51 protein-coding genes, 1 tRNA gene, 2 rRNA genes and 1 pseudogene (2 of these 55 running past the window's edge) are annotated in these 57671 nt (G+C 58.6%); 19 read left to right on the top strand and 36 right to left on the bottom strand.

The window, feature by feature from the left end; all coding sequences use genetic code 11:
• Positions 1 to 852: the 3' portion of an IS110 family transposase gene (locus CFBP5499_RS20715; protein WP_080825684.1), read on the top strand. The gene continues 78 nt to the left of window position 1, outside the view; 852 of the gene's 930 nt are visible here — the last part of the coding sequence; its start codon lies off the left edge, out of view; the stop codon is at positions 850 to 852.
• Between the two features lie 169 nt (positions 853 to 1021).
• Here the strand turns inward: CFBP5499_RS20715 and CFBP5499_RS20710 are convergent, their stop codons facing one another.
• From CFBP5499_RS20710 to CFBP5499_RS20685, 6 genes are read right to left on the bottom strand one after another with little or no spacing between them, the layout of a single operon-like run.
• Positions 1022 to 2230: an aspartate transaminase gene (locus CFBP5499_RS20710; protein WP_080828765.1), complete on the bottom strand. Its 1209-nt coding sequence runs from the start codon at positions 2228 to 2230 to the stop codon at positions 1022 to 1024.
• Positions 2231 to 2267: 37 nt separating this feature from the next.
• Positions 2268 to 3011, bottom strand: coding sequence for an ABC transporter ATP-binding protein (locus CFBP5499_RS20705; RefSeq protein WP_080828768.1), 744 nt, complete (start codon positions 3009 to 3011; stop codon positions 2268 to 2270).
• A complete protein-coding gene (locus CFBP5499_RS20700) occupies positions 3001 to 3774 on the bottom strand; it encodes an ABC transporter ATP-binding protein (protein WP_035217348.1) in 774 nt (257 codons plus the stop codon). The genes CFBP5499_RS20705 and CFBP5499_RS20700 overlap by 11 nt, the downstream gene beginning before the upstream one ends.
• Positions 3771 to 4757 carry a branched-chain amino acid ABC transporter permease gene (locus CFBP5499_RS20695; RefSeq protein WP_080828777.1) on the bottom strand — a complete coding sequence of 329 codons (987 nt, stop codon included), beginning with the start codon at positions 4755 to 4757 and terminating at the stop codon, positions 3771 to 3773. The genes CFBP5499_RS20700 and CFBP5499_RS20695 overlap by 4 nt, the downstream gene beginning before the upstream one ends.
• Before the next feature lie 42 nt (positions 4758 to 4799).
• Positions 4800 to 5672: a branched-chain amino acid ABC transporter permease gene (locus CFBP5499_RS20690; RefSeq protein WP_080828778.1), complete on the bottom strand. Its 873-nt coding sequence runs from the start codon at positions 5670 to 5672 to the stop codon at positions 4800 to 4802.
• Between the two features lie 21 nt (positions 5673 to 5693).
• On the bottom strand, positions 5694 to 6884 hold the full coding sequence (locus CFBP5499_RS20685; protein WP_080828781.1) for an ABC transporter substrate-binding protein: 1191 nt from the start codon (positions 6882 to 6884) through the stop codon (positions 5694 to 5696).
• A gap of 299 nt (positions 6885 to 7183) precedes the next feature.
• On the opposite strand from CFBP5499_RS20685, the gene CFBP5499_RS20680 reads away from it, so the two are divergent.
• Positions 7184 to 7375 (top strand): hypothetical protein, encoded by a 192-nt coding sequence (locus CFBP5499_RS20680; RefSeq protein WP_080828784.1) that lies wholly within the window; start codon positions 7184 to 7186, stop codon positions 7373 to 7375.
• A 219-nt stretch (positions 7376 to 7594) separates the two neighbouring features.
• Here CFBP5499_RS20680 and CFBP5499_RS20670 read toward each other — a convergent pair whose 3' ends face one another.
• The 5 genes from CFBP5499_RS20670 to CFBP5499_RS20650 all read right to left on the bottom strand — a co-directional run bounded on the left by CFBP5499_RS20670 (position 7595) and on the right by CFBP5499_RS20650 (position 13027).
• Complete coding sequence (locus CFBP5499_RS20670; protein WP_080828787.1) at positions 7595 to 8353, bottom strand: amino acid ABC transporter ATP-binding protein; 759 nt, start codon at positions 8351 to 8353, stop codon at positions 7595 to 7597.
• 25 nt (positions 8354 to 8378) lie between these two features.
• The gene (locus CFBP5499_RS20665) at positions 8379 to 9509 is read right to left on the bottom strand and encodes an amino acid ABC transporter permease (RefSeq protein ID WP_080828792.1); all 1131 of its coding nucleotides are present in this window, start codon (positions 9507 to 9509) and stop codon (positions 8379 to 8381) included.
• The gene (locus CFBP5499_RS20660) at positions 9506 to 10711 is read right to left on the bottom strand and encodes an ABC transporter permease subunit (protein WP_080830163.1); all 1206 of its coding nucleotides are present in this window, start codon (positions 10709 to 10711) and stop codon (positions 9506 to 9508) included. The genes CFBP5499_RS20665 and CFBP5499_RS20660 overlap by 4 nt, the downstream gene beginning before the upstream one ends.
• Positions 10712 to 10778: 67 nt before the next feature.
• On the bottom strand, positions 10779 to 11810 hold the full coding sequence (locus CFBP5499_RS20655) for a transporter substrate-binding domain-containing protein (RefSeq protein WP_080828795.1): 1032 nt from the start codon (positions 11808 to 11810) through the stop codon (positions 10779 to 10781).
• Between the two features lie 284 nt (positions 11811 to 12094).
• A complete protein-coding gene (locus CFBP5499_RS20650) occupies positions 12095 to 13027 on the bottom strand; it encodes a LysR family transcriptional regulator (protein WP_080828799.1) in 933 nt (310 codons plus the stop codon).
• A 126-nt stretch (positions 13028 to 13153) separates the two neighbouring features.
• On the opposite strand from CFBP5499_RS20650, the gene glyA reads away from it, so the two are divergent.
• The 4 genes from glyA to CFBP5499_RS20630 all read left to right on the top strand — a co-directional run bounded on the left by glyA (position 13154) and on the right by CFBP5499_RS20630 (position 17726).
• On the top strand, positions 13154 to 14431 hold the full coding sequence (glyA, locus tag CFBP5499_RS20645) for a serine hydroxymethyltransferase (RefSeq protein WP_080828804.1): 1278 nt from the start codon (positions 13154 to 13156) through the stop codon (positions 14429 to 14431).
• Positions 14432 to 14521: 90 nt separating this feature from the next.
• Positions 14522 to 15415, top strand: coding sequence for a bifunctional methylenetetrahydrofolate dehydrogenase/methenyltetrahydrofolate cyclohydrolase FolD (folD, locus tag CFBP5499_RS20640; RefSeq protein ID WP_080828807.1), 894 nt, complete (start codon positions 14522 to 14524; stop codon positions 15413 to 15415).
• A 20-nt stretch (positions 15416 to 15435) separates the two neighbouring features.
• Positions 15436 to 16332 (top strand): formyltetrahydrofolate deformylase, encoded by an 897-nt coding sequence (gene purU, locus CFBP5499_RS20635; RefSeq protein ID WP_080828810.1) that lies wholly within the window; start codon positions 15436 to 15438, stop codon positions 16330 to 16332.
• A 71-nt stretch (positions 16333 to 16403) separates the two neighbouring features.
• Positions 16404 to 17726, top strand: a complete 1323-nt coding sequence (locus CFBP5499_RS20630; RefSeq protein ID WP_080828812.1) for a D-serine ammonia-lyase — start codon at positions 16404 to 16406, stop codon at positions 17724 to 17726.
• A gap of 26 nt (positions 17727 to 17752) precedes the next feature.
• Here CFBP5499_RS20630 and CFBP5499_RS20625 read toward each other — a convergent pair whose 3' ends face one another.
• The 6 genes from CFBP5499_RS20625 to CFBP5499_RS20600 all read right to left on the bottom strand — a co-directional run bounded on the left by CFBP5499_RS20625 (position 17753) and on the right by CFBP5499_RS20600 (position 23172).
• A complete protein-coding gene (locus tag CFBP5499_RS20625; protein ID WP_080828816.1) occupies positions 17753 to 19114 on the bottom strand; it encodes an FAD-containing oxidoreductase in 1362 nt (453 codons plus the stop codon).
• Entirely contained in the window at positions 19111 to 19572 is a 462-nt protein-coding gene (locus CFBP5499_RS20620) for a DUF4126 family protein (RefSeq protein WP_080828822.1), read from the bottom strand. Before CFBP5499_RS20620 ends, CFBP5499_RS20625 begins: the two co-directional genes overlap by 4 nt.
• 407 nt (positions 19573 to 19979) lie before the next feature.
• Entirely contained in the window at positions 19980 to 20717 is a 738-nt protein-coding gene (locus tag CFBP5499_RS20615) for an ABC transporter ATP-binding protein (protein ID WP_080828827.1), read from the bottom strand.
• Complete coding sequence (locus tag CFBP5499_RS20610) at positions 20717 to 21520, bottom strand: ABC transporter permease (protein WP_233284255.1); 804 nt, start codon at positions 21518 to 21520, stop codon at positions 20717 to 20719. The genes CFBP5499_RS20615 and CFBP5499_RS20610 overlap by 1 nt, the downstream gene beginning before the upstream one ends.
• 48 nt (positions 21521 to 21568) lie before the next feature.
• A complete protein-coding gene (locus tag CFBP5499_RS20605) occupies positions 21569 to 22537 on the bottom strand; it encodes an aliphatic sulfonate ABC transporter substrate-binding protein (RefSeq protein ID WP_080828830.1) in 969 nt (322 codons plus the stop codon).
• Positions 22538 to 22878: 341 nt separating this feature from the next.
• Positions 22879 to 23172 carry a hypothetical protein gene (locus tag CFBP5499_RS20600; protein ID WP_130932543.1) on the bottom strand — a complete coding sequence of 98 codons (294 nt, stop codon included), beginning with the start codon at positions 23170 to 23172 and terminating at the stop codon, positions 22879 to 22881.
• Positions 23173 to 23462: 290 nt separating this feature from the next.
• Between CFBP5499_RS20600 and CFBP5499_RS20595 the strand changes: the two are divergent.
• Positions 23463 to 23642: pseudogene (locus tag CFBP5499_RS20595) on the top strand (taurine transporter subunit); the annotation flags it as partial.
• 18 nt (positions 23643 to 23660) lie between these two features.
• On the opposite strand, the gene CFBP5499_RS20590 reads toward CFBP5499_RS20595, so the two are convergent.
• Positions 23661 to 25199 carry an MFS transporter gene (locus CFBP5499_RS20590; RefSeq protein ID WP_080828834.1) on the bottom strand — a complete coding sequence of 513 codons (1539 nt, stop codon included), beginning with the start codon at positions 25197 to 25199 and terminating at the stop codon, positions 23661 to 23663.
• A gap of 147 nt (positions 25200 to 25346) precedes the next feature.
• On the opposite strand from CFBP5499_RS20590, the gene CFBP5499_RS20585 reads away from it, so the two are divergent.
• Positions 25347 to 26261 carry a LysR family transcriptional regulator gene (locus CFBP5499_RS20585; RefSeq protein ID WP_080828836.1) on the top strand — a complete coding sequence of 305 codons (915 nt, stop codon included), beginning with the start codon at positions 25347 to 25349 and terminating at the stop codon, positions 26259 to 26261.
• A gap of 87 nt (positions 26262 to 26348) precedes the next feature.
• Here CFBP5499_RS20585 and CFBP5499_RS20580 read toward each other — a convergent pair whose 3' ends face one another.
• A complete protein-coding gene (locus CFBP5499_RS20580) occupies positions 26349 to 27245 on the bottom strand; it encodes a LysR family transcriptional regulator (RefSeq protein ID WP_080828838.1) in 897 nt (298 codons plus the stop codon).
• Between the two features lie 135 nt (positions 27246 to 27380).
• On the opposite strand from CFBP5499_RS20580, the gene CFBP5499_RS20575 reads away from it, so the two are divergent.
• Positions 27381 to 28352, top strand: a complete 972-nt coding sequence (locus CFBP5499_RS20575; protein ID WP_080828840.1) for an MBL fold metallo-hydrolase — start codon at positions 27381 to 27383, stop codon at positions 28350 to 28352.
• 35 nt (positions 28353 to 28387) lie between these two features.
• On the top strand, positions 28388 to 28957 hold the full coding sequence (locus CFBP5499_RS20570) for a pyridoxamine 5'-phosphate oxidase family protein (RefSeq protein ID WP_080828841.1): 570 nt from the start codon (positions 28388 to 28390) through the stop codon (positions 28955 to 28957).
• A 181-nt stretch (positions 28958 to 29138) separates the two neighbouring features.
• On the opposite strand, the gene CFBP5499_RS20565 is transcribed toward CFBP5499_RS20570, so the two are convergent.
• The 10 genes from CFBP5499_RS20565 to CFBP5499_RS20520 form a co-directional block, all read right to left on the bottom strand.
• A complete protein-coding gene (locus CFBP5499_RS20565) occupies positions 29139 to 29978 on the bottom strand; it encodes a MurR/RpiR family transcriptional regulator (protein WP_080828843.1) in 840 nt (279 codons plus the stop codon).
• Positions 29979 to 30074: 96 nt separating this feature from the next.
• Entirely contained in the window at positions 30075 to 30749 is a 675-nt protein-coding gene (locus CFBP5499_RS20560; RefSeq protein WP_130932544.1) for an aspartate/glutamate racemase family protein, read from the bottom strand.
• 72 nt (positions 30750 to 30821) lie between these two features.
• Positions 30822 to 31787 (bottom strand): ABC transporter ATP-binding protein, encoded by a 966-nt coding sequence (locus CFBP5499_RS20555; RefSeq protein ID WP_371506927.1) that lies wholly within the window; start codon positions 31785 to 31787, stop codon positions 30822 to 30824.
• A gap of 2 nt (positions 31788 to 31789) precedes the next feature.
• Positions 31790 to 32851 (bottom strand): ABC transporter ATP-binding protein, encoded by a 1062-nt coding sequence (locus CFBP5499_RS20550; RefSeq protein ID WP_130932545.1) that lies wholly within the window; start codon positions 32849 to 32851, stop codon positions 31790 to 31792.
• Positions 32848 to 33738 (bottom strand): ABC transporter permease, encoded by an 891-nt coding sequence (locus tag CFBP5499_RS20545; RefSeq protein ID WP_080828849.1) that lies wholly within the window; start codon positions 33736 to 33738, stop codon positions 32848 to 32850. Before CFBP5499_RS20545 ends, CFBP5499_RS20550 begins: the two co-directional genes overlap by 4 nt.
• Positions 33739 to 33740: 2 nt before the next feature.
• Positions 33741 to 34694 (bottom strand): ABC transporter permease, encoded by a 954-nt coding sequence (locus CFBP5499_RS20540; protein ID WP_080828851.1) that lies wholly within the window; start codon positions 34692 to 34694, stop codon positions 33741 to 33743.
• Positions 34695 to 34770: 76 nt separating this feature from the next.
• A complete protein-coding gene (locus tag CFBP5499_RS20535) occupies positions 34771 to 36369 on the bottom strand; it encodes an ABC transporter substrate-binding protein (protein ID WP_233284223.1) in 1599 nt (532 codons plus the stop codon).
• A 340-nt stretch (positions 36370 to 36709) separates the two neighbouring features.
• Complete coding sequence (locus tag CFBP5499_RS20530) at positions 36710 to 38209, bottom strand: tripartite tricarboxylate transporter permease (protein ID WP_080828857.1); 1500 nt, start codon at positions 38207 to 38209, stop codon at positions 36710 to 36712.
• 38 nt (positions 38210 to 38247) lie between these two features.
• Positions 38248 to 38727, bottom strand: a complete 480-nt coding sequence (locus CFBP5499_RS20525) for a tripartite tricarboxylate transporter TctB family protein (protein ID WP_080828859.1) — start codon at positions 38725 to 38727, stop codon at positions 38248 to 38250.
• Positions 38728 to 38801: 74 nt separating this feature from the next.
• Positions 38802 to 39782 (bottom strand): Bug family tripartite tricarboxylate transporter substrate binding protein, encoded by a 981-nt coding sequence (locus tag CFBP5499_RS20520; protein ID WP_080828860.1) that lies wholly within the window; start codon positions 39780 to 39782, stop codon positions 38802 to 38804.
• Between the two features lie 237 nt (positions 39783 to 40019).
• Between CFBP5499_RS20520 and CFBP5499_RS20515 the strand changes: the two genes are divergently transcribed.
• Positions 40020 to 41045, top strand: a complete 1026-nt coding sequence (locus tag CFBP5499_RS20515) for a LacI family DNA-binding transcriptional regulator (RefSeq protein WP_080828862.1) — start codon at positions 40020 to 40022, stop codon at positions 41043 to 41045.
• 10 nt (positions 41046 to 41055) lie between these two features.
• Here the strand turns inward: CFBP5499_RS20515 and CFBP5499_RS20510 are convergent, their stop codons facing one another.
• Positions 41056 to 42228 (bottom strand): L-talarate/galactarate dehydratase, encoded by a 1173-nt coding sequence (locus tag CFBP5499_RS20510; protein WP_080828863.1) that lies wholly within the window; start codon positions 42226 to 42228, stop codon positions 41056 to 41058.
• Between the two features lie 112 nt (positions 42229 to 42340).
• Between CFBP5499_RS20510 and CFBP5499_RS20505 the strand changes: the two genes are divergently transcribed.
• Positions 42341 to 43228 carry a LysR family transcriptional regulator gene (locus CFBP5499_RS20505; protein WP_080828865.1) on the top strand — a complete coding sequence of 296 codons (888 nt, stop codon included), beginning with the start codon at positions 42341 to 42343 and terminating at the stop codon, positions 43226 to 43228.
• Between the two features lie 98 nt (positions 43229 to 43326).
• Here the strand turns inward: CFBP5499_RS20505 and CFBP5499_RS20500 are convergent, their stop codons facing one another.
• Positions 43327 to 44199, bottom strand: coding sequence for a LysR family transcriptional regulator (locus CFBP5499_RS20500; protein ID WP_173991184.1), 873 nt, complete (start codon positions 44197 to 44199; stop codon positions 43327 to 43329).
• A gap of 176 nt (positions 44200 to 44375) precedes the next feature.
• Between CFBP5499_RS20500 and argH the strand changes: the two genes are divergently transcribed.
• The 7 genes from argH (at position 44376) to speB (ending at position 51850) form a co-directional block, all read left to right on the top strand.
• Positions 44376 to 45836 (top strand): argininosuccinate lyase, encoded by a 1461-nt coding sequence (argH, locus tag CFBP5499_RS20495; RefSeq protein WP_080828868.1) that lies wholly within the window; start codon positions 44376 to 44378, stop codon positions 45834 to 45836.
• Positions 45833 to 46705 (top strand): amino acid ABC transporter permease, encoded by an 873-nt coding sequence (locus CFBP5499_RS20490; protein WP_080828870.1) that lies wholly within the window; start codon positions 45833 to 45835, stop codon positions 46703 to 46705. Before argH ends, CFBP5499_RS20490 begins: the two co-directional genes overlap by 4 nt.
• An 8-nt stretch (positions 46706 to 46713) precedes the next feature.
• Positions 46714 to 47484, top strand: coding sequence for an amino acid ABC transporter ATP-binding protein (locus tag CFBP5499_RS20485; protein WP_080828872.1), 771 nt, complete (start codon positions 46714 to 46716; stop codon positions 47482 to 47484).
• A gap of 80 nt (positions 47485 to 47564) precedes the next feature.
• On the top strand, positions 47565 to 48392 hold the full coding sequence (locus CFBP5499_RS20480; protein WP_080828874.1) for an ABC transporter substrate-binding protein: 828 nt from the start codon (positions 47565 to 47567) through the stop codon (positions 48390 to 48392).
• Between the two features lie 100 nt (positions 48393 to 48492).
• Complete coding sequence (locus tag CFBP5499_RS20475) at positions 48493 to 49884, top strand: MmgE/PrpD family protein (protein ID WP_080828875.1); 1392 nt, start codon at positions 48493 to 48495, stop codon at positions 49882 to 49884.
• Positions 49885 to 49895: 11 nt separating this feature from the next.
• Positions 49896 to 50774 (top strand): polysaccharide deacetylase family protein, encoded by an 879-nt coding sequence (locus CFBP5499_RS20470; protein WP_080828876.1) that lies wholly within the window; start codon positions 49896 to 49898, stop codon positions 50772 to 50774.
• A 17-nt stretch (positions 50775 to 50791) separates the two neighbouring features.
• On the top strand, positions 50792 to 51850 hold the full coding sequence (gene speB / locus CFBP5499_RS20465; RefSeq protein WP_080828878.1) for an agmatinase: 1059 nt from the start codon (positions 50792 to 50794) through the stop codon (positions 51848 to 51850).
• A 423-nt stretch (positions 51851 to 52273) separates the two neighbouring features.
• On the opposite strand, the gene CFBP5499_RS20460 is transcribed toward speB, so the two are convergent.
• The 5 genes from CFBP5499_RS20460 to CFBP5499_RS20440 form a co-directional block, all read right to left on the bottom strand.
• Positions 52274 to 53653, bottom strand: coding sequence for an enoyl ACP reductase FabMG family protein (locus CFBP5499_RS20460; protein WP_080828881.1), 1380 nt, complete (start codon positions 53651 to 53653; stop codon positions 52274 to 52276).
• A 392-nt stretch (positions 53654 to 54045) separates the two neighbouring features.
• Positions 54046 to 54312: a hypothetical protein gene (locus tag CFBP5499_RS20455; RefSeq protein ID WP_080828883.1), complete on the bottom strand. Its 267-nt coding sequence runs from the start codon at positions 54310 to 54312 to the stop codon at positions 54046 to 54048.
• 183 nt (positions 54313 to 54495) lie between these two features.
• A tRNA-Met gene (locus CFBP5499_RS20450) sits at positions 54496 to 54572 on the bottom strand.
• Between the two features lie 339 nt (positions 54573 to 54911).
• A 5S ribosomal RNA gene (gene rrf, locus CFBP5499_RS20445) occupies positions 54912 to 55026 on the bottom strand.
• A 268-nt stretch (positions 55027 to 55294) separates the two neighbouring features.
• Positions 55295 to 57671 (bottom strand): 23S ribosomal RNA (locus CFBP5499_RS20440); it runs 432 nt beyond the window's last position.

Genomic DNA, 57671 nt, shown 5'->3' with positions numbered 1-57671 from the left:
ATCCGCATACCCAACACCGCCGTTGCCATCGACGAATGGCTCTCCACCCTTGAGGGACGTGAGGCGCGCGTCATTCTGGAAGCAACCGGACGCTACGACCGGCTCCTGTGCACGGCATTGGAAAGGTGGCAACGACCCTATTGCCGGGTCAATCCAGCCAAGGCCCGCAATTTTGCAAGAGCCACCGGCCAGCTTGCCAAAACCGATAGCATCGATGCACGACTGCTGGCGCGTATGGGCGAGGCGCTTTCGCCAGCCGTGACGCCGGTATCCGATCCGGCCAGACAGCGGCTGGAAAGCCTGCATACGCGCCGTGACCAGCTCGTGGCCATGCGCCAGCAGGAACGTGTACGTCTTCATACCGCAGATCCATCGGAGCGCGACAGCATCGAGCGCCACCTCGGCTGGCTCAATAGGGAGATTGCAGTGGTCGAAAAAGAGTGCCAGTCCCATGTCCGCGAGAATGCGATGCTGAGTGAACAAAGCGAAAGACTTCGCTCCATTCCCGGCATCGGCCAGGTCACGGCATTTACTCTGATGGCTCACATGCCGGAACTGGGTGACAGCTCTCCTGGTAGCATGGCAGCTCTTGCAGGACTTGCTCCCTTCAATGCCGATAGCGGCATCCATCGCGGCCAGCGTCATATCCGCGGTGGACGAAAACGTGTGCGTGACGCCCTCTACATGGCCGCACTGGTGGCCTATCGATTAAAGTCGTCCTTCGCATGCCTCATTCAAACCATGCAGGCCAGAGGCAAACCATTCAAGATCATGATCATCGCCATCGCCCGCAAATTGCTCGTCATCGCAAACGCAATTCTTAGGGATAAAACCACCTTCAAAACAGCCTGAAACAATATTCACCAATACAGTTGCCAGCCGACGCGTCTGCGCGGCGAGATGAGCCTTTTCAGCCCAAGGACTTGGGCTGGCTAGATTCCGGCTCAAGGCCGGAATGACGGGAGGTAGAAAGCGTCACGAACCGTTGTAAAGGCGAGCCTGTTTACGGGTGCGATTTGCCCTATCTTAGCGCTTCCACCGCACGCTCGATACGGTTGCAGGCATCCTCCAGCACCTCCATTGACGTGGCGAAGGAAATGCGGAAATAGGGCGAAAGCCCATAGGCCGCACCCTGAAGGGCGGCAACGCCGACGCTGTCGAGCAGATAGAGGACAAAGTCGAGATCGTTTTCGATCAGCTTGCCATCCACCGTCTTCTTGCCGATCACGCCGGCGCAGCTCGGATAGAGGTAGAAGGCCCCGTCCGGGACCATGCAGGAGAGGCCAGGTATCGCGTTGAGACGCGCACAGGCGTAGTCGCGCCGCTTTTTGTAGACCCCAACACTTTCCGTCACGAATGTCTGGTCGCCGGCAAGCGCGTGGGCGGCAGCGGCCTGGCTGACGGAGGAAGGGCAGGATGACATCTGCGACTGCAATTTGTTGATGGCGGCAATGAGTGCGGCCGGCCCTGCCCCATATCCGATCCGCCATCCCGTCATGGCATAGGACTTGGAAACGCCGTTGGTCAGCAGCACCCGATCCTTCAACTCCGGAACGACGGCAACGAGGGTCTTCATCGGGTCATTCTTGAACCAGACCTGATCGTAGATATCGTCTGATAGCACCATGACGTGGGGATGGCGGAGCAGCACCGCGCCAAGCGCCTTCAGTTCCGCCTCGCTGTAGGCCGCACCCGTCGGATTTGAAGGCGCGTTGAGGATCAGCCACATCGTCTTTGGGGTAATCGCAGCTTCAAGCGCCTCGGCAGTCAGTTTGAACCCCGTTTCCTCCGGGCATGCGACGATGATGGGTGTGCCGTCATTGGCGATGACCATATCGGGATAAGACACCCAGTAGGGAGCCGGGATGATGACTTCCGCACCATTCTCCACGCTTGCCATCAGCGCCAGAAACAGGATCTGCTTGGCGCCACCACCGACGCAGATTTCATTATCGCCATAGGTGATGCCGACACGCTTTTGAAAGTCGTCGATGATCGCCTTGCGAAGCGCCGGCGTGCCGTTGACCGAAGTATATTTGGTCTCACCCCGGTCGATGGCGGCATGGGCTGCGGCCTTGACGGCTTCCGGCGTATCGAAATCCGGCTCGCCCACCGTCAGGTCGGCGATATCCCGCCCGGCCGCCTTCAGTTCGCGGGCGCGGGCCGCTGCGGCCGTGCTAGGCGATACCTTTATTCTCGACACACGTGATGCTGGCACGAAGGTGCTCATGGTCTTTCCTCGTCTGGATCGTAATGCTTTAAGCTTGTCAGTGCGCGGCTTCGAGTTCGCCGCGCATCTTTCCGGTCAGGAACAGTTCGCCAAGTTCGTCATGGGTGATCTCCGCCGGCGTCCCATCCCAGATCACCTTGCCGAGGCGGAGGATGACCGCGCGCTGCGCCACCTCCATCGCCTTTTTGGTGTTCTGCTCGACCAGCAGGATGGTCATGCCGTTTGCATGCAGGCGCAGGAGTTCATCGAACACGATGCCGATTGCTGCCGGCGACAGGCCAACGGAGGGCTCGTCCACCAGAAGCACTTTCGGCCGCTGCAGAACCGCCATCGCCACTTCCAGCAGCTGCTGCTCGCCACCCGACATATTGCCCGCGAGCGTCGAGCGCCGCGTCTTCAGGATCGGGAAAAGGTCGTAGACATAGTCCCGGTCCGCCTTCACCTTGGCGTCACGGATGGTATAGGCGGCCATTTGCAGGTTTTCATCCACCGTCATGACCGGGAAATTGCAGCGGCCCTGCGGCACGAAGGATATCCCCTCGCCCAGAATGGCGCGCGATGACAATCCGGCGATGTTCTTGCCGCGCCAGTCGATGCCGCCTTCCTTGATGGTCGTCATGCCGTAGAGCGTCTTGAGCAGGGTGGATTTGCCCGCGCCGTTCGGCCCCATGAGGGCCACGAATTGCCCGGCGGGCACATCGAGATCGACACCGTTCAGAATATCGAGATTGCCGTATCCCGCGCGCAGGCCCTTGATGGAAAGATTGCTGTCAGCCGCCAAGATAGGCCTCCCTCACACGCTGGTCCTTGATGATGTCATGCGGCAGTCCCTCGACCAGTTTCGTTCCCTGATCGAGAACGACGACACGCTGGCAGATGCTGGTGACGACATCGATATTATGTTCGATGACGAGGAAACTCACGCCGAGCGATTTGTTCGCATATTGGATCGTCTCCACCACCCGCTCGATGATCTTCGGATTGATGCCCGCCATCGGCTCATCGAGCAGAATGAGCTTCGGTTCCGGCATCAGCATGGAAGCGAACTGAATGAGTTTCTGCTGGCCACCGGAAAGGTTGCCGGCGGGCTGATGGCGAACGTCCCACAGCCCCGCCATCTTGATCAACTCGCGCGCCCGCTCCCTCAGCCCTGCCACCCGGCGGCGCGACATGCCGCCGAGACCGAATGTCGACAACAGCGAGGGAAAGGTGAACATCTGGCCCGCGATGACAAGGTTCTCCTCAACATCGAGTGCCTTGAAGGTGACCGTTTTCTGGAACGACCGCAGCATGCGGCCTTCGCGGGCAATGCGGTTGAGCGACCAGCCGGTGATGTCCTGCCCGTCGAGGATTACCTTGCCGGTATCCGGCCGGGCAAGCCCGGTGCTGCAATCGAAGAAGGTGGACTTGCCGGAGCCGTTCGGGCCGATCAGCCCGGCGATCTCACCACGATTGATATGCATGCTGACATCGTTGACCGCTTTCACCGCGCCATAGGACTTGCTGAGGTTCTTGATCTCCAGGATGGGAAGGTGTGCCGTCATTTCGAACCTCCGATCGCGTTCCAGAAGCGATTGATCAAGGGAGCGAAACCCTTTTTGAACCAGAAGACGAGGACGAGAAGGCAGAAGCCGTAAGCGATCATCCGCACCTCCGGCGCGACGCGTAGCGCCTCGGTCAACCCGACGAAGAGCAGGCTGCCGAACACGGTTCCCGAAATCATGCCCGCGCCGCCGCCGAGCACGATGATCAGCATCGTCGTTGAATAATACATCTGGAAGGTCAGCGGGCTGACAACTGTGAGGTAATGGGCATAAAGGCAGCCCCCTACCCCTGCGAAGACGGCGCTCAGCATGAAGACGATCAGCTTGTAGCGCCATGTCGGCACACCGAGAGATTCCGCCAGCGTCTCGTTCTCACGGATGGCGACCATGTTGCGACCCGCGGGCGACCGAACGATTGCCCATGCGGCGAGCGTTCCCAGAACACAGATGGCGAGCGCCAGATAATAGAAATTGGTGGTTCCGCTAATGGTGAAGGAAAGCGGACCAAGTTCGAAATAGGGTTTCGGGATGCCGGACAGGCCCATATCGCCACGGGTCAGCGAAATCCAGTTCTTGGCGATCGCCTGGCCGATGATGACGAAACCGAGCGTACACATGACGAAAGACGTTGAACGAAGACGCAGCGCCGGAATGCCGAGCGGCAGGGCGATCGCACCGGTAACGAGGCCGGAGGCAATGAGGTTCACGTAGAACGGCGTATCGTAGTGCACCGCCAGAAGGCCCGCCGTATAGGCTCCGATGCCGAAGAACGCCGCCTGCGCCAGAGACAGCAGACCGGTATAACCGACGAGCAGGTTGAGCCCGTGCGCCGGCAGCATGAAGATGAGGGCGATAATGAGAGAGTGCGTGACGTAGCGCGTGCCGATGAAAGGTGCGGCCAATGCCACCACGATCAGGACGGCGGCGAGCGGAATGCGCAGATCACGGCGGCGTGCCTGGGGAACGGTGTCTGTGAGAGACATGTCGAGTCCTCAAAATTCGAGAAAATTCGGCTGGCGCGGATTCTAAAAGCGCGCCTGCGTCGAAAACAGGCCGTGCGGACGCCACATCAGCATCAGGATCAGCGTTGCGAAGCCAACAGTGTCGCGGAATTGCAGACCGACATAGGTGGCGACGAGGCTTTCGGCGATGCCGAGGATCATGGCCGCGAAGAAGGTTCCCCGCACATTTCCAAGACCGCCCATGATGATGATCGGCAGAGTCTTGAAAGTGATGAGTTCCCCCATGCCGCCATAGACGCTGACATTGACCGGGGCCGTGAGAACGCCGGAAAGTGCCGCGAGCACGGCTCCGAGGATGAAGGTGCGCAACACCACCTGCGACACATCGATGCCGACGACGCCGCAGCATTCCACATTCTGCGAGACGGCCCGCATCGCCATGCCGAGACGGCTATAGGTCACCATCAGTTCAAGGCCGACGAAGACGATGAGACACACGGCAAGAATGATGATGCGCTGCTGGGCCAGCGTGAAACCGAAGATGGAAATCGGCTCAATATAACCGCCGGCGAAGAACTTGTAGCCGCCGCCGAAGACAAAAATCACCGTATTCTGCAGGATCAGCGCGATGCCGAGGGTGGCGAGAACGCCGGACTCCGCCGGCGCCCCCACCATTCTGCGCATCACGAGCTGACCGACCACATAGGCCACCACCACGGTGGAAAGAACGCCGACGACGATCGAGGCTTCATAGGAAAGGCCGAGATAATCGATGGCGAACCACGCCCCGAAGGTTCCGAGCATGTAATATTCGCCATGAGCGAAGTTGATGGCTCTCAGCACCCCGAAAATCATGGTCATGCCGACGGCGACGATCGCGTAGACGGAACCGGTGACGATCCCGTTTACGACTTGCTCGAGAATTGTCGAGAACATGGCTGTACCCCTCCCGGTCCATCAGTTCGCAGGATACTGGATTTCCGCCGTATAAGCGCCCTTGATGCTGGGCTTGCCGTTCTCGATCTGGAGAAGAATCATCGGAAGACGAGCCTGATTATGATCGTCGAAGGTCACTTCACCGACCGGGCTCTTATACTTGATCTTCGAGAGAGCTTCGCGGACGGCATTGCGATCAGCGCTTCCGGCCTCCTTGATCGCCTGGGCGAGCAGGTTGACGGTATCCCAATGCACATAGGCGTGGTTGTTCGGCGCTTCCTTGTAAGTGGCGGTGAATTTCTCGACGAAGGCCTTGCTGGCCGGACTATCGAATTGCGGCAGCCAGGCGGCGGCTTCGACCGCCCCTTCCATCGCCTTCGGCGCGGATGTGATGGTCTTTTCGGTGTTGAATTCACCATTGCCGATCAGTACGATCTTGCCGGCAAGTCCGAGTTCCAGCATCTGGCGGGCAACGATGGGCGTGGTGTCAGCCAGGCCGTACATGATGATCGCCTGCGCGCCGTTATCGCGGATCTTGGCCAACACGCTGCGGAAGTCGACCTCGCCTTCCTTGTAATAATCTTCACTGAGGATCTCGCCCTTGAAGTCGGGCAGGTATTTTTTCGTGAAGGTGATGGCGGAACGGCCATAATCGCTATCGACCGACAGGACGGCGAATTTGGTGAAACCACGCTGTTCGGCAGCGTATTTCGCCACCACGAGCGCCCGGTTCTCATCCGTCGGATAATTGCGGAAGGTCCATTTGAAACCGCCGACGCCCGCCTGATAGGTGATCTTCGGGTTGGAGGAAGCGGCGTTCAGAAGCAGAACCTCCGCATCTTCAGCGACAGGCTGCATGGCAAGCGTCACGGAGCTGGAAACATCGCCGATAACGAAATCCACCTCGTCCTGATCGATCAGGCGGCGGGTGGCCGAAACACCTTCAACCGGCGTGCCCTGGCTGTCGGCATTGAAAAGTTCGATCTGCTGACCGTTGATGCCGCCGGCCGCATTGATGTCCTTTACCGCGAGTTCAGCGCCATGCATGGAAAAAGCGCCGTAGCGCGCATTGGGGCCGCTCATCGGGGCGACAAGGCCAAGCCGGATCGTGTCGGCCGCATAAGCGGAGACCGAGAGCGCCGGCGACAGGCTCAGGATCGGAGCGACCGCTGCGGAAACCAGTAGAAGTCTGCGAGTAATTCCGTTTTTCATGTTCCCACTCCTTTTCGGATTTATCTGTTCCGGCTTTTAGCCGGGCGAGCTTTTGCCGCTTTTGCGGTTCTTGTCGATTAACGTCATGCTAATCTTTCAGGCAGAGTAGGTTCATCCCTGGACGTTTGGCCAACATAAGTCCTTTCTGCCGCTATAGCGTTTCCTTATGCCGCCAGCCGTTTCTCCATTCCAAGCGCTGTTTTCCTCTTTGCATGCGAGCGCGACTTTACCTCCGGCGAATATCGCAAGAGACAGGCGGATCACACGGCAACTGACGGAATTTGCCGTCGGCGTGGTGCTTGCCCGGTCCCGAACTTCATCCTCTCATCAGTGCGATCAAGCCTCCCCGCCATTTCCATCACCACGACGTCGAGGAAGCCGTCCTTCATGATGGCGACCGCATCGCCATCATGAAGGACGGCGTTGTCGTGCTGTTCTTGCCGGCCTTGTCGGTGCGGGCGGACTGGGCGCCGAGGTCACGCGCGGATTGACGCGAATGGAAATGGGGCCGGGCCTAAGAGCCGGACTGGCCATCGTCGCCATCGCCATTCTCCCCGACCGGCTGTCCCGAGGCGTGCTGCAAGGCCGCTGGGCATCAGACCGAGAGGAGGCCCGGCATTAAGGAGAGACGGACACATGCGCCATAGTCTCCATCCAGTTTACTGTCGTAAACTCGCCCATTCACGTTCATGGCCTCTCCGGCTAGGCAGCTAGTGCTTAAGGACACGCGCGAGGAAGGAGCGGGCCCGCTCGTTCTGTGGATCGTCGAAGAACGCGTCCGGCTTTCCGACTTCCAGAATAGTGCCCTGGTCAATGTAGACGATCCGGTCCGCCACCTCGCGGGCGAAACCCATTTCATGTGTCACGATCATCATCGTCATCCCGTCGGCAGCAAGCTCACGCATGACATCCAGAACCTCGCCGATCATTTCCGGATCGAGGGCGGAGGTGGGCTCGTCAAACAGCATCAGGTGAGGTTCCATCGCCAGAGATCGGGCAATCGCCACGCGCTGCTGCTGGCCACCGGAGAGCTGGCCGGGATATTTATGCGCGTGCGCCTTGAGGCCGACACGATCCAGCAATTTCATCGCCGTCGCCTCGGCCTCATCCTTTGATTTTCCGCGAACGCGCATCGGGGCGATCGTGATGTTCTCGGTGACTGTCTTGTGCGGGAACAGGTTAAACTGCTGGAACACCATGCCGACACCTTTACGGATCGCGGCAAGTTCCTTCTCTCCGCCGAGACGCCGGTCCTCCTCGACGGGCATTTGAAACCCGTCGACCACGAGACTGCCGTCCTGATACATTTCCAGCCCGTTGACGCAGCGGATCAACGTGGATTTGCCGGAGCCGCTCGCCCCGATCACGACGACGACCTCGCCGCGGGCGACGGTGAGATCGATGCCTTTCAGGACATGGTGCGCCCCGTAGAACTTGTTGAGGTTTTTCATTTCAACGATTGAGCTCATGAAAGCTGCTCCTGAATTGCGTCGATCAGCGGCTGCCGCGTGCCAGATGCGCTTCGAGCTTGCGGGCGACGAAGGTAATCATGGAGCCGACGAGGAAATAGGTGAGGAAAAGGAAGGAATAGACCTCGTAGGTCCGGTCGCCATATTCCGGATTGGCGAGAATCATCTGGCCTGCGCGCAGGAAATCGGTAAGGCCGATGATGAAGACAAGCGGTGCGGTGTTGAAGATATCGAGTACGTTGCCGACCAGCGGCGGCACGACCACGCGGATCGCCTGCGGCAGGACGATCGACCTGTTGATATCGAACTCGCTCATGCCGAGCGAGCGCGCCGCTTCGGTCTGGCCGCGCGCCACGGCCTGCAGTCCGCTGCGCACATATTCGGCGACGTAGGCGGAGTAGAAGATCGTGAAGCCGATCATGCCGCGCACCACATCCGCCAGGTTCAACTGCGGCGTCATCACCGGCATGAGAATCCATATCCAATAGACGACCATGATCAGCGGCACCGAGCGCATTACCTCGATATAGGCCGTGCAGATCCAGCGGACGCTCGAGAAGCGGCTGCGCCGGCCGAAGGCAAGCAGGATACCGATGGGCAGTGAGAGGATCGCCGTGACGACAGTGAGCAGGATGCTCAAAAGCAGGCCGCCCCAAACACCGGCGCCGGGCGGCGACATCACCGCGAAGACGGCGATGAGGCCGATGAAGGTCACCGGCACCAGCCCTTTTCGCAAAAGTGGAATCCGGGAGGTCAGCACCCAGCCGCATGCAAAGAGTGCGACCGTCGCCGCGAGGAACGTCAGGTTCGTCACATCGGTGATGCCGGTAGCGACAATCAAAAGCGCAAGCACGGCAACGAGGAAGCCCGCGTGTCGCACCCTGAAGGTGAAGACACATCCGAGCGCCGACCCGACAAGACCCGCGATGATGACGATGGCAATCCATGTCCGCCAGGCCTGATCGACCGGGAAGATACCGATCATCAGAACGCGAAGGCTTGCCGGGATGATGTCCCATCGCGCCGTCGTCAGTGCCCACGCAACCGCCTCATAGGTAAGCCATAGCACGCCCGGAATGACGATGACGGACAGCAGTACATCGAACGGCTTTGCGAACAGGTTGTGCCGCGACCATTTCAGGGGTTTGGCAATCATCGCAGGGCTCCGCGCTTGGTCAGGCGCCGATCAGCCCAGCTCACCGCCGCACTGATGACCCAACTGAGGATCAGATAGGACACCATGACGATGACGATACCCTCCAGGCTGTGACCCGTCTGGTTCGCGATGGTTCCGTAGATATTGAAGAGATCGGGATAACCGATGGCGATGCCCAGGGCCGTGTTCTTCGCAAGGCTGATGTACTGATTGCCGAAGGACGGCAGGACGACGCGGAAAACCTGCGGAAGAATGATGTCGCGGACGGTGTCGCGGTGGCTCAGCCCCACGGCGGCGGCGGCCTCCCACTGCCCCTTCGGCAGAGCATCGATGGCGCCCCGCACGATCTCTGCAATGTAGGATGCGCTGTTAAAAATGATGGCGAGAAGGAGAGCCGCCATTTCGGGGCTCATGCTCGTACCACCGCGCGCCTGGAATTTCGAGACGACGGGAACATCGAGGCCAACGAGGCCGGTCGCGAACATCACAATGCAGAGCACGACGATCACGCCGGCGCAGATCCAGCGAGCCGTCTTGTGGCGATCAAAAATCAGCCCCAGGAGCGCAACACAGAACGCAGTCGCGACGCCGATGCCAAGCATCGAATCGTCTCCCTGCCAGACAGGCATGGGGAAATAGAGGCCCTGCTGGCTGATCACCACCCCATAGAACTTCGCGGCCGAGGCAATCGGCGGAAAGTGGAGAACGACGGCGAAGTACCAGAAGACGATCTGGATGAGGAGCGGGGTATTGCGGACAAGTTCGACACACCAGAACGACAGATTGCGCACGACCCAGTTGGTCGAGAGCCGACCGACGCCCAGCAACGTTCCGAGCACGGTGCTGAGGAGAATGCCGAGAACGGCAACCTTGATGGTGTTCACGATACCTGTGACGAAAGCCTGTGCAATCGAAAGGCTGGATGTGAAGCTGCCAAGCCTTGGCCAGGTGTCCCCTCCAAGAAGGAGGGTCTTGCCCTCGCTGATGTCGAAACCGGCTGCATCCCAGAGGAACGAAAAGCTGAACCGGATGCCGTGCCGTGCCAGTCCCTCCTTGACGGCGAGGGCGAAAAGCACGACCAGGGCGGCCGCAACTGCAATGATGGCCAGTTGCGTGGCGTGATACCTCATTCGATTGCGCCGGCGGCGCAAGAGCAGCCGTTCGCCATCGACCGTTGCATTGGTCGTTAGATCACTAGTCATGTCGGAGTCCCGGTCGGCTACGAGAAGCCGGGGCGAAGAGCGCCGCCCCGGCATTCAATGGAGTGGATCAGTTCCAAAGCGGAGAATAGATCGCGCCGCCCTGTGTCCAGAGCGCATTGGGCGTGCCCTTGCGGTCGAGGAACATCTTCGTGTTCGGGCCAAGATTACGCTCATAGACCTCGCCATAATTGCCGACAGCCTTGATCGCCTGCATGACGAAATCATCGGAAAGGCCGAAGTCGTTGCCGTAACCGCCACCGACGCCGAGGAATTTCTGAACGAAGGGGTCCTCGCTCTTCACCTTCTCATCGAGATTGGCCTGGGTGATCTCGGATTCTTCAGCCTGGAACAGGCCGTAGGTGACCCAGCGCAGCGCATTGCGCCACTTGGAATCGTTGGCCGCGACGAAACCTCCAAAGGGCGATTTGTCGAGCGTATCGGGGAGGATATGGAAGTCGGAGGGCTTCGGAGAATTGCCTGCCCAGGCGGCGAGCGCAGACTTGTCGGTGCTCATCGCGTTGCAGCGGCCGGAATTGAGAGCGGCAAAGAGTTTTTCTAGGTTTTCGTAGGTGAGAACCTTGGAGCCTGTCCAGCTCCGCGCCTTGAAGGCGCTGGTGAGAACCGTTTCGGTCACGGAGCCCTGCGTCGTGCAGAAGGTCGCGCCGTCAAGATCGGCAAATTCATGCACGCCGGAGTCCGTCTTCACCATGACGCCCGTGCCGTCGTAGAAATTCACAGGCAGGAAGTCGATGGCGATCGAGGATTCGCGCGCCGGCTTGATGGTAGTATGCGCAAAGACGACATCGACCTGGTTGGTGAGTACCGCGTCGAAGCGGCTCTTATCCGTAACGGTGACGAACTTGACCTTCGAGGCATCGCCGAGGACGGCAGCGGCAACAGCGCGGCAGAAGTCGACGTCGAGGCCTTCCATACGGCCCGTCGTGGTGTTGAGGTAACCGAACCCGGGCGCGGTGTTGTCCGTGCCGCAATTCAGCGTCCCGCGCTGTTTGACGGTGTCGAGGACGGAGGCAGATGCCTGACCTGCGGTAAGGGCGAGACCGGCAAATACGCCGGCCGTGACAAGCTTGTTCAGTTTCATTGCGTTCCCCTGTGAATATCGCGAGCGCCCTGCATGCTGATACAGGGCCCGGTTCTCATGCCGAGAGCTGATTTGGGCGATAGGGCAACAGCGGCTTTTGCCGTTCTGTCACTAATGTTCCCGCCATTGGCCTAAGCTCGCTTCCGGTAGCCGTTGCGAACCCATATCAATCGACAGGGGAACGATAGAAACGCGGTATGTTCAGGTCTACTTAATTTTCCTGTAGCTACTATTTAGGAAATCTGTTGAATTGCTCGTCTACCTTCAGGCGTGGCGGCGTCTGGTCAATCTTGTTTGCCGCCAGTCACGGTCGGGAAATGGTAGTGGGTTTCGATCCTGGCATTCACCTCTTCGATAAACGCCTGTACTGCCGGGCTGCGCTTCTCCCCTCTGCGGAAAGCCAGTGAGATCTTGCGTCGGATTTCCGGTTCGAGCCTGCATACCCAGACATCCTCAAGGTCATAACTCGCCCGCAGGCCGGGCAGGATTGATATTCCATATCCCTCACGGATGAGAGCGATTGTCACTTCAAAGCCCTTGCAGCGAGCGACGATATTCGGTGTGAAGCCGGCCTCCTGGCACGCATCGGTAATCATGCGGTTATAGGTGGAGGAGGCGGTATCGAGTGCCCAGCGCTCATCGCGCAGCTGGTGCAGCTTGACGGTCGGCTGTTCAGCCAGCGCGTGAGTTTGTGAGACCATGACGTTGAAGACGTCCTCCATCAGAGGGATCGTCTCGATGTTTGGATCGATGGCACCCGTGGGAACGTTAAGGTCGTCGATGATTGCGATATCCGTCTGCCAGCTGCGAAGCGCCGCCAGGCTTTCTGCAGGCTCCATTTCATCGAACTGAACCGTGAGGCGCGGATGGACCCGATGTAGTTCGTGGATTGCGCCTGCCACGACAGCCGCCGCTATCGACGGAAACGCCGCCACCCGCAGTTCGCCAGCAATGACCTTCTTCAGCTCCGCAATATCGGCCCGCGCCGATTCCAGCTCGATCAGAATCCGTTCTGCACGCTCGACAAGCTGCTTGCCGGCCGGCGTCAACTCGACGCCGCGACCGCGCCGTTCGATAAGGCTGATGCCGACCTCCTGTTCGAGAAGCGCGATTTGCTGCGAGACCGCGGACGGCGAGACGTAAAGCGCGTCGGCAACCGCTGCCATGGTCTTGCGGATCGACAGTTCGCGCAGCGCGCGCAAGCGGGCAAGGTCCACTCTTTCCTCCTCGTTCTCGAAAATGAATGATTAGCAAATCAGAACGTATGTGCAAATATTATTAACTTTTTCTGCATCGATGTCCTGACTAGCCTTTCTCCAGGCATCATTCCGCGGAGACAGGTCATGACCCAACAAAACGATACCCATTTCAATATACCCGTACATCAGCGTGATCCGCTCATCGCCCAGGCGCTCGACAATGAACGTGCCCGCCAGCAGAACCAGATCGAGTTGATCGCTTCGGAAAATATCGTCAGCCGCGCGGTTCTCGATGCGCTCGGCCACGAAATGACGAACAAGACACTTGAAGGTTATCCGGGCAACCGTTTCCATGGCGGCGGCCAGTTCGTCGACGTCGTCGAGCAGGCGGCAATCGACCGGGCCAAGGAACTCTTCGGCTGCGCCTATGCCAATGTCCAGCCGCATTCCGGCACCCAAGCGAACCTCGCCGTCTTCTTCCTCCTGATGAAGCCGGGCGAAAAGGTCCTGTCGCTCGATCTCGCCGCTGGCGGCCATCTGTCGCATGGCATGAAGGGCAACCTCTCGGGTCGCTGGTTCGAGGCACATAATTACACCGTAAATTCGCAGAACGAAGTCATCGACTATGACGAGATGGAGCGTATCGCAGAAGAGGTCCGCCCGAAGCTTCTGATTACCGGCGGCTCTGCCTATCCGCGCGAACTGGACTTCGAGCGCATGGCGAAGATCGCCAAGAAGGTCGGCGCTTACTTCATGGTTGACATGGCGCATATCGCCGGGCTGGTCGCGGGCGGCGCGCACCCCTCGCCCTTCCCGCATGCGGATATCGTCACCTGCACGACCACGAAGACGCTTCGCGGCCCGCGCGGTGGCCTCATCCTCACCAATAATGAGGAATGGTTCAAGAAGCTGCAGGCCGCCGTCTTCCCCGGTGTGCAGGGCTCGCTGCACAGCAATGTACTCGCGGCCAAAGCGATATGCCTCGGCGAAGCATTGCGCGATGATTTCAAGACCTATGCGCACCAAGTGAAGGCGAATGCCAGGGTGCTGGCTGAAACGCTGGCCGATCGCGGCATCCGCATCGTCTCGGGCGGCACCGATACGCATATCGTGCTGCTCGACCTGTCCAGCAAGGGACTTAACGGCAAGCAGGTCGAAGACGTGCTGGCGCGCGCCAACATCACATCGAACAAGAACCCGATTCCCGGCGACAGCCCTCGCCCCGCGGAATGGGTCGGAATGCGCCTCGGCACATCAGCGGCAACGACCCGCGGCCTGAAGGAGGAAGAATTCAAGCTCCTTGGCAATACCATTGCCGATCTCATCGAGGCGGAAGCGGCCGGCAAGGCCGACGACGTCGTTGCGGCCGCAAAGGCGAAGGTCGCCGAACTGACGGCCGCCTTCCCGGTCTACGCACACTAGGGCCTTTCGTGCGGTGGATGAGTGCCGCGTGATACGGCGCTCATTCCGGCCGCCAGCCTGATGATCTTGGACGATAGGAAAGGAAACGTCATGGGAATGGACAGGATTGCCGCCGACAGGATCATCGATGGCAAGAAATTCGCTGGCAGCCTGCTGGACGACATTACGGCTAGGGTAGCAAGGCTCAAGGATGCGGCCGGCGCTGTACCCGGCCTTGCCGTGGTGCTCGTCGGCGCCGATCCGGCCAGTGCGGTCTATGTCGGCTCGAAACACCGCCAGACGGTGGCGGCCGGGATGAACTCCTTCAAGTACGAGCTTGCGGCCGAAACGACACAAGATGAACTCGTGGCGCTGATCGGCCAGCTCAATGTTGATCCCGTCGTGCACGGCATCCTCGTACAATTGCCCCTGCCCGCCCATCTCGACACCAATGCCGTTATCCAGGGTATCAACCCCGACAAGGACGTCGACGGCTTCCACATCTCCAATGCCGGCCTGCTTTCCATCGGCCAGCCGGCGCTGGTGCCGTGCACGCCGCTCGGTTGCCTCATGCTGCTGAAGGACCAGATCGGCGATGACCTGTCCGGCCTCCACGCCGTCGTCATCGGCAAGTCCAACATCGTCGGCAAGCCGATGGCACAATTGCTGCTTTCGGAGAACTGCACGGTGACCATCGCCCATTCACGCACCGGAAATACGCCGGAGCTTTGCCGCGCGGCCGATATCCTCGTCGTCGCCGTCGGCAGGCCGGGCCTCGTGCGCGGTGACTGGATCAAGCCGGGAGCCGTGGTTATCGACGTTGGCATCAACCGCGTGGAAATCGATGGCAAGTCGCGCATCGTCGGCGACGTTGCCTTCGAGGAAGCCCGCCATGCCGGTGCCATCACGCCGGTTCCGGGTGGCGTCGGCCCCATGACCATCGCCTGCTTGCTTTCCAATACGCTCACGGCCTTCTGCCGCCAGCATTCCATTTCGATCGACTGATCGGCCCGAAAGGATCGCCAATGTCCGCTCTTTCCAACCGCTATGCCCTGCGCGTCGCCTGCCCCTCCATACGCGGCGTGACCGCCGCTATCGCGACCTATCTGTCCGCCAACGGCTGCAACATATCTGATAGCGCCCAGTTCGACGACAAAACCACCGGCCGTTACTTCATGCGCGTCAGCTTCCAGTCCGAGGACGGCCGCACACTGGAAGAATTGCGCGGCGGCTTCGCCGAGATCGCTGCGACCTATCAGGCGGAAACCGAGTTTTTTGACGAGACGACCAAACGCAAGGTCATCCTCATGGTCTCGCGTTTCGGTCACTGCCTCAACGACCTGCTCTACCGCTGGAAGATCGGCGCGCTGCCGATCGATATCGTCGGCGTCATCTCCAATCATTTCGACTATCAGAAGGTCGTCGTGAACCACGACATCCCTTTCCACCACATCAAGGTGACCAAGGAGAACAAGCCGGAAGCCGAAGCCGAGCAGATGCGCATCGTGAAGGAGACGGGTGCCGAACTCATCGTCCTTGCCCGCTACATGCAGGTTCTCTCCGACGAGATGTGCCGGACGATGTCGGGGCGGATCATCAACATCCACCACTCATTCCTGCCGTCGTTCAAGGGTGCGAACCCCTACAAGCAGGCCTTCGAGCGCGGCGTGAAGCTGATTGGCGCGACCTCGCACTACGTCACCGCCGACCTCGACGAGGGCCCGATCATCGAGCAGGACACCGTTCGCGTCACGCACGCCCAGAGCGCCGACGACTATGTCAGCCTCGGCCGAGACGTGGAGAGCCAGGTGCTTGCGCGCGCCATCCATGCACATATCCACGGCCGCGTGTTCATCAACGGCAACAAGACCATCGTCTTCCCGCCATCACCGGGCTCGTTCGTGTCAGAACGGATGGGTTGAACACCTATGTTGAATCTCGCCAGAATATCGAGCAAGCAGAGCGGCGCGCCCTCTTTTAGCAGGATCACAAAATGGTAATCCCACTCCCCGACAATCCCGCCCGCGCGGACGTGCTCGCGGCCCGCCCAACGCTCTGGACAAATCCCCGATACGTCAAGAACGCAATCGAGGATATGTCACTTCCCGTTCGACCTTCGGATGTGGACGAGGCGCATGAGAACTGGCGGCGACTGGCTCCACTGCTTGAAGTCTGCTTTCCGGAGTTGAATGCCACCGCAGGTAAAATCTGTTCCGATCTTATACCGCTTGAAGGCATGCGTGGTGCGCTCGGCTATGACGGCCCTGAATTCGGCAACATCCTGATCAAAGCGGATAGCGCCCTTCCCGTCGCCGGCTCGATCAAGGCGCGCGGCGGTGTCTACGAGGTCTTCATTTTTGCCGAGCAACTGGCAAAGCGGGAAGGCCTGCTGCAAGAGGGACAGGACATTCGCGATCTTGCAAAAGCAGACGCGAAAGCCTTGTTCTCCCGCCATACCATCGCGGTCGGGAGCACCGGAAATCTCGGACTCAGCGTGGGTATCGCATCGCGTGCGCTCGGTTTCAACGCGACGGTGCACATGTCCTCCGACGCAAAGTCGTGGAAAGTGGACCGGCTGACGCGACTTGGTGTCGAGGTCGTTCAGCACGAGGCCGACTACACAACCGCGGTCGAAAACGCCCGCATCGCCGCCGAAAGCGACCCGAGTATCTATTTCGTCGACGACGAACAATCCAGGCATCTTTTCCTCGGCTACAGCGTCGCCGCTCTGGAACTTGCCGACCAACTCAAGGCCCAGGGCATCGCGGTCGATGCCGAACATCCGTTGTTCCTCTACCTGCCCTGCGGCATTGGCGGCGCACCGGGTGGCGTCGCCTATGGCGCAAAGAAGGTCTTTGCGGACAATGTGCACTGCTTCTTCGTGGAGCCGGTTCAATCGCCTTGCGCGCTGGTTCATCTCATGAGCGAAGCCGAAGACCTCGTTTCCGTCTATGACGTCGGCCTGACGAACAAGACGGAAGCCGACGGCATGGCGGTCGCCCGCATGTCCGGCTTCGTCGCCACCGTCATGCGCCACATGTTGGCCGGCGTGTTTACCGCCGACGACCCCTCCCTGTTCCGCTGGCTTCTAAGCGCCCACGAAAATCAGAGGCTCCGCCTCGAGCCGTCGGCGGCAGCGGGTTTTGGAGGTCCCGGCTTTATCCTCAGGCATCCACAGGGAAAGGAGTTCTGCGACACCTGGCAAATCAGCAATCATCTCGCGCGGGCAACGCATGTCATCTGGACAACCGGCGGCTCATTTGTTCCGGAGGAACAATACCAAGCTTTTCTCCACACAGCTCAATCAATCAAATGACCAGCAATAAGCTGGGACCATCGACGTCAGGTTTCCTTGAGGTCGCCGATCAACGTCGGCACCAATTCTCCGACGGTCGGATGGATTGGCACCGCCCACCGGAGTTTTTCGGTTGAGGCTTCCAGGTTCATGGCATCGAGAACGCCGTAGACCGCCTCGTCACCCCCAACCCCGAGGAAGGCCGCGCCGAGTACCTGGTCGGTGTCGGCATCGGCGACAAGTTTCAGGAGGCCGAGCGTCTCACCCTTCTCGATGGCGCGACCGACGCGGCTCATGGGACGGGTCGAGACTTTGATCCGGTGGCCGGCCTCTTTCGCTTGGCGCTCTGTCATGCCAACACGCCCGAGCGGTGGATCGATGTAGAGGCCATAGCCGAGGATGCGGTCGGTAACCTTGCGGTCGTCGCCGTCGAGGAGATTCGCCGCGGCGATCTCGAAATCGTTATAGGATGTGTGGGTGAAGGCCCCTTGCCCATTGCAGTCACCAAGTGCCCAGATGCCCTCGACAGTTGTCTGCAGACGCTCATCCACCGTGATGAAGCCGCGCCGATCGGTCTCGACGCCGGCAAGATCGAGGCCAAGATCGTCGGTATTCGGCTGGCGTCCGACGGCGACCAGGATATGGCTGCCACGGACTTCGCCCTGATCCGTATGCACGACCACGTCTGCGCCGTCTCTGGCGACGGACAGCAGATTGCGGCCCCGGAAAACGTTAATGCCATCCTTGGTCAGGATATCCGCGATGGCTTCCGAGATATCCGTATCCTCCCGAGCCGCCAGGTGCTGCCCGCGTTCGATGACAGGGACCTCAGCACCGAATCGCCGATACATCTGGGCGAATTCCAATCCGATATAACTGCCACCGAGAACAACCAGATGCTTCGGCAGTTCCTCCAGCGCGATCATCGACGTGCTCGTGAGATAAGGCACGTCGGCGAGGCCCGGAACATCGGGGATATGCGGCCGCGCGCCCACATTGATGAAAATCTGCGAAGCGGTGTAGTGTTTCCCGTCCACGGACACCGCCTTCGCGGCGACGAATTTGGCGTGGCCATAGACCACATCCATCGTCTCGAGGCTGTCGAACCAGGCCGCCAGACCGCTTCTCGCGTCAAGGGTCACCTTCCGGGCGCGGGCCGCCACGGCCGGCATGTTCATGATCGGCTCGCCATCAATCTTGACGCCGAATTCCGATGCACGCCGTGCGACCTCGGCGGTCTTGGCACTGGCGACCAGGGCCTTTGTCGGCATGCATCCGGCGTTTACGCAGGTTCCGCCAAGAAACTTCCGTTCGATCAGGACTACCTTGCGGCCCATCGCGGCCATGCGGGCGGCGAGGAACGGTCCGGCCTGTCCGGCTCCAATGAAGATCGCGTCATACTCCCTCATGACACGGTCGTCGCGATGAGCAGTGCAAGTGCAATGGCGATCGCATCTTCGATCAGGGCGGCGGGGAGATCACGGCCGAACCGGTTGGCGAGATGGGCGCGACCAGCCGCACCGCCAAATGTTCCGATCACAGCGCCGATGACACCCGCGAGGAGCCCAACAACCACCATGCCCTCAGTTGCGGCTATCGCCGCACCGCTGAGAGCGCCCGTCGCGATACGTGCTCCGAACTGCATGGGCACTTTGCGTGAAGGCGTGCTGGGAAGCTGGTCGGTGATGAGTTCGACGATGGCAAGCACGGTAAAAATCGCCACGGCCCAGATCGACCCCATGAAGGAGAGACTGCTTTGGGAAATATCGAACCATCCGAGATAGGCACCCCAGGCAACTGCGGCGGGAGCGGTCATGGCGCGTAGACCGGCGACGATTCCTATGAGAATTGTGAGAAGAATGAGCATGCAGGTCCCCTGAAAGTTGCGCAAATCAAGAACGTGCCGCGGTGCCTGGTGGGCGGACAGATGGCGGGACTAACGTAGCGCGTCTGGAGGCACCAGCTCTTGAGGACGGCCGGATGTCAGCGTTGACCATGCCCCTATTGATCGTCCACATGCCCTGACCCAGGCCCGGTAAGTCTTGAGCGTACCATTCCCGAGCAGTTCGGTCGATAGCGGTGCAGAATCGACGCAGAGAACGAGATCACACAGCGGCCAACCGTGGTGAACCTCTATTCAGATCGCTGACGTGTCGGCGGCGGCACCCCTAGCTCGATCTGTGTGCTCGGATGGTCCGCAAGCCATGTTCGCCGCTCTCGATGAGCGTGCCAGTCAAGATCAGACAGGGGGCGAGTTTCCGGCATTTTAGCAACTCATGCACTTGCAAGTGAGGCGCCGAGAAGAGCCCTGGCCTCACGACGATAATGATCCACACCATCATCGTCCCGGTCGCGGCGGCTCGGCAGATCGACCGCGATTTCCCCAATGATGTGCCCCGGCCAGGGCTTCATCACCACAATCCGGTGCGCCAGTAAGACGGCCTCATCAATATCGTGGGTGACAAGGATGATCGTCGGGCGGCTTTCTTCCCATATGTCCAGAAGATGGTTTTGCAGGGCGGCCCGTGTCAGCGCATCGAGCGCCGAGAACGGTTCATCGAGAAGCAGGACTTCGGGCTGTGTCACCAATGCCCGGGCGATCGCGACACGTTGCGCCTGCCCACCGGAAAGTTCCTTGGGCAACCGGTCCTCGTATCCTTCGAGATGGACTTGCCCGAGAGCGAGACGAATTCGTCGGTCCCGCTCAAGAGCCGGCAGATCGGTCAGGCCGAACGCAATATTGTCCCGGACCGTCAGCCAAGGCAGCAGGCGCGGCTCCTGAAATATCAGGTTGATCAGCGGATGCGGCTCTGTGACCGTTTCGCCATTGATTGCTACCGCTCCACGGCTCGGCCGTTCAAGTCCGCTGATCAGCCGCAAAAGCGTACTCTTGCCGCAACCGGAGCCGCCGATCACTACGAGGATTTCTCCGCGCGGCACGCCGAGCGTGAAGCCGCCAAGCGCCTGAACACCGTTACCATAGGTCTTGGAAAGTCCGCTGAGCGACAGCATCACGCCCCCTCCCGCTTGAAATTGTCCTGCCAGGCGACGAGCGGCGATGTCAGCAACACCAGTAATCCATCGGATAGTTTACCGATGACGGCGAAAATGATGATCGACGCCACGATTTGATCGGGCTTGCCAAGCTGCTGGCCATCGACCAGCAGATAACCCAAGCCTTCGGAGGCGCCCATGAATTCGGCGGCAACCACGAACATCCAGCCAAGCCCAAGGCCCGAACGCAACGAGACGATGAAGGATGGCAGGACCGCAGGAAACAGGATGCGGCGCACGAGACCGAAGCCGGATAGTCTGAAAATCCGGCCGACCTCGACGATCTTGCGATCGACCGAAAGAAGCGCCGTCGAGACGCCGAGATAGACGGGGAAAAATACCCCGGTCGCAATGAGGACAACCTTCGACGTTTCAAAAATGCCGAACCACAGGATGAACAGCGGAACCCAGGCGATCGACGGGATGGCACGCAGGGCCTGCAGTGTCGGATCGATCAGACTTCGGGCAACACCAAAAAAGCCGGTTATGCTGCCGAGTAAGGCGCCAGCCAGTGACCCCGCGACAAAACCGAACAGCACCCGCAGACAGGTCGCGCCGACATGTTGATAGAGATCGCCCGCCTGCGCCAGCTGCCATAGCGTGGCGATGATCCGCGAAGGCGGCGGAACAAGGCGCCCCGTCGCCAACCCCGAAGAGACAACGAGCTCCCAGATTAGAAAACCGCCGGCAGGAAGGAGTATGGCGAGCAGTGCCCGTTTGAGAACGGGCGGCACCTTCGGCTCACGGCTTTCTCCTTGCACCCCATCCTGTTCCGCCAGAATATCGGTCGTGGTCACCTCCCGCACCCGTTACTGAACGAGGGCTTCGCTGAAGCTTGGATCGATGAGCTTGTCGGTCTCGGCGGCAATATCGGCTCCAGCCGGCAGCACCCCGGCCTGTTGCAGGGCAAGTCCCGCTTTCAGGATCGTCTCCCGCTGTTCCGAGCCGATGCGGGAATATTGCAGGTCGGTGCGTTCCAGCTGCTTGGCGATGACCGCCTCAGGCAGCTTGGCAGCTTCGATAAGGGCCGCCTGCAGCGCCCCCGGATCGGCAAGCGCGCGCTTGCGCGCCTGTTCGTAGACGCCCAGCACCCGTTTCACGACATCAGGATGCTCGGCGGCAAAAGTTTCGGTGGTGTTTAGCACACCCCAGCTATTGTTCTCAGGCTTGCGATAAAACAGCTTTGCGCCATCTTCCACTTCGGCAGCGGCCATCAGCGGATCAAGACCAGCCCAGGCATCGACATCCCCCCGGGTCAGCGCAAGACGACCATCAGCATGCTGCAGCAGAACGAACTTCACGTCGCCATCCTTCAATCCGGCATCGGCCAGCGCCCGGACGAGAAAGATATGTGGGTCGGTGCCACGGGTAACCGCAACCGATTTACCCTTGAGGTCGGCAACGCTGGCAATCTTGGAATCCTTGCCGGTTACCAGCGCGGTCCATTCCGGACGCGAATAAACATAGACCGATTTGATGGGATTGCCGTTGACACGCGCGATCAGCGCGGCGGCGCCAGCCGTGGAACCGAAATCGATTGAGCCGGCATTGAGAAATTCAAGCGCCTTGTTCGAACCGGCCGATTGCACCCACCGTATGGCGATACCGTCCTTTTCGAACTCCTTTTCCAAAAGCCCTTCCTTTTTGAGAAGAAGGCCAACCGGATTGTAGGTCGCCCAGTCGATGCGGATTTCCGACAGGTCGGCGGCGGCAACCGGTGCCAGCCCCAGACCGATGAAGGCGGCAACCGCCGCAAGTCTTGCTATGATCGACCGCATGAATGAGCCCTCTCCGGCGCGAACTGATAATCGTCGGAGCCTAGGGACTTGATCGTGTCACGATAAGGAAAGATGTTCCATAGTATTGTTTGTATATGGAATTTATCAGCTTAAATGAGCCATGCGGTGATCCAAAAATTTGGCGCATACCCTCCTTGTCGAAGCGCTGCCGTGTTGAGCCTCTCTTAGCCGGCAGGAAACCGTTTCAGCCTGCCCTGACACCGTCATCGACGATCAGCGGATAACGACCAGTTCCTTCAGCAATTGCGGCTCGGTCCAGATCGTAGGGGGAAACATCCACAGCACGCCGCCCTGCACAAAAGTTCGACGCACCGTTGACACTACCCCTCTGCCGGACGGTGCGTGTCCACATCAGGGATGCGGGCACCTTTGAAATTCATCGCAACCGATGCCAGATAAAAGAAACCCTCCGCGAAGGAGGGTTTCCCATTGGCCTGTGACCGAAGTGTGCGATGCTCCAAAAGAGCAAAAACGATGGCGCTAGAGAGCGCTTTGTCGAACGACTGTGATTTTGCCGAGCTCGACCAAGGGCGTAACGTCAAGCCGCTGCCCTTCACCAGACAAATCAAGGCTGTATCGAAATATCTTTTCGACTGGCTGATCGTCATTCTCATGGATTTTTTCCGTCCCGGTATACGGGCCGGCAGGAATGGGAATGCCCGAGGTTTCACAATCCTCGAGAGCGCGAAAACGTACAGGTGCACCTTCCATTTGTTCCTCCATAGGTTCAGTCAAATGAAAACCAATGCAGCGGGTACTGCCGGAATATAATGCGTTGAAACGAATCGTGAGGCAATCAGCGAAATCTGATGGAGGAAAAACGAACCTCGCCCGGATGAATTATCCGGCACGCAAAGCGACAGACCAGCTCTCCAGATCCGACAATCGACAGTTCCGGCGGTGCGGCGTGTGCATTGCCTTCGGCATCGGTTGGGGAACACTGGTCGCCGCCGAGTTGATTGCCTCCACGCGCGGTATCGGCTTCCTCATCATGTCGGCCGCACAGTTCCCGGCGACCGATGTGGTGTTCGTCGGCATCGCCATCATCTCCGTCTGCGCCTTCGGCTTCGGCTTACCTGCGCGGGAGGATTTGCGTCGAACCTTATTTGAAGGTTCCACTAGCTTGTTCTCGTGGCTTGAGCGCATCATGCGCCTCTGGCTTCAGGAACAGAAACACCACCAGCGCCGTGAGAAGGGTGATGGCGGTCAATAGCAGCAGAAGGTCGCTGAACGCATCAGAATATAGTGACACCAGCAATGCCCTTTCCGAACCGGGCATGGCGCTTGCCGCCATGGCAACGTCGCCGGCGGCAAGCCTCTGAGCGGCAGCAACCATATCCCCATGCCCAGGCAGCCGGTCCATTTTGCTCGCCAACAGCGCCGACAGAATTGCACTGACCACCGCGAGTGCCACACCCTCCCCTGCCACCCGCGTGGTGCTGAAGATGCCGGTCGCCATTCCGGCGCGTTCTTTAGGAACGACGCTGACCGCCAGCCCGTCCATCAGCCCCCATGGCAGGCTTATGCCTGTACCGATCACAAGCATCGGCAAGGCCGTCGTCCAGACAGGTGCCCCGACCGGGATAAGCGCCAGCCAGAACAGGCCGCCGGCCGAAATGAGCAAGCCCGTGCCGCAGAGCGTCGCGGGATGGAACCAGCGCGTTAGCAGTCCAGCCGCAACGGGGAGGATTAGCAGCGGCGCGGACAGCGCGATCATCAACATGCCCGCCTCAACCTCGCGCATGCCTTCAATGCCGATGAAGCGCGCCGGAAGCAGGATCAGCAACACGACGAAGCCATAGGCAGGGGCCGCCGCCAGAAGCTGTACGCCGACGAAGCGTGGATAGACAAACAAAGAGAGGTCAAGCATCGGTCGGGAGACAAATCGTTCAATCGCCACGAACATGAAGAGGAACAGCGCAGCGGTGATGAGCAGCCCGACGACCCTGCCGTCGCTCCAGCCGCGTTCGGGCGCAAGCAGAACGCCATAGGTGAATAGCCCGAGTGTGGCGGTGAAGGTCAGTGTACCGGCCCAGTCGAGAGTGCGGGCATCCGGATCCCGGCTTTCCTTTAGCGTGCGCCAACCGAGAGCAAAGGCAAAAACGGCGAAGATCACTACCGCGAGAAAGATGCTGCGCCAGCCGAAGATCTCGATCATCACCCCGGACGCGACTGGGCCGAGCGACAGGCCGACGCCGAAGCTGGTCCCGACGATGCTGAAGGCGCGAAACCGGGTCGGGCCCTCGAACTCCTGTGCGAGTGCAGCCATGCCGCCGGAAAAAGCTGCCGCTGCCGCAAATCCCTGGGCTGCGCGTAACAGATCGAAGACTAGTATGTCCGGTGCGAGGACGAGTGCAAGGGAGACCAAAGCAAACGATCCGACACCGATCAGGAATATGCGCCTGCGACCGTAACTGTCGGACAGCGCCCCCGCTGCCATCAGGCTAGACCCGAAGGTCAGCATGAAGGCGTTCGTCACCCAAGCGATCTCCAAAGGGCTGCCCCCCAATGTCCGGCCGATCGCGGGCAGCGCTACCGCGGTGCCAGTGAATGTCAAAGGCATGGCGGCGGCGGCGAGGCACACCGCCAGCAGCGCCAACCATTGGGAGGTACTATCAGAATGTTTCGAGTGCGGGGACATGACTACTCCTGGAACTGGAGACCGCCGCCAAGACGGGCGGTCTGTTTCCAAATCAATATATCGGCGCTTGAATGTCGAAAAATATTGCCAATCTTCCGTTCATAACGGACTATAACGCTCGAATAGAACTGAAATGGATGTCTTATTATGGATCGATTATCCGGCATGATGGCCTTCGTTCGCACGGCCGATCTCGGCAGCTTCGTTGCCGCCGGACGGCTGCTCGGCCTGTCGCCGTCTGCCGTTGGCAAAGCCGTGACAAAGCTCGAAAGCCAGCTTGGTGTCAGACTTTTTCAACGCTCGACCCGCAGCTTGCGCCTCACAGAGGAAGGCCAGGCATTTCACCAGCGGTGCCGACACATTCTCGATGAACTCGACGACGCCCAGGAAACGTTGCTGAGAACCCGGGAAACCCCGCGCGGACGCGTCAGGGTCAGCGCACCGATTGTCGCCTATCACTTGCTGTTGCCGGTGCTCCCGGAATTCCTGTCACTGTACCCGGAAATCGAACTCGATCTCGATTTCACAGACCGGATCGTGGATCTGATCGATGAGGGCGTCGATGTCGCCGTCCGTAGCGGGCAATTGCCGGACAGCCGCATCATGGTGCGCGCGCTGCGTCCGTTTCAACTGCTTCTCTGCGCTTCTCCCGCCTATCTAGAACGGAAGGGAACACCCACCCGCCCGCGCGACTTGTCCGACCATGTGGGGATCGGATTTCGTTATCCCAACAGCGGGAAGATTCAGGACTGGCCGCTCATTCTTCCGGTAGGGGAGCCGGAGGTGCGTGTGCGCCATATCCTGACTTGCAATAACATGGAAGCCCTGCGCGGCGCCGTGCTGGGTGGGCTCGGCATCGGCTGTATGCCTGATTTTCTGGCGGCGGGGTCACTGAGAACGGGCGACCTTCTACCGGTGCTAGTCGATCACCTCAGTGCTCCCGGCCAGTTCAACCTGATCTGGCCCTCGAGCCGCCACCTATCCCCCAAAATAAGGGTATTCGTCGATTTTATCAGCGCCCGGCTCTTTTCAAGTGAATGTCAGCCCGCGTCCAGGATATGATGTCGAGATTGGCAGCGGTCGATGCCTCTCCGACCGCGGCAGATTAAAGCTCGGACAAGTCTTCCGTGGCAAGGCCGGATTGAGACGCTAGTGCCCCATTTGCTCGCGCAGGCGCGGCGTAATCCAGTCGAGAAAGCACCGCACCTTCAATGGAAGGGGATGGGCAGGCCCGTAGATGACGTTCACAGGCAGCGGTTCGGGCTCGAACTCCTTCAGCACTTCCTGCAGAGTACCGGAGCGCAATTGCTCGGCTATCTGATAAGAGAGCACGCGGATCATGCCCATGCCGGCCACTGCCGCCTGAATGGCAGCCTCCGTCGTATTGACCGCGAATTTGGGACGGGGCTCGACAGCGAAAGCCGCACCGTCGCGACGGTAACGCCATTCCGGTGCGGTCGCAAAGCCCTGAAAGCTTATGCCGTCATGCTGACTGAGTTCTTCCGGCTGACACGGAACGCCTCGGCGGGCAAGATAGTCAGGGCTCGCGCAGATCACTCGCCGGACGGCGCCAACTCGCGTTGCGATAAGCGCGCTGTCCTCCAGATGTCCGATCCGCAGCGCGACATCGACGTGCTCGTCTGCCAGACTTAGCTGCCGATCGGTGAGGGTCAGGCGCATGTTGATATCGGGTTGCTCCTTCAGGAACTCCAGAGCTATGGGCAGAAGATGGCGTTCGCCGAAGGCAACTGGTGCTGTCACATGAAGCCCTCCACGCAGTGCGACATAATCGCCGCTGGCCTGCCGCTCAACCGTATCCAATTCGTCAAGAATACGACGTGCCGCGGCAACGAAGCTGCGGCCCTCATCGGTCAGGGTAAGGCCGCGGCGGGTGCGCAGAACCAGACGTACGCCAAGGTGCTTTTCTAGATCCGCTACCTTGCGGCTGACCGTTGCGAGCGGTGCATGCAATCGCCGCGCCCCAGCCGAGAGGCTGCCGGCGTCCACTACCGCCAGCAGTACCGACATGGCTTCAAACCGATCCATCGTATCCTTCCATAAATTGAGAGAGATATTCCCAAAAAGGCAGGATACTCCGGATGTTTCGGATATCCTAGCTTTTGTGTCATCCGCGGGACGACAACCGGCCTTCCGTATTGCCAGCGATCAGGAGAACACGTCATGCCTCAACTTTCACGTCGTGCCTTTGCCGGCGCTCTTCCCCTCGGTCTCCTCGGAGGAGGATTGATCGGCGGCGCGCCGGCCCTTGCGACAACGCGTGACACCGCCGCCAGGCCGGCCAGCATTACGCCCATGGCGCAGATACGCATCGGTCGTTTTACGGTGACTGCGTTGACAGACGGGTATGCCGACATGCCTTACGACTATTTTCCGGGACGAAGCCCCGCGGCGGTCGAACAGGCGGCGACCGCTCAATTCACGGCCCGGCCAAGCGGGGTGAGGTTCCTCTTCAATCAGTACCTCATCGACGATGGCGAGCGCCGCATCCTGATCGATGCCGGCGCAGCGGGCTCGATCGGGCAGACCGGCAAACTTCCGCAGGCGCTCGGCGCGCTTGGTCTGCAGCCTGACCAGATCGATGCTGTGATCGTGACGCATATGCATCAGGATCACATGGGTGGCTTGATCGTCGGTGGCAAAAACAACTACCCGAAGGCAGAACTCTACATCGATCGTCGCGACGTCGCCCATTGGACCGACCCGGCCAAACGCAGTGGCGCACCCGAATATCTGCATACCAGCTTTCAGATGGCGGATGAGGTCGTGCGCCTCTATCCCAATCTCCAGGCGATTGACGGAGAACGTGAAATTGTGCGCGGCATCTCGATTGTCGATCTCACAGGCCACACGCCAGGCCACATTGGTGTCAGGGTGGAAGACGACGGAAAGAGCCTGATCATGGTTTCGGACATGATCTTTCCAGTCGTGCATCCGGGTGCGACCGACGTGTTCTTCCTGTTCGAGCAGGACCGCGTAGCCGCCAAGGCAATGCGCGATCGCTTTTTTCCTCGCGCCGCTTCGGAGGGCGTGCTCATCGCCGCCACGCACATGCCGTTCCCGGGGCTCGGGCGTGTTGTTACCGATCAAGGGCAGATGCGTTGGGAGGTAGCGGACTGGGCCTTGCAGGATTGAGATGGGCTTCGACCGTCTGGAAAGGGTAAAACGGAATGAGCAAATATCTCAATATGGCCACGACGCCTTCCGTGGCGGCCGCGCAGGACCATTACGGCAGCGCGGACCAGTGGGCGCGGATCGGCGCGCGCGGTGGTGTCGATGAGACTGCGCAGAGCCAGCGCCTTGGTCCGGCGGAAACAGCCTTTATCCGGGAGCGCGACGGCTTTTATCTCGCCAGTGTCTCGGAAACTGGCTGGCCCTATGTCCAGTACCGTGGTGGACCGACCGGCTTCCTCACCACTCTGGAGCCAACATTGCTAGGCTTTGCAGATTTTCGCGGTAACCGGCAATATATCACGACAGGCAATGTGCGGGCGAACGACCGCGTCTCACTGTTTCTCATGGACTACGCGCACCGACGACGCCTGAAAATCTTTGCTCGCATGCACATCATCGACGCAAGCGATGATCCGTTGCTGGCGAAAAAGCTGAGCGTGCCTGACTATTCAGCCCGGGTGGAGCGTCTCGTCCTCATCGCCGTGGAGGCGTTTGACTGGAACTGCCCGCAGCATATTACACCGCGCTTTACGCTTGCCGAACTGGAGCGTTGGCGATCGGAGTAACCAGAACTGTTGTTCCTTTGTGGCGGTTTCGAACTCTTTGTCGCCCGAATGGGACGAGGGAGCATTGCATCTCGATCATTTCGGCCTCGATTTTCAAGATTTTGCTTTCCTATAAGGAGAAGGCTTGCCGGTCAGTTTGTGCGGAAACGGCGCTATTTCCCTGGACAGGAAGAGTCGAGTGTCACAGTTCATCCAGTGTTTCGTTGAGCGACTCGATACTGCGCAGGCGTATACGGCCATTCGTACCAGCCTTTTCAAGGCAACGAGTGATGAGAACATGGCAAAGGGCCATTACTGCCGTATGATTGAACAGCGGGCCTGGAGCCAGGGTCTGGCACTGAAAATGCCAAGTTGCATTCGTATCAAAGGGGGCTCCTTCGTCGGTCACGTAAAGAAGCTGCGCCTTTGTGCGTCGGATATGATCAATGATCGCATCGGATTGGCTGGTCCTGCGACGCAGCCCGAAGAAAACTACGACGTCATTTTCGCCGACGCTGACTAGATGTTCGCCCATGGTCTGCCCGGGGCCCGGGGTGACGGCGATGCTTTCGATGACCTGTGTAAGCTGCCATTGCAGATAGGCTGCAAAGGGGTGGCTGCTGCGAAAGCCTATAACCCAGACTTTGCGTGCGTGAAGCAGTGCAGTGACGGCGCGGTCGATCTGGCTTTCCGAAATCCCGAGAAATGTGGCTTCCAGATTGGCGAGAGCTTGTGCGACATGTGCCTTGATTGATTGTTCGGCGCCGGCATCGGCAGCGCGCGCCAGGAAAAGCCGCGAACCCGTCTGCTTTTCCGCCCGGGCGTGTCGTCTGGCTTCCTCGTAATTGTCGTAGCCGAGCCGTTTGATGAAACGTGTCACGGTCGCCTTGGAAACATGCGCCAGCGCTGCAAGCTCCTGGGCTGAATAGCTGGCGAGTTCGCCGGGAAAATCGCAGACGAACTCTCCAATCCGCTTTTCTGCAGGATGAAGATCCGGCAGCGACTGCCTGACGCGGGACAGGAACGATCTTTCCTTGGGCACGCGATGCTCCGGCGAAATCTCAACGGCACAACTTTCAGCCACCTTGTCGCGGCTTGCAACAGAAAAGTAACGAGGCCGTAAGCCGTATTATATCCGTTACCGTCGCTCGGTCTTCCTGCTTTCAAGCGCTATTGTCCGGATGAGCAGTTCCACGGCCGACCGGATTGGCGCAATGATCGGGGCGGACAGGGAACGTTGCAGGTCATCGGCCGCTTGCCCCAGCGGTCCACCACCGATGATGACGACCTCGGCGCCGTCTTGGTCGAAACATTCCCGAGCGGCTATTTCCAGCGCAACATGCAGTGCTTCGGGATCTGAAGCAAGAAGCCTTGGATCTCCCCTGGTCAACCGCGTGCCGGTGAAGAGCGACGTCAAACCGAACGTTTGCACCTTCGCGGCAAAGCTTCCCACCAGATCCGGCGTCACGGTCGCGATCCCAAAACGTCGGCCATCTGCCGAGGCTTCCAACATGCTTGCCTGGCAGATACCGACACAGGGAAGACCGGATACCGCAGCGAGACGTTCCAGCCCCGGATCACCGAAAGCACAGACGATCAAGCCGTCACTTCGACCGGCCAGATCAAGCCCCATCTTCACAACTCCATCGTCGGCGGCGGCCAGTTCGGCGTCGTTGAGGATCATAGGTACGCCATGCTCTGCCGTGCATCCTTCGATAGCAAAGCCGCACGGGAGATAGGTGCGAGCGATTTCCGTCATCATGGCCGTCGTGACCGGAGATGTGTTCGGATTGATTAGTCCTATGCGTTTCATGATTTCCGGGACACCACGAAGGTCCACCCGCCTTGTCTGTTGTAATAGCGATTGCTTATGATCAACGCGCGTTCAATTGGGGCATAGGCAGGCGACACCCGTTCCCCCGGACAAGGACACGAGCGGTGGCACCTGCGTACGACAGAGGTCGGTTACCTGCGCACATCGCGGCGCAAAAGCACAGCCCGGCGGCATGGACGCCAGATCGGGCGGTGCACCGGGAATGGTAATCAACCGGTCACGTTCCCCGGCCAGTTCAACGCGGGCGTCGAGCAAGCCCTTTGTATAGGGGTGACGCGGGTTGCGGATGATATCGCCCACCTGCCCCTGCTCCACGATACGGCCCGCATACATCACCGCGATTCGGTCAGCCACTTCAGCCGCCACGCCGATATCATGCGTGACGAAAATGACCGATAGCCCGTATTCACGCTGCAGTTCACGGATGAGCAGCAATATCTGGATCTGGACCGTGGCATCAAGGGCCGTCGTTGGCTCGTCGGCTAACAAAACTTTCGGATTGCAAGCGAGCGCCATCGCGATCATGGCGCGCTGAAGCATGCCACCCGACATTTCATGGGGATAATTGGCAAGACGCCGCTGCGGCGATGGAATGCGCACTTTCTCGAACAGCGCAAGCGCCCGCTCGGCAGCCACGGCACGCGACACCTTCTCGTGGCGCATGATGGTTTCCTCGATCTGCTCGCCTACGGTATAGACCGGATCGAGCGCCAGACGCGGCTCCTGGAACACCATGGAAACGACCGCACCCCTCAGGTCGGCAAGCGCGCGGTTGGAAAGCGCAGTCACATCGCGGCCATCGACGGTCATGCCACCCTCGATCAATGTTCCTTTGGGGTGAAGCCGCAACAGGGAGCGCATAGTCACGCTTTTGCCCGACCCGGATTCGCCAAGCAGCGCAACCACCTCGCCGGGCTTCACGGACAGGCTGACACCGTTGACGGCCCTGACCGCCTTGCCGCCGCGCCGGAACGTGACGGAAAGGTCGCGAATATCAATCATTGCATCGTTCTGCATGGTCATGCCTCCATCATTGCCGGGGCGCGGCTGTGTCCGGAACCGGGCGCCGCCATGAGGCAGGCGGCCGCCTGATCGCTGGAAATTCCGGTCAACGGCGGCAACGTTCGCTGACAGACATCCTCGGCAAAACTGCACCGCGTATGGAAACGGCAACCGGATGGCGGGTCTATCGGGTTGGGTGGGTCTCCGCTCAAAGGGGGAATCTCGGTTCGCTCTGCCGGATCCATTTTTGGCATGGAAGCAAGCAGTGCGGCGGAATAGGGATGGCGGGTATTGCCGTAAATAGCCTCGCGGCTGCCAACCTCCGCCACCTTGCCGAGATACATGACCATAACCCTGTTGCACATGAAGCGCACGACGTTGAGATCGTGCGAGATGAATAGGTAGGTCAGGCCAAAATCGCGTTTGAGGTCAAGAAGGAGGTTCAGAACCTGCGCTTCCACGGACTTGTCGAGTGCCGAAACCGCCTCGTCCAAAATGACGAGACGCGGTTCGAGCGCCAGGGCACGGGCAATATTGACACGCTGCCTCTGTCCGCCGGAAAGCTCGTGAGGGTAACGGCCCGCGAAACGCGATGGCTCCAGGCCAACGCGGTGAAGCAGATCATGCGCCGTGGCAATCGCCTTTGCAGCGGGCACTCCGTGTACCTGCGGGGCAAAGGCGATCGACTCCTCGATCGTCAGTCTTGGATTGAGAGAGGCGTAACTATCCTGAAAGACCATCTGCACCTGACGGCGATAGGCCGACAGCGGCAAGGTGCCTCCAACCGTTTCGCCATCGAACAGAACCTCCCCCTGATCCGGCGCAATCAACTGCATAAGAAGCCGCGCCGTCGTCGATTTACCGCAGCCGCTTTCACCGACCACGCCAAGCGTCTCACCCTTGAGAATATCGAAGTCGACCCCATCAACCGCACGCACCAGTTTCTTCGGTTTGAGAAAGCCGCTGCCCTTGACGGGAAAGTGCTTGAGAAGCCCGCGAACGGAAATCAGCGGCTGGGCGGGACCACCCCGTTCACCGACAGGCAATTCGAAAGCCGGTTTTCCAACGATGCTCATCATGACTTCACGTCCATGGCTGTGCGCAGCCCGTCAGAGAAAAGGTTGAAACCGATCGACGTGATGAAGATCATCACGCCGGGAAGAGCCGCGACGAAGGGATTGGTATAGATCGCCGTGCGCAACGTATTCAGCATCAGCCCCCATTCAGCATCAGGCGGACGCACGCCAAGCCCCAAGAACGACAGGCCCGATGCGAGGATCATCGACACCGAAATCAGGCTCGTGGCGAAGACAAAGATAGGCCCTAACACGTTTCCGAGAATATGAACGCGAATGATGGTGAAGGTTGGCGCACCCGATGCGCGCGCTGCATCGACATAATCCAGCTTGCGTACCTGGGTGGTCACGCTTTCGGCGACACGGGCGATCTGCGGAATGAACACGACCGTCAGCGAAACAAGTGCATTGGTAAGGCCGGAACCAAGCGCACCCGACAACGCGACGGCAAGCAACACCGAGGGAAAAGCGTAAAACACATCGACGGTACGCATGATCAGCGTGTTGATCAAACCTCCCGCGTAACCGGCGATGATGCCGATTGCAGAGCCGATCACAAACGCGATGGGGACCGGAACGACGCCCATGATCAGCGACAGCCGAGCCCCATAAATCAAGCGCGAAAGCATGTCGCGACCGAGTTCGTCGGTCCCTAGAATGTAACCTTCCGTTCCAATGGGCTTCAGGCGACGGATCACGCTGCCCTTCGCCGGATCGTAGGGAGCGAGATAAGGAGCGAATATCGCAATGAGAACCAGAAGAACGAGAAGTGCCAGCGCCGCCATCGCGATTGGATCGCGACGGAGGCGCCTCAAGACGCCGCTCCAGAAGCCGGGCGACTTGGCAATCTTCTCGACGGGAATTTCATGTGTTGCGGCAATGACGGCCATGCTCAGCTCCTCTGGATGCGGGGATCGATGGCACTCTGCAACACGTCGATCACGAGATTGAGGAAAACGAAAAACATCGCAAGCACGAGGATAGTGCCTTGCAGGATGGGCAGATCACGGGTGAAAATCGCACCATTGAGAAGGAAGCCGGTGCCCGGCCAGGAAAATACCGTCTCGATCAGGATTGACCCGCCGAGCAGATATCCAAGTTGCAGGCCCATGACAGAGAGCGCCGTGGGCGCGGCATTGCGCACCACATGGCGCAGGATACGCCCTCGCATCAATCCCTTGGCCGCAAGCGCCTGAGTAAAATCCTGTGCGAGTATATCCGCCACCAGTGAGCGGATAGTGCGGGCAATGATGCCCATTGGAATGACCGACATGGTGATGGCCGGCAGAACGAGGTATTGGAAGTACTCCCAGCTGAAGCTTCGACCGGACGAGCCACCCGGACCGCCCCCCATTGCCGGCAACCAACCGAGCGTGACGGAAAAGGCGATGACAAGCACCATACCGAGCCAGTAGTGCGGAACACTGACGCCCAGCATTGCGATCCCCGATGACAGGCGGTCGATCCAGCCACCGCGAAAAACACCAGCCAGAAAGCCAAGCGTTGCTCCACCGATAAAGCCGATGACCGCCGACGACAGGGCAAGGATGATCGAATTGATCGATGCATCGACGATATCGGCAAGAACGGGTCGTCCGGTGGCGATGGACGTACCCAGATCGCCCTGAAGGGCGTGCCACAGCCAAAGCGCGTATTGTACAGGCAAAGGTCGGTCCAGACCGTAGAATGCGCGCATCTGCGCCTGCATTTCCGCAGAGGCATCCGATGGGAGGATAGCAGCAAGCGGATCACCGGGCGCGATATGGATCAGCATGAAACAAACGATACTCACGCCGATCGTGACGGGAATGACGTGCAATAGTCGTTTTAGCGCGTAGAGCAGCATGATGTCCTCGCAAGGGTCAGATCGGGCATCGTAAACGGTCGGTCGGGCTCGTTTCCCGGCCAACCGCTGCGCGGACTTAAGGATCCATGGTGATCGTCGAGAAGTCCTGGAACCAGTTCTGCGCCTGAACGAAGCCCTTCACCTTGGCAGACATGGCACGCGGATTGACATCATGCGTCACCATGAGGAAGAGAGCGTCGTCGACATATTTCTCGTGGATCTTCTGGAGGACCTTGTCCTGCTCCGCTGCGTCGAAGGTATTGCGTACCTTATCGAACAAGGCATCCATTTCCTGATCACAGTAGAAACCCCAGTTGGTGCCGTTTGGCGGCGCCAGATTGCACTGCGACTGGCGGATCAAGGCCGTGAAAGGATCCTGAATGAAGTAGCTGTAGTTGACGGCCGTGGCACCCTTTGCGCTCGGGTCTTTGGCACCGGCGCGCCAGATGTTGATGACGGTGTTCCAGTCGGCAACTTCATATTCGACATTGATGCCGATTTCCGACAGGGTCTGCTGGATGTATTCGTTCATGGCGAGCGGCAGCATCTGGCCGGAACCGGAGGAAGAGATCACGACCTTTGTGGTGATGGGCTTGTCCGGGCCGTAACCGGCTTCGGCCATCAGCTTCTTGGCTTCCTCGACATTATATTCAAGCTTGAAGGTCGGTTTGCCGAACCACTGATGCCCGGGCGGAAGATACCCCTGTGCCGGAACCGACAGGCCGCCGAGCAGTTCATTGAGGCCTTCGCGGTCAACGGCAAGGTTGGCAGCCTTGCGAACGCGGATATCATTCCATGGCGACCCTTCGACACGCGACAGATGCCACGTCCAGTTATGCGGATAGGAATTGGTGACGATGCTGAACCCGGCATCCTTCAACGACTTGACCGAATCCGGTGCGGGCGCCTCAATCCAGTCGACCTGACCGGAACGCAACGCGGCTACGCGGGTGTTCGGCTCGGGAAGCGGGACGAGCACCAGTTTGTCGAGTTTCGGCACACGCGCCTTGTCCCAATAGTCTTTATTGGGGGTCAGTTCAGCGCGCTCACGCGGCGTGAAGCCGTTTTCTATTTTCCATGGGCCCGTGCCGGAAGGCTTCTGGGCAACGGCATCCCAGTTCTTACCCTGCGCTTCCCAGTTTGCCGGGGAGGACATGAGGACCCAGCTCAACTGATAGGGAAGCGTCGCATCGGGGCTCTTGGTGACGATCTCAACCGTCAGCGGATCGATGACCCTGTAGGAGGCAACCGCTGGAATGCGAGATCTGCCCTGCGCCGACTGGCGCTTGTCGAACTGCGGCGCATCCGTCACCAGCAGCTTGTCGAGGTTCCAAACTACGGCCGCCGCATCGAAAGTGCTGCCGTCATGGAACTTGACGCCGTCACGCAGCCTGAACGTCCATTTGGTCTTGTCGACGGGATTGACGTCCCATGAGGTTGCAAGCGCCGGGATCAGGGCGGAGGGTTTATCTGCACTCGAGAGGTCCCATTCGATCAAAGCATTATAGAGGGTGTAGCCCATGAAACGTTGGCCTTCTCCGCCCTGATCAGTCTGGCCAGTGGTGAGCGGTATGTCGGAGGCGGTCATGCCGATACGAAGCGTCCCGGCCGCCAAGGCTCCAGACGCATGCCCGACCACCAGCGAGACGATGGCGCCGCCTGCCAAAGCTGCCATCCGCAGACCTTTGAGTATCGGAGGTTTCTTCCCGGATATCTGCATCATGCTGTTCCCTCTTTTTGTTGCCGGGTTGCTGCCCGGTCAAAAAAGAGGAAGCAGATTTCATGCCAGTTTAGGTGAAACTGAGATTTCATATTGTTATCAATATGAAAGACGGAAGACTTGGCTGCAGAGAAATAAGGGCTTGATTCAGCCGAATGCAAAAAATCTAGGCTATGCCACATTTGCAGTTGTACATCTGCGTCCAATGATCATGTCGTCGGCTCATGTTGCCCCCCACACGGTCTTTGTTCGTTACCGTCATACCAGCTGGCCCGAAACCGATCGCCATCATCTCCTATTCGGTGAACGCTTCCTCCCGTTTGCGGCTGATGCTCGGCGACAGCATGAGCGCCAGCACCGCAACCGCAAAGATCAACAGCGACAGGCTAAGCGGGCTGCGCAGAAAGATCGTTGGATCACCCTGGCTGATCAGCATCGCACGGCGCAGATTTTCCTCCAGCATCGGCCCCAAAATGAAGCCGAGCAGCAACGGCGCCGGTTCGAAACGCATCTTGCTCAATGCAAAACCGACAATGCTGAAACCTGCCATGACGAAGACATCAAAAACGCTGTTGTTGATGCTGTAGGCGCCGATGCAGCAGAAGCCGATGATCGCCGGAAATAAAAGGTGGTAAGGCACGGTCAGCATCCGGACCCAAAGCCCGATCAGCGGCAGGTTCAGAATGACGAGCATGAGATTACCCGACCACATGGAGACGATCATGCCCCAGAACAGGCTCGGCTCCTCGGAGATCACATTCGGGCCGGGCGTGATGCCCTGGATTATCATCGCACCGACCATCAGCGCCATGACCGGGTTGCCGGGAATACCGAGGGTCAGCATGGGAATGAACGATGTTTGCGCGCCGGCATTGTTGGCGGCTTCAGGGGCAGCAACCCCTTCGATGGCACCCTTGCCGAACTCGGCCCGGTTGGGAGAAACCCGTTTTTCCACGGCATAGGCAGCAAAGGAGGCGAGCATGGCCCCACCGCCCGGCAGAACACCGAGGAAGGACCCAAGTGCGGTGCCACGCAAAACGGGCGCACAAATTCGCCGGAAATCTTCCTTCGTCAGCATCAGTCCCGTGACGCGCTTGACGCCGACCGAACGCTCCTGTTCGTTTTCCAGATTGCGCAGGATTTCGCAAATTCCGAAGATGCCCATGCTGACGGCAACAAAATTCAATCCATCATAGAGTTCTGGAATATCAAAGACATAGCGTGGCGTTCCGCTTTCGACATCGGTGCCGACTGTGCCAAGCAGCAGGCCGAAGACGATCATGGCAAAGGCCTTGAGCAGCGAACCGCTTGCCAGCGCGACGGAGGCGACAAGCCCCAGAACCATCAGCGAGAAATATTCGGCCGGTCCGAAGTTGAGCGCGACCGCGGCAAGCGGCGGCGCTGCAACCGCAAGCAGGATGGTCGCCACCGTGCCAGCAAAGAAGGAGCCGAGGGCGGCGGTTGCGAGCGCCGCACCCGCACGGCCGTTGCGGGCCATCTGGTAACCGTCAATCACGGTGACGACGGAAGAGCTTTCCCCCGGCAGATTGATGAGAATGGCCGTTGTCGAGCCGCCATATTGCGCGCCATAAAAGATGCCGGCCAGCATGATGAGCGCGGATTCCGGCGGCAAGCCGAAGGTGATCGGCAGGAGCATCGCGATCGTGGCCGTTGGCCCAAGCCCCGGCAACACCCCGATCGCAGTTCCCAGAAGACAACCGATGAAGCCGTACAGCAGGTTCATCGGCAGGAAAGCGGTCGATACGCCGAGCCAGAGGTTAGCAAAGATGTCCATAAGTAATCCAATCCGGTTTCGGGGCTGACTGGCACGCCCTAGAAAAAGTCACCGATAAAGGGGATCCACGGTCCGAATGCACGGAGAGGGAGCGCCAGGAGCTTGGTGAAAAGCAGGGCCGAGCACCCCGCCAGGAAAAGGCCCAGCAGGATGGAGTGACGCCAGTTAGCATAACGACTGGCAGCCGAGGCTCCGACGATGAGCAGGAACATTGTGGGGGCAAGGCCAAGCCCTGCCAGCACGAGACCGAAGCCGACGGGAGCCAGAATCACCAGAAAATAAGCTTTCCAGTTCCAGGTTTCGGTCTCACCCTCTTCAACGCCAACTATCAGCGACTGGATGAGGACCAGCGCGCCAAGCACCATCAAGATCAGGCTCAGCATGGTCGGGAAATAACCAGGGCCCATCTGGAATGAGTTCCCGACCTCCAGATTGCGACCGAACCAGATGAATAACACGCCGGCAAAAATCATCGTCACGCCGCCGGCGAAGTCGCGACCGTTTTTTATCTTCAGCATGGCACTATACTCGCTGTGGAAATGTGCCGGCCGGAATGACATCGTAGGAAATCATATCCGGCCGGCAGCTTGCATCACTGCGGCGGGACGTTCGCGGCCTTGATGACCTCCGCCCACTTCGTCGTTTCCTTGTCGATGAACGCCTGGAATTCGGCCGACGTATTGCCGACCGGCGTCACACCCATTGCTTCAAGTTTCGCTTTCATCGCCGGATCCGCGATAATTGCCTGAACTTCCTTGCTGAGCTTTTCGACGATTTCCGGCGGGGTGCCGGGAGGCGCAAACAGACCATGCCACGAGGTCGCCTCGAAACCGGGAATGACGCTTGCCATGGTTGGCACGTCGGGCAACAGGCTGGCTTTTTCCAGGCTGGTGACGGCGAGCGCCTTGACCTTACCGGCCTTCACCTGCTGGGCAGCGGTCGGAATATTGTCGAACATCATGTCCACATGGCCACCAACAACGTCGAGAATGGCCTGACTGCTGCCTTTGTAAGGTACATGCGTGATTTTGAGATCGGCCTTGGTGGCCAGAAGCTCGCCCGCGAGATGGATGGACGTGCCAACACCGGAAGACGCGTATGTGTGTTTACCCGGCTCCGACTTCAAGAAAGCGATCAACTCTTCGACGGAATTCGCCTTTATCTTGTCGGGATTGACCACCAGCACGTTCGGCAGGCTCGCAATCAGCGAAATCGGCGCAAATCCCTTTTCCTTGTCATAGGGCAGGGTCTTATAGAGCGTCTGATTGATCGCGTTGGAACTGACCGTTCCCATACCGATCGTATAGCCATCAGGCTTTGACCGCGCCAGGTCGCCAAGGCCGATATTGCCACCGGCACCGGGCTTGTTTTCAACGATGAAGCGCTGCCCCAGTCTCTTGTCCAACTGTTCGGCCACAAGACGGCCAAATGTGTCGGTATTGCCGCCTGCGGCAAATGGAACAATCACGGTCACCGTCTTGGACGGATAGTCTTCGGCAAAACTGGACTGGAGACCGGTTGCGGATATTGCGGCTGTGACAGCCGCAAACGTCATGAAACGCTTGAGGTTCATAGTAATTCCTCCACTTTTCTGGCTTCCCGCCAGCACTGTTCACCACCCTTCGAAACCCTCCTCCCGAAGAAATGGAAGCGCTTTCATTTTAGTCCGAAAAATCTCTTCCGCAACCGCAGGGAATGTTTTTTAAATCGTTAAATTTCAATACATTAGATAGTATTGCCACAATACTTTAGACGAACATCTTGATTAAGCTCAAAATGAAAGCGTAAATCATTTTGAGAGGAATGAAAAATGGCCGACCACGAGAAAAGCAGTTACATCGCACCAGGCGGGCCGGTAACGCTCGCCGACATTGCAAAGCTCGCGGGCGTTTCGCCGGTCACGGTTTCCCGGGCGATCAATACTCCCGCCCTGGTCAAGCCCCGCACGCTGGAGGTGATTGAGCGGGTGATCGCAAAAACGGGTTATGTGCCTAATCTGCTGGCTGGCGGCCTTGCTTCCCGGCGGACCCGGCTGATCGCTGCGATCGTCCCAACCGTTTCCAGCACGATCTTTGCCGAGACTATCGAAGGGCTTAACGCCGAACTTGTCTCCGCCGGCTATCAACTGCTGCTTGGCCTTTCTGGTTATGACAATGCCCGCGAGCTGGAACTGACACGCGCGATTTTGGCACGCCGTCCCGATGGCATCGTCCTCACGGGCATCACGCATCTTAAAGGGACACGCGCCATGTTGACAGGCGCGGGCCTGCCGATCGTCGAGATATGGGATTCCACCCCCTCGCCGCTCGACACTGCGGTCGGCTTCTCGCATGCGGCGGTTGGCGCTCTGGCGGCCGAGCATCTGCTGGTCAAGGGCTACGACCGCTATGCCCAGATCGGTGCCAACGATCCCCGCGCCGTTCAGCGCCGCGACGGTTTCGTCGGTCGCCTCAGAGGGGTCGCGGATGTCGAGTTACCAGCGCTGGAAATGAATTCACCCTCTACCTTTCGGGACGGAAGATTGGCGATGGCGCAGCTTCTGGACAGTGGGCAGGGAACGCTCGGCGTATTCTGTTCATCGGACGTCGTCGCCCACGGAGCCTTGGCGGAAGCAAATGCACGCGGCTGCAGCATACCCGATAAGCTCGCCGTTATCGGTTTTGGCGATTTTGACTTTGCTCCCTACACACACCCGCCACTGACAACGATCCGTATCGATCGCCGTGACATCGGCACCAAGGCAGCGCGCTCCATTCTCAGAAAGATAGAAGGCGACGGGAATGTGGAGGCCATGATCAATATCGATTTCCACATCGTCGCCCGCGGCACCGCCTGACACAGCGCGCTTACGGCCGCTTGCCAAATTCCGCCGTGGCCCGCGTCCAGTGATCGGCCTGTTCCGAAAGCGTAATGCCAAGACCCGGCCGGCTTGGCACCAGCATGCGGCCATCCCTGATCTCCAGCCGCTCGTTGAAAAGCGGATCGAGCCAGTCGAAATGCTCCACCCAGGGCTCAAGCTCGTAGGCGGCCGCCAGATGAAGGTGGATTTCCATGGCGAAATGGGGCGCTAGCTGCAGCTTCCTGGCTTCCGCCAGCGCGCAGATTTTCAGGAATTGCGTGATGCCCCCAACGCGAGGGGCATCAGGCTGGATGAAATCGACGGATTTATTCTCAATCAACGAGATATGCTCCAGAACGCTCGCCAGCATTTCGCCGGTTGCGATAGGTGTATCGAGCGTTGCGGCGAGCGCCGCATGGCCCTCGACATCATAGGCATCGAGCGGCTCTTCGATCCATGTCAGATTATAGGGCTCCATGAGACGGCCGAAACGCATCGCGGTGGGGCGATCCCATTGCTGGTTCGCATCAACCATCATCGCCACCCTGCCGCCGATGCGCTCATGCACCGCCGCAACGCGTTTGAGATCGACAGCCATATCGGGCTGACCGACCTTGATCTTGATCCCACCTATGCCCGCAGCAATCGAGCGCTCGACATTATCGAGAACTTCCTCAATCGGCGACGACAGGAAGCCACCTGATGTGTTGTAGCATTGCACGGAATCGCGGTGGGCGCCGAGCAACTTGGCAAGCGGCAGGCCTGCACGTTTCGCCTTGAGGTCCCACAAGGCCACATCGAAGGCTGCTATCGCCTGAACGGCAAGCCCGCTGCGACCGACCGACGCTCCGGCCCAGCAAAGCTTGTTCCACAGCTTGCCAATGTCGTTCGGGTCTTCACCGATAAGGACGCTCGCGATCTCCTTGGCGTGTTCATATTGACCCGGACCACCGGCACGCTTGGAATAGCTGAACCCGATGCCGCTATGGCCGTGCTTCGTCTCTATTTCCGCAAAGAGAAACGCCACTTCGGTCAAAGGCCTCTGCCTGCCCGTCAAAACCTTTGCATCGCTTATCGGCGTCTTCAGCGGCAGGAAGATCGAAGAAAGCTTTATCCAGGCAATGCTGTCTGCACCGAGGGCCTGTTGCCGGTGGCCGGTTTTTGCTGGCTGCGTATCCATCTTCGCCTCTCTGATTTTCACCCGCCGAGCGGCTCTCGTCTTGACTGATATCGCGGCAATCAATTTAAGTCCAAGTTGTTTTCTGTTGGATATTAATACCGGGATTGAATAGATGCTTGATTTGGGACAGGTCCGTTCATTTGTCGCCGTCGCCACCGAGCTGAATTTCAGCCGCGCGGCCCGGCGTTTGAATATGACCCAGCCTCCACTCAGCCGGCAGATCAAGCTGCTGGAGCAGGAGCTCGACGTCACACTCTTCGAGAGAACCAGCCGCAGTGTCGTCCTGACGCCGGCAGGGGTAGCGTTTCTGGCTGAGGCACGGAAACTGCTTGAGCAGGGGGATGCAGCGGTAACCGCGACAAGAAGAGCAGCACGCGGGAGCGCGGGAGCAGTGAAAATCGCCTTTGTCGGCGCCAGCACCTATAGTTTCCTGCCGAGGTTCATCAGTCGGGCGCGTACTGCCGCGCCTCAGGTCGAACTCGAACTGGTGCAGATGGAAACGGCCGAGCAGCTTCAAGCGATCAATGCCGGCGATATCGATCTCGGTCTTTCCCGCCCGCTTACCGGCAATCATCATCTGGAAAGCCTGTGCGTTGCGCGCGAACCCATGATGCTCGCCATCCCCCGCACGCATCCGCTTGCCGGAAAACGCCGACCCACGCTGGATGCGCTCAATGGTGAGCCCTTCATCATGTTTTCCCCGCCCGCACGCTATCTGCACGACAAGCTGACCAGACTGATAGAGCAGAACGGTATTGCCCCCCGCGTCGTTCAAAGCATGACCCATTCTCAGGCCATCCTCTCACTGGTCAGCGCCGGCATCGGCCTGGCGCTTGTTCCGGCCGGCACCCAAAACGCCTGCTTCGATGATGTGGTCTTTCGATCGCTGGATTTGCGAGAAGAATGTGTTGCAGAGCTTCACGCCATTTGGAGTCCCGACAACCGCAATCCTTTGCTGCCGGAAATACGCAACATCGTTACCCTTCGACATGGCGTGTAAGCCATTGACCTGAGTAGGCCGGCAGGAATTTCGGCGATGGTGAAACTTTCTGAAGCTGCCAGTCAGGCAGCTGCCACGATCAGCAAGAGCAGGACCGTTTAGTCTTTCGCGGCCTTGGCCTCTCCATAAAGCCATTGCTCAAAAAGATGCATCGATTGGCTGGTCGGGATATTGATGGGCTTGGTGAACCAGTATCCAAGCTCACTTCGATAGCCCATCCCACCCGGGTTTACGAGACGACCCGCTAACATATCATCGACGATCAGGCCGTGCGGAATCAATGCCATTCCCTGCCCCGCAAGTGCCGCGCGTATGACCATCGTGTAGTAGCCGAAACGCATGGTGTGGCGTACCTCCAGTTCCGAGCGTCCATTCGCCTGAGCGAAGAGCGGCCAATGAAAGGGCGTCTGGGGATGTTCCAGCATGACGCCTCTCGACACCGCCTCTATCGTGTCGTGATCGCCAAGCTTTTCCCAATAAGAGGCGGCACTGACCAGGCGTATGTCGTTGCCAAACAGGTAATTGCCTTCTTCATCGGGGCTGGGGCTGACGACAAATCGAACGCTCCCATCCGGCACCTCGGTCTGCGCTTTTGATACGAAGGTCGTGAACTGCACCTCGATTTCCGGATACGTCTCAGTGAATTGTGCAAAACGTGGTAGCAGCCAGCGATCGCCGAAAATCGGCGGCACCTGAAGACGAAGCACGCGCGGGCCCGGTCTGAGCCGCGCGACCTTCAGCGCGGCATCCTCCATGGCCTTTATGGCCGTGCGGGCATGGTCAATATAGATGGCACCCAGTTCGGTTGGCACCATACCGTTCGGCGTTCGGGAAAAAGCCGGGCCACCGATGATTTCTTCAAGTCCGATCAATTGTTTACTGACTGCGCTTTGCGACAATGCGAGTGGTTCTGCGGCGGCACTCGTCGAGCCGCGTTCGGCAACCGCAAGCAACACCTGCAACGCTGTCATCGATGGAAACTGTTTGCGACCCGACACCCTGACCTCGCGATTAGTCCACTTCAGACTAGCCCCGAAAATCGGGGCTGGCTAGTCGCTTTTGTCATAGGGCAAGTAATTAACTTCGCTTGTCGGAAGTAACGCCTCGTGTGACCGTGAGTGCAACAGTAACAAAAAAGGGAACAAAGATGTCGGAGCCGACGCAGCTCTGGGGTGGACGATTCAAGTCCGGCCCCTCTGAAGCACTCGCCAATCTTTCTCGCTCGCACCCCACTTATTTCCGGCTTTACCGGGAAGATCTGGCGGGTTCGCGTGCACATGCCTCGGAGCTCAAACGCGCCGGCGTTCTGGACGAGGCGGAATTCACCACGATCCGCGAAACGCTCGATCATATCGAAACCGATGTTGCAAACGGAAACGAAAAGCCGATCGCTTCCGATGAGGACATCCATACTTTTCTAGAGCGTCTCCTGATGCAACGCCTTGGCGTGCTGGGCGGCAAGCTGCGTGCCGGCCGTTCCCGCAATGACCAGACGTCCAACAATACGCGTCTTTATCTTCGCCGCAAGGCGCGCGAACTGGCGCTCGGCATCGTGGCAGTCGAAGAGGCGCTCATTCTTCAAGCCACCAGACACACCGAAACGGTCATGCCGGGCTTCACCCACTTGCAGCCGGCCCAGCCAGTCGTGCTTGGCCATCACCTGATGGCGCATGCCCAAAGCCTGCTGCGCGATCTGGAGCGCTTTGAAGATTTCGACCGGCGCTTCAACCGTTCACCGCTGGGTGCAGCGGCACTCGCAGGCTCCGGCATCGCCTGCCGTCCGGACCTCTCGGCAATAGAATTGGGTTACGCCGCGGCCTGCGAAAACTCCATCGACGCGGTTTCCGCACGAGACCACGTCGCCGAGTTCCTTTTTATTTGCTCTCTAGTCGCCGTCAGCCTTTCGCGCCTCGCCGAAGAAATCTGCATTTGGAGTTCAAAGCAGTTCAGCTGGGTCAAGCTGCACGATTCCTATTCAACCGGCTCCTCCATCATGCCGCAGAAGAAGAACCCGGACATTGCCGAGCTGACGCGCGGCATGAGCGGCACGCTCATTGGAAACGTCACCGGTTTCCTGGCAACGATGAAGGCGATGCCGCTGGCCTATAACCGCGACCTCGCCGAAGACAAACGGGCACTGTTCGAAAGCATCGATGTCATAGAACTTATTCTGCCTGCATTCGCAGGCATGGTGGAAACTCTCGAATTTGATGTTGTAAAACTGCGCGAAGAAGCGCCGAAGGGCTTCACACTCGCAACAGAAGTGGCTGACTGGCTGGTGTCACAGAACGTGCCGTTCGCACAGGCGCACGAGATCACCGGCGTCGTTGTGCGCTACTGCGAGGAGCGTGGCCACGATCTGGCTGGTTTGAAAGCAGACGACCTGCCACGCATCGACGAACGCCTCAATCCTGGCGTTCTCGAAGCCATTACGCTGGAAGGCGCGCTTGCCAGCCGTCATGGCTACGGCTCGACCTCCCCGGTTCGGGTACGCGAGCAGATCGAACGGTTCACCACCATCCTGGACGCGAAGAAGACCTTCGCCGCCAGCACCGTGAAGTTGCCCGGCGAAGGGTCCTCCGAGCGGCGTGAAAGAGGTTTGCGATGACCATCACCGATACGCACCCCGCATCGCCTGAACAGAAATACGAGATTGCACATCTGACACTCGTTCCAAAGCGCCACATCGGCCGCATGGTTGCGGCCGCTGCAGTTCTCCTCATACTTGCAGCGATCATCCGCGCTTTCAGTGTCGGGCAGATCGAATGGAGCTATGTCAGGGATTTCCTGTTCGCTCCGGCTATTCTCGACGGGCTGAGAAATACGCTACTCATGACAGTCGCGGCCATGACACTGGGGATCGTTCTCGGTGTCGTCATCGCAATCATGCGGGTATCCGGCAATCCGGTCCTGTCGTCCATCGCCGTGGGATATGTCTGGATTTTCCGCGGTGCACCAGCACTGCTCCAGCTCATGATCTGGTTCAATCTGGCGCTGATCTTCCCCACCATGGGCATTCCGGGCCTGTTCGAATTCCGCACCGTCGATATCATGACGCCCTTTGTTGCGGCCATGCTCGGGCTTGGAATCTCCCAAGGCGCCTACACCTCGGAAGTCGTGCGAAGCGGGTTACTCTCCGTCGATAGCGGGCAATATGAGGCTGCGCGTTCTATCGGCATGACGCAGATGAAGATGTTGCGTCGCATCGTCCTTCCCCAGGCCATGCGGGTCATGGTTCCGCCGATCGGCAATGAAGTGATCGGCATGGTCAAGCTCACCTCTCTGGCCAGTGTCATCCAGTATTCCGAGATATTGCACAACGCCCAGATCGTTTACTTCGCAAACACCCGCGTGCTTGAACTGCTGCTGGTCGCCAGCTTCTGGTATCTCGCCGTCGTCTCCGTCCTGTCGGTCGTTCAGCACTATATCGAGCGATATTTTGGTCGTGGCAGCAAAGCTGTCAGCGCTTCGATGTGAGGTCCGTCATGAGCAAGAACATCATTGTCAAAGCAGTCGAAGTTACCAAGCACTATGGCACCTTCACCGCACTCGATCAGGTCAATCTGGAAATTGCCAAAGGCGAGGTCTGCTGCGTCATCGGTCCTTCTGGATCAGGTAAAAGCACCTTTCTCCGATGCATCAATCAGCTCGAGAAAATGAATTCAGGTGCGATCTGGGTCGGAGACGAGCTGATCGGTTACCGCCGTGAAGGCAACAACCTCCACGAGGTGAGCGACGCGGAAATCTCCAGGCAACGGCGCCGCATCGGAATGGTTTTTCAGCGCTTCAACCTGTTTCCGCACAAGACGGCGCTTGAAAACATCATGGAAGGTCCAGTCCACGTTCTGGGTGAACCGGTGGCAAAGGTCCGTAGCCGTGCCCTGGACTTACTGGCAAGGGTCGGTCTGTCGGACAAGGCCGATCATTATCCCTCCCAGCTTTCCGGCGGCCAGCAGCAGCGTGTCGCCATTGCGCGGGCCATGTGTATGCAACCCGATCTGATCCTCTTCGACGAGCCGACCTCTGCCCTCGATCCGGAGCTGGTTTCCGAAGTGCTCGATGTCATGAAAGCGCTCGCGGCCAGCGGCATGACGATGATCGTGGTCACCCACGAACTGGGCTTTGCCCGCAATGTTGCAAATACCGTTGCCTTCATGGAGGCCGGGAAGATGGTCGAAGTAGGTCCCGCAGCCGAGGTGTTGGGAGCACCCAAGAGCCCGCGTACCGCCGAATTCATCAAGGCAGTTCACGGCTGATGCCTGGCAGGGCGGCCAAAACCGTCGCCTCGCCAAAGTTTTTTCTACCCAGTCACGTATCAAAACAAAGGGGAACCGACGTGAAAACAGCTCTCATTTCTCTCGCCGTCATTCTGGCTTCGACTGCCGCGCATGCGGAAAGTCTGCCTGAGCGCATCAAAACCGCCGGCAAGGTCGTCGTGGCAAATCAGCCCAATTACCCACCGATGGAGTACAAGGATCCCGCCACCAACACCCTCGTGGGCGTCGACATTGACCTCGGTCTCGCACTCGGCAAGCAACTGGGTGTCAGTGTCGAATGGGCCGACATCGGCTTCGAACAGATGGTGTCGTCCCTCCAGACCGGTCGCGTCGATCTTATCCATAGCGGCATGAGCGACTTGCCGAAACGGCGCGATACGCTCGACTTCGTCGACTACATGAAATCCGGTGCGCAGTTTTACACCGCTGCATCGCGCAAGGAGGAGTTCAAGACAACGGCAGATTTCTGCGGCAAGACGGTCGGCATGAGCCGCCGTACGTCCTTTCCGGAAGAAACCGCGAAGTGGAGCGCTGCCAATTGCGAAGCCAAGGGACTGGCACCGATCAAGGTCGTAGGCACTGAAGGCTCGGCGGACGCACGCGCACAGCTCAAGCAGGGCCGCCTGGATGGCGCCGTGCAGGGTTCGGAAACCCTGCCGTATCTCCTCAATCTTGAGAAGGACACCTACGCCGTCATTGGCGAACCCTTCACGGCGGTGTTCCAGGGCATTGCGTTTCCCAAAACCAATACGGAGCTTCGTGACGCCTATGCCGCCGCCCTAAAAGCTCTCATGGCATCCGGCGAATACAAGGCGATCTTTGCCAAGCATGGCCTGGAAGGCACGCTGCTTGACGGTCTCTACATCAATGGTGAAGCCGTCAAGTAATTGCTCCGCCCATATTAAAGATGCCCGGCTGCTTTCAGGCGGTCGGGCACACTCCCAGCCTTGCCTGCTAACGTGAAATTCCTTCCCTTCGAGCATTACCATGAACCGATCTTTCGCCGACACGCCTATCGACAGGCTGGCCCACTTTGTCTCTTCACTTGACTACGACGACCTGCCCGTCGACGTCGTGACGAAGGCAAAAGTTCACATCGCCGACACGCTTGGCGCCGCAATCGCCGGAGCCCGCTCTGGCGAGTTCGCGATTGCCTTAAAGTCAATTCGGCCGAGTGGTTCGGTGCGGCTGTGGGGAACGGGTCTTAGCGCTTCTGCCCGCGACGCAGCACTCCTCAATGGCTGCGCAGCTCATGCCTTCGAGCTGGACGATGCTGGTGGCTGCGATCATTCCGGTGCAGTTGTTTTACCAGCCCTTTTTTCTGCCCTGAAAGACGTTGTCCCTCCCGTGAGCGGCAAGCAGATGCTTGCTTCAGTGGTTGCCGGTTACGAAGTCGGGCGCAGGATACTGGAAGCCACCGGTGGCTATGACGCGCACAACAGTCTCGGTTGGCATTCTACCGGTACCTGCGGCACGCTTGCAGCCGCAGCCGCCTGTGCGCGCCTGTTTGGCCTTGATGCCGCCGCCACACGAGACGCCATCACACTCGCCACCAGTTTCTCATCCGGCCTGTGGGCGTTCATTCATGATGGATCGCAGGCGAAAAAACTGCATGCCGGCCGCGCAGCGGAAGGCGGTTTGTTGGCAGCGCAACTCGCGGCCAATGGCTTTGCCGGACCCTCCCGTGTGTTCGACGACGTATGGGGCGGCTTCTTCAACGCTTTCAACAAGTCTCCCTGCCAGCCGGAACTTTTGGCCGAAGGTCTAGGCGACGTCTGGAAGATCAATCGCGCCGTCCTGAAACCCTATGCATCCTGCCGCGGAGCCCATTCGGCCGTCGATGCACTCGAAGACCTTTTGACCGAGGTTGGGCGGCCTGCATCGGAGATCGAGAAGATAGACGTGCGGCTGAGCGCGATGCTGAAAGACATGTGCGGGGCAAAGGTGGGCGGCGCCATGGCGCCGACGCAGATGAGCCTGCCTTACGCGCTGGCAGCACGCTGCGTCTTTGGAACGGCCGGGCTTCAGGCTTACACCGAAAAACAACGCCTTGACCCAGCCGTCCATGCCCTTATGGACAGCATCCGCCTCGACGTCGACGACAGCATGGCTCCCATGGCAGAACCTTTGGTCATGCTGACTTTTCGTGATGGCTTAAGGGTGGAACGCATGGTGCCGCGCGCAACGGGTTCCGCCGAACGCCCCATGCGATCTGAGGCAATTGCCGCAAAGTTTCGCGAACTCGCGGGTATGAGCCTTTCAAGCGCCAATCGAGATGCTCTTTGGAACACATTGGGCGAACTCGAAAATGTCAGGGACTGCTCGATGATAGAATCCCTGATTGTCGGAAACGCAGACAGCCTCCCCACTTTCAGATGAAAGCCTGAAACATGACCTTTGACCTGTCTCCCCGTCCACTCAACCCCGCTCCGCCAACACCCAAAATGGCCTGGCCGAACGGTGCGAAGAGCGCTTTGTTCATCGGCTTTGATGTGGATGCAGAAACCGCCTGGATCGGCAACAACCCCTCGAATGTCGATCGGATGGTGACCACTTCTCACGGTGGCTACGACGCGCGCGTGGGCATCGCAAAAATTCTGGAGCTTCTCGACGAGCTTGGGCTGAAGGGCACATTCTTCACACCAGGCTGGACGGCGCTTGCTCATCCTGCCCAATGCGAAGCGATAGTCGCGGCCGGCCACGAGATCGGCCATCACGGTTATCTCCACATATTGCCGGATCGTTCGAAACTCGATGAAGCTTTCGAGGAAATCGATCGTGGTTTTGAAGCGCTGAAGTCAGCGCTGGGCGTGCGGCCGGTCGGTTATCGCGCACCTTCAGGCGAAAATTTCCCGGAACTTCTCTCCTATCTCAGGAAGTCGGGTATCCGCTACTCCAGCTCTTTTCGGGACGACATCTTACCCTATCGCCATGCCGGCGCGGCGGGCGAGACCGGGCCGGTGGAAATCCCCGTCAACTTCGCTTTTGACGACTGGAACTTTGGCATGTCCAGCCGCACGAGCGCGCGTCCGCTGTTTGGGCGTGATGCCGTCATGCAGCTCTGGCTCGATGAATTCGAGGCGACCCACCTGTGGGGCGGAGTCACCACCATGGTCTTGCATCCGCAGGTGTCTGGCCGGCCTATGCGCTGGCACATTCTGCGCGATTTCCTCAAGCACATACTCGACAAAGGCGATGTCTGGATTGCGACCGGCGTCCAGATTGCCGATCATTTCGAGATGCTCGAAGCTGCCCAAGGGCGACAATAAACCGAAAGGAACGCGTGATGGCAATCGACGAAGAAAAGCTCAGGAGCTTGCGGGAACGATATAGCGAAGGCCACGGGGGCAGTATCCACGATCCTGAATTCCGTGCTGTCGCTGATCGAATTTTCACTAAATCCGGCTCCCGCGCTGCCCCTTACAGTGGCATATCAACGCTGCTTGATGCGCCCTTGAGACAGATCGACAGCGACAACCCCGATTTCAGCGATCTGGATGTCGCGCTTGTCGGTGTTCCCATGGACCTTGGCGTCACCAACCGCCCCGGTTCGCGTTTCGGCCCCCGGGCCCTGCGCACCATCGAGCGCATAGGACCTTACAATCATGTCCTCAAGACCGCTCCGGTATTTGAAATGAAGGTTGCCGATATCGGTGATGTGCCATTTCGCAGCCGCTATCGTCTTGAACTCAGTCACGAGGATATCGAAGCGCACCTGAATAAACTCATTGACGCCAATGTTATCCCGCTTTCGGTTGGTGGGGACCATTCCATCACCCATCCGATCCTCAAGGCGGTCGGTCGCGACCGTCCGGTAGGGATGATCCATATTGACGCTCATTGTGATACCGGGGGAGCCTATGATCTGACGAAATTTCATCATGGGGGGCCGTTTAGAAACGCTGTGCTCGACGGTGTTCTTGACCCATCCCGCGTGATCCAGATCGGCATTCGCGGTGGCGCAGAATACCTTTGGGAGTTCTCCTATGAAAGTGGGATGACAGTCATCCACGCAGAAGACATTGCCAGAATGGGTATCGACGCCGTGGTCGCCAAGGCGAGGGAAGTCGTGGGCGATGGCCCCACTTATCTGTCTTTCGACATTGACAGTCTCGACCCCGCCTTTGCGCCCGGAACGGGTACTCCGGAAATCGGCGGGCTGACAAGCCGCCAGGCACTCGACATTCTTCACGGGCTGAAAGGGCTCAATTTCGTCGGCGGCGACGTGGTTGAGGTGGCGCCGCAATATGACGGGACCACAAACACCGCGCATGCCGGCGCGCAGATGCTGTTCGAGATTCTCAGCTTGATCCGCTTCAGTCCTGCGATCGCGGGTCGCGCGTGACACTTTCTTGGAGAATGTCTTCCTTGGCCCGAGCGGATTGGGGAATTAAGAACACGAGGATGACGGATTGGCCGAGGTGCCGGAAAAGCTGCGAAAGCAATGGCCCATAGGGCGGCGCTTGTCGTCCGAAGGCAATCCGATCACATGAGTGTCTGGCGGCGCGATCCCATCGACGCCGCCACCAATCTTATGGTGGAGTCAAACTGCTTCGTCAGCTCGCGCCTCATGCATCGGAGCGAACCAGCCACTCGCGATGCACCCGTGCAAGCATTGCGGCCCGTAACTGACGCAGGGCGGAAACAGCTCCCCTGGTTTAACGGATAAATTATGCAACTATCGTATGACCACTTATGGCGCATTCCTGTCGCAAGTTTCATCGCTTCATGGCCAAACACCCAGTTTCCAAGTTAGGCTTAGAAGCCTTCACGCCATCTCGGGGTGAGAGGATTCGGTCCCCTGCGCGATAAGCGGCGCGGGAGACTTCGAATGCGGGTGGGAAGCATTAAGTCGCCGAGCCACGATATCGTGGTTGAGCCACAGGACGGGACCGGAGGGTTCGGACGATTCGCCGAAAATTAGCTGCCCGGTTGCCTTCACAACGAGACCGCTCAGGAGATCGCTGATCATCACCTTGCTATCCCGATGCATCTGGGTGATCTCGTTTGACGTGCCAATGGTCAGATCGGCCTGTGCCTGGCTGTTTGCCATAGGCCAAGCCGAAAAATCATAAAACGGACGCATGACCTCGCTGGCCTGCATGTCGGTGATCTTCCGGAAAACATCATTCATGGTCAAGCCGTCGGCGAGAAGCTGCTGGCATGCCTGCCACTGTTCATCTGCCCATTGGCCACCGTCTTCTTTCTTCAACGCAAGCAGCAGCGGTATCAAGGGCAACTCGATACCCGTGAACACGTCGGACGAATTGGTCCGGATTTCGGGACAATTATAGACAGTTGCCTTGATCCCTGTCGCCCAGGCTTCCTCTGCAATGCCCTCGAGCCGCATCTTCGCGTAACCCTGGGTGTAGTTGGTATAAGTCTGCCAACGATAGCTCCCATCGATCAGGACCGCCGATCCGTGATAACCATAAGCCGTATAGCGCACTTGTCCGCCCGAAGCTTCGACGCGCTCGCGGATCGCCGCGCTGAAATCAATGAGATGGCGGAAGGTGTTTGCGGAGACATCTTCAAAATTCTGTAGAATGAGCTTTCCCATGTCACTGTCGAGCAAGGTCTGCGACGACATGTGGCGGTTTCCGGTCCCCTTGTAGATTCGATTGGCGACGACCAGAAATACCTTCGCCTTCGGAATGCCCCCGGCCATTGTGTGGGCGAAGAAAACATTGCGGCCAGCGGCGATCATTCCGTCTAGAACGGTCATGACCTTTGAAAGCGACTCCGTAAAACGCGCAGTGGCGATGTCGCGGCATTGCCCGACATAGTCCCAGTCGAACTTGTCCTGTTCCCAGCTATCAAGCGTCATCTTTGCCAGGAGATCGGTGGGCGTTGGGCCGCCTGCCGGCGCATCGAGATCGAAACCCGCCATAAGAGGTATGTTGATAATCCTGCCGCCCAGCTGGGCCTCCGCCGAAGACAGTTCCTCCGCGTCAAGCGGCCGCAATGCGTTGTTCTCATCGCGCCGCCCGACGGTGATCCCCACAATCTCCATTCCAGCCCGTCTGGCTTCGTCGAGCAAACCAGTGGCGTACCCGCGACCGAACAGTTCGCCGAAGAGTACGAAAACATCGCCTTTACGGAAGACCGTGTTTTCAGAAAGACGATTCAATGCAACCGGATTTTCCATACTGTCAGCTCTTTAATTCGTGTGTCGTCGAGCAATGGCCCATACGAACTTTCACAAAGACATGACCGCATTGGCACAGAATGGAAACTCATTTTCGGTGACGGTTCATTTCAAAACGTGAAGTCGGTCTCTGTTACTCCTACAATACAGGGAAATGCCGAGACCGTTGGAGATCGTGCGCCGACAACCGGAACGAGTTCGCTGACATGGCTTCGTTTCGATGAGAAACAGGATTCGTAAAGGTATCAAGTCGATCCCGGTCGAGACGGCGACTATGTGGAGGTTCGGTCTGCTGCCGGTGCCGACGCTGAAACCACGTTATCGCACCAACTTCACCGCCTCACGTTTATACTCGCGCTGAACTTCCTTCGTTGCATTCATGCGCTCCAGTTTCATTGGAAACACCTTAACTCGTTGCCCCAAACCGGCAGCAGGGCAGCCTCTTCAAACTTCTTGGCGGCTTCGGCAAGCGTCTTTTCGGTTTTCATCAACCCGGCCGACAGCTTGCCGCGAAGCCCGAGATACCAGTCTTCCGCGAATGCCTTGGCCTGAGCCAGCCCGGTTTGCTTGGTGCTGGTACGGTACTGGCGGCTCTTCAGGGATGCCGAGCAATGCGCAGGTGAGCCCCTTGCGCCGGTAAATATTGACCTTCCCTCCAAGGATATTGTGGCTCGCTATACCGGCCCCCTGTTTGTTTCTCATTTCGATATGAGAACAGGGATCACGACCTCAAGGGACCAGTCAAATCGGCCTCGAGACAGAGGTCAAACACAAAACGCTCCTCAAAGCTTTACACGAAGGAGCTTTGTGTTCTGGGACTTGAACGCGGAAATATCTGGAAATGGTTGCGGGGGCAGGATTTGAACCTGCGGCCTTCAGGTTATGAGCCTGACGAGCTACCGGGCTGCTCCACCCCGCGTTACCAGCGCAAGTTCGAAGAACTTGTCGCGACAGAGCAAACTCGAAGAGTTTGCGTGTTTACCAGGTTTTTGCGTTAGCAAAATACCGACTGCGTTTTTGCGTTAGCAAAAATGTCATTACCAGCGTAAATCCCTATGGGATTTATCGCGACTGCATCACAGGGAAGCTGTGATGCATATTGCCGGAGTAAATTGCGGAGCAATTTATCTCCTGTAAGGGACGCGCTGTGCGTTTGCCTTGTTTTATGCCGTAGAACGACGAAAGGCCGCTTGTAGCGGCCCTTTGTATCGGCTGGGCCGAAGAGAGTGATGAGAAGATTGATTGTTGCGTTTTGCAGACCTGGCAGCGACCTACTCTCCCGCGTCTTGAGACGAAGTACCATTGGCGCTGGGGCGTTTCACGGCCGTGTTCGGAAAGGGAACGGGTGCAGCCGCCCCGCGATAACCACCAGGTCGGCAAAACGCAACAACATAAGTTGTTTTCGAGAAGCTGGGTGGCATTACCACTTTTTGTCTTAATTACACGTCTTGTCTGACCGATCCGTATTCTACCTTTGCTCGAGATCGAGCTTGGAGCCATACAGACCAGAGGTCTGTCGCGCCTTCCGGTTTTTGCTGTCAAGCAAAATACCTTATGGCGCGGCCCGTCCGGAGCGCTTTCAGCGCGTCAGGACAGAAGACGATGTCATCAAGCTTTGCTTGATGAACATAATCAATGGGAACGAAGAAGTCGATCGAGCTATTAGTAACGGTAAGCTTCACACATTGCTGTGCTTCCACACCCGTCCTATCAACGTGGTCGTCTTCCACGGCTCTGATAGGGAACACTCGTTTTCAGGTTGGTTTCCCGCTTAGATGCCTTCAGCGGTTATCCATTCCGTATATAGCTACTCTGCTATGCCCTTGGCAGGACAACAGATCCACCAGAGATACGTCCATCCCGGTCCTCTCGTACTAGGGACAGATCCTGTCAATATTCCTACACCCACGGCAGATAGGGACCGAACTGTCTCACGACGTTCTGAACCCAACTCACGTACCGCTTTAAATGGCGAACAGCCATACCCTTGGGACCTGCTCCAGCCCCAGGATGCGATGAGTCGACATCGAGGTGCCAAACAACCCCGTCGATATGGACTCTTGGGGGTCATCAGCCTGTTATCCCCGGCGTACCTTTTATCCGTTGAGCGATGGCCCTTCCACACGGGACCACCGGATCACTATGACCGACTTTCGTCTCTGCTCGACTTGTCAGTCTCGCAGTCAGGCGGGCTTATGCCATTGCACTCGACGACCGATTTCCGACCGGTCTGAGCCCACCATCGCGCGCCTCCGTTACTCTTTCGGAGGCGACCGCCCCAGTCAAACTACCCACCATACACTGTCCCGGATCCGGATAACGGACCGCGGTTAGACATCCACGAAGATAAGGGTGGTATTTCAAGGATGGCTCCACAAGAACTGGCGTCCCTGCTTCAAAGCCTACCACCTATCCTACACATGCCTTGGCGAATGCCAGTGTAAAGCTATAGTAAAGGTGCACGGGGTCTTTCCGTCTGACCGCAGGAACCCCGCATCTTCACGGGGAATTCAATTTCACTGAGTCTATGTTGGAGACAGCGGGGAAGTCGTTACGCCATTCGTGCAGGTCGGAACTTACCCGACAAGGAATTTCGCTACCTTAGGACCGTTATAGTTACGGCCGCCGTTTACTGGGGCTTCAGTTCAGAGCTTGCACCCCTCCCTTTAACCTTCCAGCACCGGGCAGGCGTCAGACCCTATACGTCGTATTGCTACTTCGCAGAGCCCTGTGTTTTTGATAAACAGTCGCTACCCCCTGGTCTGTGCCACCCCATCATACTTGCGTACAAAAGGGTCACGCTTCTTCCGAAGTTACGCGTGCAATTTGCCGAGTTCCTTCAACATAGTTCTCTCAAGCGCCTTGGTATACTCTACCTGACCACCTGTGTCGGTTTCGGGTACGGTCTATACGGTGGAGCTATTTCCTGGAACCTCTTCGCCGCACATTCAATCCAATAAGAATGTACAACACACGAGATCCGTCACTACCACCAGGCCCACGAATATTAACGTGGTTCCCATCGACTACGCGTGTCCGCCTCGTCTTAGGGGCCGGCTAACCCTGCTCAGATTAACTTTAAGCAGGAACCCTTGGTCTTTCGGCGAGGGAGTCTCTCACTCCCTTTATCGTTACTCATGTCAACATTCGCACTTCCGATATCTCCAGCAGCCCTCACGGGTCCGCCTTCACAGACTTACGGAACGCTCCGCTACCACTGAAGCAACCCGAAGGTTGCCACAATCCTCAGCTTCGGTGCATGGCTTTAGCCCCGTTACATTTTCGGCGCAAAGACCCTTATTTAGACCAGTGAGCTGTTACGCTTTCTTTAAATGATGGCTGCTTCTAAGCCAACATCCTGGTTGTTTTGGGATCCTCACATCCTTTCCCACTTAGCCATGACTTGGGGACCTTAGCTGGAGGTCAGGGTTGTTGCCCTCTTCACGACGGACGTTAGCACCCGCCGTGTGTCTGCCGACTAGTACTCCTCGGTATTCGGAGTTTGGTTAGGATCAGTAAGACGGTGAGTCCCCATAGCCCATCCAGTGCTCTACCCCCGAGGGTATTCGGTCGACGCTCTACCTAAATAGATTTCGCGGAGAACCAGCTATTTCCGAGTTTGATTGGCCTTTCACCCCTAGCCACAAGTCATCCCAATCTATTGCAACAGATACGGGTTCGGCCCTCCAGTTGGTGTTACCCAACCTTCAGCCTGCTCATGGCTAGATCACTCGGTTTCGGGTCTAATGCAACTAACTCAATCGCCCTGTTCAGACTCGCTTTCGCTGCGCCTACACCTACCGGCTTAAGCTTGCTAGTTACACTAAGTCGTTGACCCATTATACAAAAGGTACGCCGTCACCCTTGCGGGCTCCGACTGTTTGTAGGCATCCGGTTTCAGGTTCTATTTCACTCCCCTCGTCGGGGTGCTTTTCACCTTTCCCTCACGGTACTTGTTCGCTATCGGTCATGCACGAGTACTTAGGCTTGGAGAGTGGTCTCCCCATGTTCAGACAGG

Source organism: Agrobacterium tumefaciens (assembly GCF_005221325.1).
In the GTDB taxonomy this organism is placed as follows: domain Bacteria; phylum Pseudomonadota; class Alphaproteobacteria; order Rhizobiales; family Rhizobiaceae; genus Agrobacterium.
This window is presented reverse-complemented; position numbering and strand designations above follow the sequence as displayed.

Bases quoted from the DNA above. Each gene is read 5' to 3' on its own strand.
- CFBP5499_RS20710 (WP_080828765.1), bottom strand. From the start codon at position 2,230: ATGAGCACCTTCGTGCCAGCATCACGTGTGTCGAGAATAAAGGTATCG.
- CFBP5499_RS20700 (WP_035217348.1), bottom strand. From the start codon at position 3,774: ATGACGGCACACCTTCCCATCCTGGAGATCAAGAACCTCAGCAAGTCC.
- CFBP5499_RS20695 (WP_080828777.1), bottom strand. From the start codon at position 4,757: ATGTCTCTCACAGACACCGTTCCCCAGGCACGCCGCCGTGATCTGCGC.
- CFBP5499_RS20690 (WP_080828778.1), bottom strand. From the start codon at position 5,672: ATGTTCTCGACAATTCTCGAGCAAGTCGTAAACGGGATCGTCACCGGT.
- CFBP5499_RS20685 (WP_080828781.1), bottom strand. From the start codon at position 6,884: ATGAAAAACGGAATTACTCGCAGACTTCTACTGGTTTCCGCAGCGGTC.
- CFBP5499_RS20670 (WP_080828787.1), bottom strand. From the start codon at position 8,353: ATGAGCTCAATCGTTGAAATGAAAAACCTCAACAAGTTCTACGGGGCG.
- CFBP5499_RS20665 (WP_080828792.1), bottom strand. From the start codon at position 9,509: ATGATTGCCAAACCCCTGAAATGGTCGCGGCACAACCTGTTCGCAAAG.
- CFBP5499_RS20660 (WP_080830163.1), bottom strand. From the start codon at position 10,711: ATGACTAGTGATCTAACGACCAATGCAACGGTCGATGGCGAACGGCTG.
- CFBP5499_RS20655 (WP_080828795.1), bottom strand. From the start codon at position 11,810: ATGAAACTGAACAAGCTTGTCACGGCCGGCGTATTTGCCGGTCTCGCC.
- glyA (WP_080828804.1), top strand. From the start codon at position 13,154: ATGACCCAACAAAACGATACCCATTTCAATATACCCGTACATCAGCGT.
- folD (WP_080828807.1), top strand. From the start codon at position 14,522: ATGGGAATGGACAGGATTGCCGCCGACAGGATCATCGATGGCAAGAAA.
- purU (WP_080828810.1), top strand. From the start codon at position 15,436: ATGTCCGCTCTTTCCAACCGCTATGCCCTGCGCGTCGCCTGCCCCTCC.
- CFBP5499_RS20630 (WP_080828812.1), top strand. From the start codon at position 16,404: ATGGTAATCCCACTCCCCGACAATCCCGCCCGCGCGGACGTGCTCGCG.
- CFBP5499_RS20625 (WP_080828816.1), bottom strand. From the start codon at position 19,114: ATGAGGGAGTATGACGCGATCTTCATTGGAGCCGGACAGGCCGGACCG.
- CFBP5499_RS20620 (WP_080828822.1), bottom strand. From the start codon at position 19,572: ATGCTCATTCTTCTCACAATTCTCATAGGAATCGTCGCCGGTCTACGC.
- CFBP5499_RS20615 (WP_080828827.1), bottom strand. From the start codon at position 20,717: ATGCTGTCGCTCAGCGGACTTTCCAAGACCTATGGTAACGGTGTTCAG.
- CFBP5499_RS20605 (WP_080828830.1), bottom strand. From the start codon at position 22,537: ATGCGGTCGATCATAGCAAGACTTGCGGCGGTTGCCGCCTTCATCGGT.
- CFBP5499_RS20600 (WP_130932543.1), bottom strand. From the start codon at position 23,172: ATGAGAATGACGATCAGCCAGTCGAAAAGATATTTCGATACAGCCTTG.
- CFBP5499_RS20590 (WP_080828834.1), bottom strand. From the start codon at position 25,199: ATGTCCCCGCACTCGAAACATTCTGATAGTACCTCCCAATGGTTGGCG.
- CFBP5499_RS20585 (WP_080828836.1), top strand. From the start codon at position 25,347: ATGGATCGATTATCCGGCATGATGGCCTTCGTTCGCACGGCCGATCTC.
- CFBP5499_RS20580 (WP_080828838.1), bottom strand. From the start codon at position 27,245: ATGGATCGGTTTGAAGCCATGTCGGTACTGCTGGCGGTAGTGGACGCC.
- CFBP5499_RS20575 (WP_080828840.1), top strand. From the start codon at position 27,381: ATGCCTCAACTTTCACGTCGTGCCTTTGCCGGCGCTCTTCCCCTCGGT.
- CFBP5499_RS20570 (WP_080828841.1), top strand. From the start codon at position 28,388: ATGAGCAAATATCTCAATATGGCCACGACGCCTTCCGTGGCGGCCGCG.
- CFBP5499_RS20560 (WP_130932544.1), bottom strand. From the start codon at position 30,749: ATGAAACGCATAGGACTAATCAATCCGAACACATCTCCGGTCACGACG.
- CFBP5499_RS20555 (WP_371506927.1), bottom strand. From the start codon at position 31,787: ATGCAGAACGATGCAATGATTGATATTCGCGACCTTTCCGTCACGTTC.
- CFBP5499_RS20550 (WP_130932545.1), bottom strand. From the start codon at position 32,851: ATGATGAGCATCGTTGGAAAACCGGCTTTCGAATTGCCTGTCGGTGAA.
- CFBP5499_RS20545 (WP_080828849.1), bottom strand. From the start codon at position 33,738: ATGGCCGTCATTGCCGCAACACATGAAATTCCCGTCGAGAAGATTGCC.
- CFBP5499_RS20540 (WP_080828851.1), bottom strand. From the start codon at position 34,694: ATGCTGCTCTACGCGCTAAAACGACTATTGCACGTCATTCCCGTCACG.
- CFBP5499_RS20535 (WP_233284223.1), bottom strand. From the start codon at position 36,369: ATGGCAGCTTTGGCAGGCGGCGCCATCGTCTCGCTGGTGGTCGGGCAT.
- CFBP5499_RS20530 (WP_080828857.1), bottom strand. From the start codon at position 38,209: ATGGACATCTTTGCTAACCTCTGGCTCGGCGTATCGACCGCTTTCCTG.
- CFBP5499_RS20525 (WP_080828859.1), bottom strand. From the start codon at position 38,727: ATGCTGAAGATAAAAAACGGTCGCGACTTCGCCGGCGGCGTGACGATG.
- CFBP5499_RS20520 (WP_080828860.1), bottom strand. From the start codon at position 39,782: ATGAACCTCAAGCGTTTCATGACGTTTGCGGCTGTCACAGCCGCAATA.
- CFBP5499_RS20515 (WP_080828862.1), top strand. From the start codon at position 40,020: ATGGCCGACCACGAGAAAAGCAGTTACATCGCACCAGGCGGGCCGGTA.
- CFBP5499_RS20510 (WP_080828863.1), bottom strand. From the start codon at position 42,228: ATGGATACGCAGCCAGCAAAAACCGGCCACCGGCAACAGGCCCTCGGT.
- CFBP5499_RS20505 (WP_080828865.1), top strand. From the start codon at position 42,341: ATGCTTGATTTGGGACAGGTCCGTTCATTTGTCGCCGTCGCCACCGAG.
- CFBP5499_RS20500 (WP_173991184.1), bottom strand. From the start codon at position 44,199: ATGACAGCGTTGCAGGTGTTGCTTGCGGTTGCCGAACGCGGCTCGACG.
- argH (WP_080828868.1), top strand. From the start codon at position 44,376: ATGTCGGAGCCGACGCAGCTCTGGGGTGGACGATTCAAGTCCGGCCCC.
- CFBP5499_RS20490 (WP_080828870.1), top strand. From the start codon at position 45,833: ATGACCATCACCGATACGCACCCCGCATCGCCTGAACAGAAATACGAG.
- CFBP5499_RS20485 (WP_080828872.1), top strand. From the start codon at position 46,714: ATGAGCAAGAACATCATTGTCAAAGCAGTCGAAGTTACCAAGCACTAT.
- CFBP5499_RS20475 (WP_080828875.1), top strand. From the start codon at position 48,493: ATGAACCGATCTTTCGCCGACACGCCTATCGACAGGCTGGCCCACTTT.
- CFBP5499_RS20470 (WP_080828876.1), top strand. From the start codon at position 49,896: ATGACCTTTGACCTGTCTCCCCGTCCACTCAACCCCGCTCCGCCAACA.
- speB (WP_080828878.1), top strand. From the start codon at position 50,792: ATGGCAATCGACGAAGAAAAGCTCAGGAGCTTGCGGGAACGATATAGC.
- CFBP5499_RS20460 (WP_080828881.1), bottom strand. From the start codon at position 53,653: ATGGAAAATCCGGTTGCATTGAATCGTCTTTCTGAAAACACGGTCTTC.